A 45,914-nucleotide genomic window follows, 5' to 3' on the forward strand; every position below is an offset into this window, starting at 1 on the left:
TCTACACTTCCTTCACCTTTTATTCAGGGTCCCAGGGGGTTATCATAACCGACACCATCATGTTTTTCCTGTTTACCATCATAGCCTTCATTGCCGGCCCATACATCATGTCGTCGGTTGGCGGATGGGATCAAGCCATTACCCGGCTCGCGACCTTTGAGTTAAAACCGGATATTATCGCCTGGCACGGCATGACCGGCGCAAACGCCTTCTGGTCCACCAAGACCGCGGCCCTGGTCTGGGCGGTAGTGCTGGGGTTCGTCTGGTCGGCCGTGGTCGCGGTGAGCCCGTGGCAGGCGAGCCGGTACCTGATGGCGAAAAATGAACACGTGACCCTGCGGGCCGCCCTGATAGCACCGACCTGTGTTCTGCTGCTCTATGTTGTACTCCATTTTTCCGCCGCGGCCATCAACCTGATCAAGCCCGATATCGCTCCTTCCGAGAAAGCCTACATCTGGGCAGCGTTCAACGTACTGCCGACCTGGATGGGGGTCATCATGCTGGGCGGCATCATGGCGGCAGCCCTCTCTTCGTGTTCCACCTTCCTCTCCCTCGTCGGCTTTTCCGTGTCCCGGGACCTGATTCATGAGAGCGGAGACAGTGAGAAGGTGCTGCGGGTCAGCCGAATCACCATGGCTTTTGTCGGGTTGGCTACCCTGGGCATAACCTATTTCCAGCCGCCGGCGGTTATGTGGATCGGCTATTTTGCGGCAACCCTGTTCGCCGCGTCCTGGGGACCGGTAGCATTTGCCAGTGTCTGGTCCAAGCGAATTACCGCCACAGGGGCCCTGTGGGGCATAATAGGCGGCTTTATTGCCGTGGCACTCGGCGAAACGTTGAAGAAATATGGCGGCGTTGATTTCCCCGTCTATCTGCGTCCGCCAATCATCGGCGCGGGCTTCAGCGTTCTCTGTATCATAGTCGGATCAGCCCTTACCCAGGTGAGCGATGCCGAACGGCAGTTCCGGGAAAAGCTCCATATCCGGCCGGCAGGTGAGGGCAGCGCGGTTGAGGTCAGCCGTACCATGACCCTTGCCAAAACCATCGCGGGACTCGGCGTACTGACCATCATCGGAGTCTACTATCTCTACTCGGTGCCTTACAACGCCGCATTGCAATAAGCTGTTTCCCATGTTGTGGTCCCATGTTGCGCATGATCGCATCGAAATGATTTATACAGAGCGCAACCGGATCGGCGAACATTGAAAATTGCCCGGATTATCTGAAAACCGGGCAAAAGAGGTGTTGTTAAAACAGCCAATGTTCGCCGATCGATGACCACCTTGGTAAACAAAACATCCTCTGTGTCATTCTGCAGATTGAAGTTTAAGAAAAAAGTTTCAGAAATTTAAGACGGAGTCCAATACCCCCGGTGCGCCAGGGGGCAACCTGTAACCCATTAACCGATGGAGAATAATTTCATGAACAAAACCTCGTTTCGCCAAACTTCAATTGGTGCCGTAGCCGCTCTTGGCCTGCTCTGTCTTTCCTTGGGGCCCGTTTCTTCCCTGGCAGCCCAGACTGTCAAGGTAGGAAACATTATCCCGCTTTCCGGGCCTTCGGCCACCGTCGGGCAGCAGGGTAAAAACGCTCGGGAGATGGCGGTTGCCGAAATCAATGAAGCTGGCGGTATAAAGTCCCTTAACGGGGCGAAGCTGGAACTGATCTACGCCGATTCCGAATCCAAGCCGGAAAAAGGGGTGGCCGAGGCTGAACGTCTGATCAATACCGAGAAGGTGAACGTGCTTACCGGCTGCTGGAATTCATCCGTTACCTATCCGACAACTGCCGTCGCCGAGCGGTACGGTATCCCGTTTGTCGTTCCGGTATCGGTTGCCGACAAGATCACTGACCAGGGGTTTAAAAATGTGTTTCGTATCGCCGCCAAAGACTCTTGGTGGACCAGGGACCAGTTCACTTTTCTCAAAGATCTGCAGACCGAGTTCGGCTCCGAGATCAAAAAACTTGCCTTTGTCTACGAAAACGGCGACTGGGGACAGGGAATTGCCGGAAATTGGAAGAAACTGGCTGAAGAAGCCGGCTACGAGGTGGTTCTTGATGAGCCATATCCTTCCACCGCAACGGATCTGAGCCCGGTGGTCCAGAAAATCCGCCGGTCAAGGGCCGATGTCCTGATGATGGTCTCCAACGCCGCCGATGCAATTCTGCTGACCAACACCCTGGCCGAGTATAAGGTCAAGCTCAAGGCGATGATTTCCTCCGGCGGGGGACATGCCGATCCTTCCTTTATCGAGGCCACAGGCCGAAATGCGCAGTATCTGTTTGACATAGTCGAGTGGGAGACAGATGTCAACAGGGCCGGTGCCGCCGAGGCCAACGCAAAATACAAAAGCCTTTACGGAAGCAACCTTACCGGTGAAGCTGTGGATGCCTATCTGGCGATGTACATAATAAAAGACGCTCTCGAGCGTGCGGCCAGCCTCGATCCGGCGAAAATAAGAGAGGCACTCGCCCAAACGGACCTGGCCCAGGGGCCGGGTATGATCGTGGGATACGATAAGGTCATGTTCAACGATAAAGGACAAAACCAGTTCGCCTCGCTTGTTATGGTACAGGTAAACAAAACCGACAACGGTCTTGAGCGGATTACCGTGTGGCCCAAGAGTGCCCGTCGCTCCGGATACTCGCCGGTTTTTCCAAAGCCGTAAGCGGACGGGGAAGAATGATTGTTCCCCGGGGCGGGCACCGTTTTGGGGAACGTTTTTTAGCTTGAGCGGAGGTCGGAATGCTCTATTTCCTTGAAGATACAATAAACGGTATCCTGATGGGGTCGATATATGGCTTGACCGCACTGGGGTTGACCATAATTTTCGGGGTACTCAAAGTCATTAACTTCGCCCACGGTTCGCTGCTCATGGTGGGAATGTACCTTGCCTACTGGGCGGTGGCGCTGACCGGCGTTCATCCCTATCTGTCGCTGGTCGTCGTCATCCCGGTAATGTTTATTTTCGGCTATTATCTCCAGGATATTGTGATAAAACCGATTTTTAAAGCGGAAAGAAACGTTCGCGAACCGATTACGGTTATCATTGTAACCACCGGGGTCTGGTATATACTCGATAACCTGACTCTTCTGGTGTTCGGTCCCCAGTATCGGGTGATCAACGATAACCCCCTGCGGGGTAAAATGGTTGAAATCGGCGAGATGTTGATATCGGTTCCCAAGATCTGGGGGTGCGTAACCGCTGTTATAACCGCAGTCTTGATCTATTATTTTTTCCAGTACACCCGGCTGGGCCGGGCGATCAGGGCTACCAGCCTTGATCGCGACGCGGCAAGCCTTGCCGGAATCAACCAGTATAAAATTTATAATATCGCCTTTGGCATCGGCACCGCCGTGTCCGGGATCGCGGCGGTGACGCTGGTTCCTTTTTACAACACCTATCCCACGGTCGGTGTGCTGTTTGATATAAAAGGTTTCATTATCGTGGTTCTTGGCGGGCTTGGCAGTATCACAGGCGCGATACTCGGCGGCATGATCGTCGGAATAATCGAATCGGTAGGGCCGCAGTTCATGACGGCAACGTGGACGGAAGCTATCGTTTATGGCTTGTTTCTGCTTGTTCTATTCATAAAACCCTCTGGACTATTTGGAGTAAAATATGACTGGTAAAAAGAGCTCGGGGTTTTCTGTGGAAGGTGTCGATTATGAAAAGACAGGAGGTATCACCGGTCCCGAATCCGATAACAGCAAAGCCAATCGCAAAAAAATTGAAAAGCTGTTGCTTGCGGCGACGTTAGCGGCAACACTGGTTCTGCCGATTGTTGTGGTCAGCCCGACCTACCTGCACATCATCATCCTTATTCTTTTTTATGCATATCTCACCAGCTGCTGGAATATGGTCGGCGGGTTTGCCGGCGTCCTGCCCCTGGGACATTCGGTCTTTATCGGTTGCGGAGCCTATACCTCCACCATCCTGTCTTTGCAGTATGGGCTCAGCCCATGGCTGGGCATGATAATCGGTGGAATCCTCGCGACGTTCATAGGGGTGCTGATTGCGCTGCCGACGTTTAAGCTCAGGGGAGCCTATTTCGCTCTTGCCACCATCGCCTTTGCCGAAGGAATCCGGGTAATGATCGAAAACATCGACTATCTGGGGCCGTTCAACCTTAACGGACCTCGAGGGTTGCAGATTCCGCCACTCAACACGGGGTTTACCAGCTTCATGTTTGAGACCAAGGAGCCGTACTATTACATTATCCTGGTAATGCTCATTGCGATCCTGACGCTGACCTGGTTTATTTCCCGGTCAAAACTGGGATTTTACCTCAGCGCCGGAGGTGAGGAGCCCGAGGCGGCAATGGCGCTCGGCGTCAACGTTACGCGGGCGAAACTTACGGCGATGGCGATGAGTTCGTTTTTTACCGCCCTGGCGGGTACGTTTTATGCGCAGTTCTCCCTGTTTATCCACCCTAAGAGCATTATTTCCCTTGATCTCTCTTTTGAAATCGCATTCATAGCGCTTATCGGCGGACGGGGCTCCATTGCCGGGCCCGTTCTGGGAGCGCTGCTGTTAAGACCGGTGAGCGATTTTTCCCGGATATATTTCGGAGATGTTCTGCCGGGTCTGCATCTTGTTATTTTCGGTGGTGTGCTGATTCTGGTTATGATCTATCAGCCGAGGGGGATACAGGAGCCTCTTACCCGGGTCTACAAAAGAGTCGTGGATCGGTTGGCCGGCATATCGGTCGATGAACCTGGGAAAAAAGTCGGGAAGTCTAAGGAGGCGACGGCATGAAAATTCTTGAAGTTCGCGGATTAACGAAGCGTTTTGGTGGATTGATCGCAGTAAACAACCTTGATCTCGATCTTGGTGCGGGGGAAATCCTGGGGTTGATCGGCCCCAATGGCGCCGGCAAATCGACGGCTTTTAACTGTATCGCGGGGGTTCATCCGCCCACCTCGGGGACCATTACCTTCGACAACAAGGTGAGCAACACCAAGAAACCCTGGAACCTGTGCCGGGAAGGCCTTGCCAGAACCTTTCAGATCGTCAAGCCGTTTGCATCCCAGACCGTTCTCTACAACGTTATGGTCGGCGCTTTTATCAACACCGATCGCCGGGATGAGGCCGAAGAAAGGGCGCTAAAGGTGCTTTCGTCCCTGCGCTTTGATGATAAAAAGGATGTAAAGGCCGGAACCTTGACCATTGCCGACAGAAAAAGGCTTGAGATTGCAAGGGCGCTGGCCACAGAGCCCAAGTTGCTGCTGCTTGATGAAGTTATGGCCGGGCTCAGGCCCGGCGAGGTGGACGAGATGGTCGAGATCATAAAAAACCTCTCCAGGACCGGAGTCACTATCTTTGTGATCGAGCACATCATGAGAGCCATTATGGCACTGTCGGACAGGATCATCGTGATTCAGTTCGGCAAAAAGATAGCGGAAGGTACTCCTGAGGAGATTGCCTCAAACGAAAATGTAATCAAAGCGTACCTGGGGGAAGAATATGCCGCTGCTTGAGGTTGACAATATTGATCTTTTTTATGGCGATGTTCAGGTAGTCTTTGATCTTTGTCTCAACATCGAGGAAGGGGAGGTTGTCAGTATAATAGGAGGAAACGGTGCGGGAAAGTCGACCCTGTTGAAGGCCATTTCCGGGCTGCTGCAGCCAGCTTCCGGGACCATTGTTTTTGACGGGACTAAAATTCATGATCTGCCTCCCGAATCGATCGTGAATCATGGTATCATCCATGTCCCGGAGGGGCGGCGGCTGTTTTCGCTTATGAATATCAAGGATAATCTCATCGTCGGGGCATATAACCCCAGGGCCCGGAAAATTCAGGATGAAACCTTGAGGAACGTCTACTCCCTTCTGCCGAGGTTGGAGGAGCGGGAGGCACAGCTGGCCATGACCCTGTCCGGAGGGGAGCAGCAGATGGTCGCCATAGGAAGAGGTCTGATGGGTGTTCCGCGGATTCTCATGCTGGACGAGCCGTCTCTTGGTCTTGCCCCGGTCCTGATCAAGGATATCTTCAATACGGTAAGGCGGATCGCCGACCAGGGGACCACGGTGCTGATGGTGGAGCAGGATGTCAATCATTCACTTAATCTCAGCGACAGGGGATACGTCCTGGAACATGGCAGGATTGCCATGGAAGGTACGGCAAGAGAGCTGCTGGGGGATCCCCATATCAAGAACGCCTATCTCGGAATTTAGGGCGAATGGACAGCGGTTTTCGGCGAGGTAACACTAAGGCCGGGGTACAGGGAGCTGGAGCGCAGGTGAACCCCGATCCGTTATTAATGACATGCAGGGAGATCTCAGCCAGCAAGAATTACGTCTATTTTTTCGCCCAGTTCCCTGAACATGCCATAGTAAAAATGGTCGGCAGAGTCGATGATCTCAAACCGGGCTTCAGGATTCCAGAAATTGAGCGATTCGGCAACAAGGCCGGGAGGGGCGATTTCATCTTCTTCCCCTGTTATAACCAGTCGTAACAGGGGAAGATTCAGGTTCGGCTTAAACGGAATGAGGGCTACCGGCGGTGAAACGAAAGCCATGGCGGCTATTTCCCGGGGCAGCTCGTCGAGCCGGGAGAGCACCCAGGAGCCGAAAGAGTATCCGGCGAGGTGGATCGAGGTGTACCCCTGGCGGACAAGGAACTCTATCGCGGCCAGCACGTCCTGCTGTTCACCCGTTCCGTTGTCGTAGTGTCCCTCGCTGGCGCCGACTCCCCTGAAGTTGAATCTGAGCGTGGCGTACCCTCTGTTCTGGTAAACAGTGGCAATTGTCTCAACTACCGGATTGGTCATGTCACCGCCGTACAGGGGATGGGGGTGGGCTATTACCGCCCCTTGTGTCGATGCCCCTGTGCGGTAAAGGCCTTCCAGGATAAGCGAACCGGATCGGAAATAAAGTGTCGTGTCCATGTTTTTTTCTCAAGGTGTAAAAGAAGAAATGTTCAGACCGGGTAAGATTTGGCCAACCAACTGGGCAAAGAACTACCAGATTACCGAGTCGAGATCGAATTCCTGCTGCTCCATCAGATAGAGGCAGGCGTCGACACCCTCCTTGTGATATTTAATACCCCGGCCGGAACGGATTTCCGCAAGCGCGGCCGGCAACCCCAGAGCCGGTCGGTACGGCCGGTGCGAGGACATGGCTTCAACCACGTCGGCTATGGTGATGATCTTTGCTTCAATCATTATTTCCTGATCCTGCAGTCCCCTGGGGTAGCCGGAACCGTCAAGCAGTTCATGGTGCTGCAGCACGATTTCCGCAACCGGCCATGGAAAGTTGATATTCTTTAAAATTTCATAGCCGGACTCGGGGTGGGACTTGATAATGGAACGCTCCTCGCTGGTAAGGCCGGTCGGTTTTGCCAGATATTCCGAAGGGAGGGAGATCTTGCCTATATCGTGCAGCAGCGCCGCGAAATGCAGCCCCTCAAGCTGATTGTCCTTCATCCCCAGTTCCAGGGCGATGGCCAGCGCCAGCCGTTCCACCCGTACCTGGTGCCCGGCGGTATAGGGGTCTCGCTTTTCTGCAGTCATGGCCAGCGATTTAACCGTTTCTTCGAGGTTGTCGTGCAGCCTGGTATGGCTCCGTCGCAAGGCATCTTCCGCCTGTTTTCTCTCTGAGATATCCCTTGCCACGCCGCGATACCCAATGAGTTCGTGTCTGTCATTGAAAAACGGAACGCCGTTTTTCTCAATGACTATCGAGCGTCCGTCTTGGTGACGGCAGACGATCTCGATACCGGTAAACGGAGCACCTTTTTTCATGATCTCGCGGAGCCGTTTGCCGCCATGGTCGAGTTCCCCGGTCACCATATAGTCGAAAAAATCGGTACCGACCACCTCCTCAGGTTTTCTTCCGAGGAGCTCGACAGCTTTGGGGCTGGCATAGGTGTAGACCCCTTCGGGCGTCATCTCCCATATCCAGTCGCTGCTGTACTCGACCATCGAACGATACTGCTCCTCGCTGATGGCAAGAGCTTCAATAAGAGCAGTTCGTTCGTCGCGCAACTGTTTCCGCAACTGTTCGGAGATCATGGTCTGGCGGATGATGTACATTGCCGCGGCGATAACGAAGCCGAGGATGATAACGGAAATAATCGTGAGTTTATTGCGGATGACCGCGAGCTCCTCATGGACGTCATTTATGTAAATGCCGGAACCGATTATCCATCCCCACGGCTTAAACCCTTTCACATAGGAAATTTTCGGTACGATCCTGTCGGGATCGTCTTTCCATTGCCACATATAGTCGACATAGCCGCCACCGCTTGTTTCGATCAGTCGCACCATGGCCATAAAAAGTTTTTTCCCATGCGGATCTGTAAAGCTCGATATGTCTTTTCCGTTTAAGTCCTTACGATACGGATGCATGATCATTTTCGGCTGCATATCGTTGATCCAGAAATAATCCTTCCGCTCAGGTCCGTACCTGAGTTGTTCAATGTGTTCTATGGCCTCCTGCTGCGCCTGGGCCAGGCTCAGTTTTCCCTGAAGATGGAGGTCGTTGTGAGTTTTAAGAATAGACCAGGCGGTTTCCGTCAACTCCTTTATCATGAGTTTTTTGTAATCCATGAAACTCTTTTCAAGAGCAGGAAGGATAACAGCGAAAATGGCAGTTACAAAGAGCACCACGGTGATGATGGCCGGCAGGGCGATACGCAGAAACACCGGACTGAAGAATCGTTTCTGCTTGTCAGGTTCCATTTCCCCTCCGGCGATAAAAAAAGAATATCGGCTAAGTTCTGTTATTCCCTGTTGTTTCTACTTTATATATAGCAAAACCCCCGCAAAGATAAAAGAAATCTTCTGCCTGCGGATGGAGGGCGATCTGAAAAGAGATCAGGAGTGCTGGGCGAGGATGGTATCCATGAAAAGCTGGTAATGGTTAGGCAGGGTCCTCTTTGACGGGGTGACAATATAAAAGAATCTCTCCATCTCCAAACCTTCCACGTCGATCTGCTGCAGTTGCCCGCTTTTGAGTTCGTCGGTTATCGCCCGCTTTGAGATCACCGAAACACCGAGGTTGGCCTTTATCGCCTCCTTTACTGCGGCGCTGGAACCAAGGGTTGCACATATGTTGAGGTTGCCAAGGCCCAGCTGCTTTCTGGCCAGAAAGGATTCTATGCTTTTTCTCGTTCCCGAACCTTCTTCCCTGGTAATAAAGGGCAGGGTACAGAGTTCGTCCATGGATATTGTTGGTTGTACCCCGGCCTCCGCTGCGCCGGCCAGGACCAGCTGATCGTGGCCAAACCGGGTGAAGTTCACTTTCTTTTCGTTTGTTTTTGCCCCTACTACAGCGAGATATATGTCATTATTTGAAACTGCTTTAATGATTTGAGCAGAGTCGTTTATGCGTATTTCAAAAGAGATGGTGGAAAAATTCTGTTTGAATTTGGCTGCGATCCGCGGCAGGAGATAAGTGCCTGGGATGGTTGATGCTCCGATCACCAGTTTACCCGCCACCGACTTTTTCGAAGTGGAAATGTCTTCTTCCAGCTGCTGCAGGTCGTCTAGAATCTTTCTCGCCCTGGAGTAGAGAAGCTCCGCCTCGCCGGTGGGCAGGATGGTCCTGCCGAGGCGGTCAAAGAGCCTGCAGCTAAGATGCGTTTCGAGATTCTGGATATGCTCGCTCACCGTCGGCTGGCTGGTGTACAGTTTTTCAGCGGCCTTGGTGAAGCTGCGGTATTTATAGACGGCAACGAAGATCTTTAGGTGTCGAGTTTCGATGACAAAGCCTCCAGGAGTGTTATTGTCGCGTAATTATAACAAGATGGAACTATTTATCATGTAACGGGATATGTTGCAAGCAAGATGGTTGTTTTGACCCGGAAGAACCGCTATAACGCCTGGATGTGCGGGTCGGATGGGGACAACGGTCGGGGAGAAGTACATTTCTCCCCTGAATCCGCTCAGTTGGCAAGCAGAGGAGTTGAGAGATACCTCTCCCCTGAATCCGGCATGACTGCGACGATGGTCTTGCCCCTGTTCTCGGGCCGCTTGGCAAGTTCTATTGCCGCAAATGCGGCGGCTCCGCTTGATATGCCGCATAAAATGCCCTCTTTCAGTGCCACTTCCCGGGCCGTTTCAAAGGCTTCATCGTTGGTTACGGTAATAATCTCATCGATGATGGAGGTGTTGAGGACCTGGGGTACGAACCCGGCGCCGATACCTTGAATCTTGTGGGGCGCGGGACTTCCCCCCGAGAGAACGGGAGAATCTGCGGGTTCAACTGCGACGCTTTTCATGTGCGGCACTTTTTTCTTGAGAGCTTCAGATACGCCTGTGATGGTGCCGCCGGTTCCTACTCCGGCAACAAAAAAGTCAATGATACCGCCGGTGTCCCTCCACAGCTCCTCGGCTGTTGTGGTCCTGTGAATCGCCGGATTTGCGGGGTTGGTGAACTGGTTGGGCATATAACTGTTCGGGATCTCGTTGAGCAGCTGGTCGGCTTTGGCTATGGCGCCCTTCATTCCCTCTGCGGCCGGGGTAAGAATAAGTTCAGCACCCAGGTGGCTGAGCAGCTTTCGTCGCTCAATGGACATGGATTCAGGCATGGTAAGAATTAGTCGCAGCTTTTTATGGGCACAGACAAAGGCAAGACCTATGCCGGTGTTGCCGCTGGTCGGCTCTATGATGGTCGATTCGCCGTTAATCAGACCTTGCTGTTCGGCCGCTTCGATCATTGAGACCGCGATTCTGCATTTTACGCTACCCATTGGGTTTCTCGACTCCTGCTTGGCCAGAAGGGTTGCTCCGGTCTCGGCCGACAGGTTGACCATCTTTAAAAGAGGTGTATTGCCGATGGATTCAAGTATTGTGACGGACATGACAGCGCTCCTCCTGTGTTGGCTTTTATGAGTGTGAATAGATCAGTTCCGGGCGTTTGAGCAGCACTTTGGTTCCCTTGGCGACGCTTTCCGTCAGCCAGATATTACCGCCGATTACCGATCCTTCTCCAATTACGGTGTCACCACCCAGGATAGTGGTGTTGGCATAGATTATAACGTCATTTTCAATGGTCGGATGTCTTTTTTTGTTACGCATTGTGACCCCCGCGTCCCGGGGCAGCGATAGCGCCCCCAGGGTCACTCCCTGGTAGAGTCGGACCCTGTCGCCGATAATTGTGGTCTCGCCGATCACCACTCCGGTGCCGTGGTCGATGAAGAACTCTTCTCCGATGGTCGCCCCGGGGTGTATATCAATTCCCGTGAGGTTGTGGGCATATTCGGTCATGATGCGGGGGATTATGGGCGCGTCCAGGGCAAACAACTCGTGGGCGAGCCTGAAGATCATGGTCGCCTGCAGACCGGGATAGCAGAAGATAACCTCGTCCGGGCTTTCTGTTGCCGGGTCGCCGGCCAGGGCGGCCCTGATGTCTGTTGCCAGCAGCGCCGCAATCTTCGGCAGTGATTCAATGAATCTCAGGGCCAGGGCGTGGCTCCTGGCTTCACAGTTGGTGCAGGGGAGCTCGTGTCTCCTGCAGTCGTGGCGGATGGCCATGGTGATCTGCTCGGCCACCTTGTCGTACAGGTCGGTGGTCTGTTTGCCGATGTAGTATTCCAGGTTCGCCGCATGGAGCCTGGAGTTGGTGAAGTAGCCTGGGAACAGAATCCGCTTTGCCTGTTCGACGATGGCGATAATTTTCTCCTGCGACGGCATCGAGACGGGACTGATATGCTCGTAACACTTCTTGGTGGCCCAGGAGGATAACAGTTTTTTTACCACCGATGGCACCTGCGCATGGAGACTGGATTCGGTAATTTCAATATGATCGCACTGGGCTGCGATGTCATTCGGGTCTATTATGTGTTCGACGGGTTGCGACATGGCTGGTTCTCTTTGTTGTTGTTGATAACTACATACGGTTTTTTTCGATAATGTAAATGCCGTAGGTTGCGCGAAGATCCGGAAACAGTCCTATTACCTTTCCTTCCTCGTTTGAGCGGTTGGTGGCGATGGTAATTTCTTTTAGAATGTTGTATCCGACATCCCGGCTGAACTTTCTGAAATCCTTCAGGGTGATGACCCTGATGTTGGGGGTGTCGTACCATGAATAGGGCAGCTGGTCGTTTTTCGGCGCCATGCCCCTGGTCAGAAGCTGCAGCCTGATCGAGTAGTGGCTGAAGTTGGGGAAGCTCACTATGACTTTTCGACCGATCCGGGCCAGGGAGTAGAGCAGGCGGGCCGGTTCGAAAACCTGTTGCAGGGTCTGGCTGAGGATGACGTAATCGAAGCTGCAGTCCGGGTAGTCGTCAACCTCGTCATTGAGATCTCCCTGGAGGACGCTCAACCCCCTTGCGATACATCGGGCGGCCTTTTGCTTGTCCATCTCGATGCCCGTGCCCGCGATGTTCTTGTTTCTTGCCAGCCACTCAAGAAGGTCGCCGTTGCCGCACCCCAGGTCGAGCACCCGGCTGTTTTCCGGGATAATGGAGGCAATTATCCGTAAATCAAACCTCAGTCTTGTTGTTTCAGCCGACTCCATCGATAAATCCTTTCACCAGGGTAGTAAGTCTTTCATCAGGAATTAAAAAGGCATCATGGCCGCAGTCCGCCTCAATTTCGCAGAAGCTGACATCCTGTCCGGTACGCTTTAAGGCCTGGACCAGCTCCTTGGCCTGGTATGTCGGGTAGAGCCAGTCTGAACTATATGAAATTACAAGATACTTTACCTTTTGGAGGTCACCACCCTTGAGCGGTCCGCTGGCCGTTACCCGGTCAACCACATCGAAATAGTCTGCAGCCTTGGTGATGTAGAGCAGCGAATTGGCATCAAAACGGTCGACAAACTTTGATCCCTGGTATCGAAGATAGCTCTCGACCTGGAAGTCGCCGTCAAAAAAACCAAAGGAGAAAGCTTCCTTGTCCTGCAGTCTTCTGCCGAATTTTCTGCGCATAGCTTCGTCGGACAGGTAAGTGACGTGACCCACCATCCTGGCAACGGCGAGCCCCATCCTCGGAAAGTCGCCGCCGTAATAATCGCCGTTGTTCCACTTGGGATCGGCCATTATCGACTGCCTGGCTATTTCGTTGAAGGCGATGGCGAGAGCGGAGTGACGCATGGTGGTTGCAATGGGCACGGCGGACCTGATCATTTCAGGAAACCGCACGCACCATTCCAGCACTTGCATTCCCCCCACGGAACCGCCGACCACCGCCCTCAGTTCGGATATACCGAGATGATCGAGCAGGGCTTTCTGGGTAGTGACCATATCACCTATGGTCATCATCGGAAAATCAAGGCCATACGGCTTTTGCGTCTCGGGGTTTATCGATTTCGGACCGGTGGACCCCATACAGCTGCCAAGGATGTTGGGGCAGATGACGAAATATTTGTCGGTGTCGATACCTTTGCCCGGGCCGACCATGAAATCCCACCACCCCGGTTTGTCGCCTTCACGGTCGGTGGGGTAGTGGCCTGCGACATGGGAGTCCCCGGAAAAAGCGTGCGCTATCAGGATAACATTGTCCCTGTCGCGGTTGAGGGTGCCGAAGGTCTCGTAGGCAATGGTCACCGGCCCAAGTACGGCCCCGCTTTCAAGCTGCAGCCGATCCGGGGCGGCACCATAGGTGAAATACTGTTTTTCGACGATTGTGCCAGATTGTTTCATGATGGTAACCGGATCCCCGTTTTTTACGTATTTTCTGTCATTTTTCCACCAGCCGTTACGCCGCTTTATCCAGTGCCTGATCGATATCGGCAAGAATGTCGTCTATATGTTCGATACCAACGGAGAGTCTTATCAACCCTTCATCCAGATGGCATTCCGCCAGCTGTTCTGCCGAAAGCTGGGAATGGGTGGTCGATGCGGGGTGGATGGCCAGGGATTTGGCGTCTCCGACATTGGCGAGATGGGATATCAGCTGCAGGTTGTTGATGAATTTCTTACCAGCTTCCATGCCACCCCTGATGCAGAAACCGATCATTCCGCCGAAACCGTTTTTAAGATATCTTGCCGCAATGTCGTTTCCGGGCGAACCCTCAAGGCCGGGATAATTTACCCATTTAACTCCGGGATGACGACTCAGGTGATTGGCCACGTTCATACCGTTTTCACAGTGCCTCTCCATTCGCAGGCTGAGTGTCTCCATACCCTGCAGAAAGGTCCAGCAGTTATCCGGGCTTATCGATGCCCCCAGGTTTCTGAGAGGTACAAGCCTCATGCGGAGGGCAAAAGCGACCGGGGTGAGGTCGCCGAGATCGTGACCGTAACGCATTCCGTGGTAGGATGGGTCCGGTTCGTTGTAGAGCGTGAATTTCGGATCCTTCCAGTTGAAGTTTGCCCCGTCTATTACAATACCGCCGATTGCGGTGCCGTGGCCGCCGATCCATTTGGTCAGGGAGTGGATGACAATATTCGCCCCATGTTCCAGCGGTCGCAGAATGCTGGGCGGGGTAAAGGTCGAGTCGACGATCAAAGGCAGGTTGTATTCCCTGGCAACTGCCGAAAGCGCTGCAAGGTCGGTCATGTTGAGCGAGGGGTTGCCGAGGGTTTCACAGTAGATGGCCCGGGTTTTGGCCGAAATCGCTCTCCGGAAGTTGTCCGGGTCGGCGGGATCGACCAGCTTTACAGTTATTCCGAGCTGGGGCAGGATTGTGTCAAACTGCACATACGTGCCGCCGTAAAGATTGTTGGCAGCGACGATCTCGTCTCCCTGGGTGCAGATATTTATGATGGTATAAAATATTGCCGAAGTACCCGATGCCAGCGCCAGGGCGGCGGCGCCCCCTTCAAGATCGGCCATGCGATGCTCCAATACCGCCTGGGTGGGGTTGCCCAGCCTGGTGTAGATATTGCCGAGTTCTTTCAGGGCAAAAAGGTTGGCCGCATGCTCGGTGCTTTTGAACATGTAGGCGGCGGTGCGGTAGAGGGGAACTCCGCGCGATAGGGTGTCCTGGTCTATTGTCTGGCCGGCATGGAGAGCTCGCGTTTCAAATTTCATGGCTGATCTCTTTACTTTTCAATGTTAGTGTTGTTCTGCCTTGTGCTTGGCAAGATCCTCTTTTACCCTTTTGATAAACTGGCCCAGGGGTTCCCCGCTGCTGGTCTTGGCTTCCGGATCGATCTGCAGCAGTGATTCCCAGCTGCCAATTGCCCCTTCCGGGTCGTCCAGATCGTAAAACAGGACTATTCCTTTGTTAAATCGTGAAGGCATGTGTACGGGATCCATGGCGATTGCCTTATCGAAATATTCCACAGCCTTGGCCGGTTGATTCGTTCTGCGGTACATGACTCCGAGGTCGGTGAGGAGGTTGGCGTCTCCTTTGTGGAGTTCAAGTCCCGTGGTATAGGCTTTTATCGCTTTTTGCGGCTGGTCGGTGTCGAAGTAGAGATGACCGAGTCGTACCCAGGCCTGGTAGTCATCGGGGTTTGCGGTTACTTCCGCCTCCAGGTTGAGTATTGCCTGGTGGGCCTGGTCGTTCTGGGAATGCTCCTGTGGTGCCGGGGTGCTGGCGGGATCCGGGGAGGAGCTCCTGATAACAGTAAAGGCTACGCCCGCTAAAAAGCCGAATACAAAAATAATAAAATAGGTAACCAGATTGCCGGTTGGTCTTGCGGATACAGTTTTTTGATCAGCGGTTTTGCCACCGGTCTTGGAACTCTGTCTTTTTGTCATGAATTGTGTACAATGAAGTTTAAGTTTGTAAAATGACGGTTGCTTTTTCCAAGTTGCTCTGCAGGGTATCATATACCACGCAGTGGCATGTATCAACCTGAATCACAGTGTTGACAGAGAAATGGTGCCACAAATTGCAGGAAGGTTTGAAAAGAACCGCTGTAGCCAATTTCTGCAAGAGAATTATAATCATTTCCGTGGCTGATGAAATGTTATGATTCAAGACAAGAGGTAATTCCGTTCCGCCGGTTTGTCCAGTGGCTCGGGGTCGGGATGATTCAGTATCTGCGGAAATAACTGCGGATCGTTGTAGCATTACAAAATGGAACAGTTGGTTCAAGTAGCAGGGAGGAGGCGCTAATGGAAGTGCTGGAGAAGATTGAAAAAAGAAATAACAACGAGAGCGTTACCTGGCCGTCGGCACCGTATCCGTCAACTGCGGAGGCGATCAAGCTCAATATCATTCACCACCTGATGAGTTTCCAGGGCCGTGATCCGGAACGGTCCGGAGCCAGGGACGTGTACAAGGCTCTTGCCTACACCATACGTGATCTGATGGTGCAGAAATGGATATCGACCCAGAAGACCTTTTACGCGAAAAAGAAAAAAAGAGTGTATTACCTCTCCCTTGAGTTTCTCATCGGCAGATCTCTTGGCAACTCTATCACCAACCTCGGCATCACCCAGGACGTTAAACAGGCGGTGGAAGCACTCGGGTTTGACATTGACGAGGTTCGTGACCAGGAAGAGGATGCGGCCCTTGGCAACGGCGGGCTTGGCAGGCTCGCGGCTTGTTTTATGGATTCAATCGCAACTCTGAAGATCCCCGCATATGGCTACGGTATACGCTACGAGTATGGGCTTTTCTTTCAGCAGCTTGTGGATGGCTACCAGGTGGAGGGGCCGGACAACTGGCTGCAGAACGGTACTCCGTGGGAATTTGAACGCTCACTGCCCCTGTTCAAGATACAGTTTTTCGGCAACGTCACTTCCTATCAGGACGAAAACGGCAGATACCGCGCCAGATGGGTGAACACCAAGGACGTCATGGCCAAGGCGAGCGATATCATGATCCCCGGCTACAAGAACGACCATGTGATCAATATGCGGCTCTGGTCGGCGTTTTCCTCCCGGGAACTCGACCTCGGCGATTTCAGCCGCGGCGATTACATCGGCGCGGTCGAGTCCAAGGTCAGCTCTGAGACTATCTCGAAAGTGCTCTATCCCCCGGATCACAACTATGCCGGGCAGGAGCTCAGACTCAAGCAACAGTACTTCTTTGTCGCCGCCACCTTCCAGGACATCATGCGACGCTACAAGAAAAAGCACGTTACCTTCGACCAGTTCACCGACAGGGTGGCTGTCCAGCTCAACGATACCCATCCCTCTATCGCAATCCCTGAACTGATGCGGCTGCTTCTTGATATTGAAGGGCTCTCATGGGAACAGGCATGGAAGATAACGGTCAACACCTTTGGCTACACCAATCATACCCTGATGCCGGAGGCGCTGGAGCGGTGGCCGGTTGAGATGATGGGCAGGGTGTTGCCGAGACATCTGCAGATTATTTATGAGATCAACCAGCGGTTTCTCAACGAGGTCGCCGAGAGATATCCCGGCAACCAGCAGAAGTTACGTCAAATGTCGATCATCGAGGAAGGTCCGGTTAAAATGGTGCGCATGGCGCATCTGGCAATTATCGGCAGTCACAGTGTCAACGGGGTGGCAGAACTCCATTCCCAGCTGTTGAAAAACCGCATTTTCCCGGATTTTCACAATTTTTATCCTGGCAGGTTCAATTCGAAAACAAACGGCATCACCCCGAGGCGGTGGCTGCTCGATATCAATGAGTCGCTGGCAGGATTGATTTCCTCAAGGATAGGCGACCGGTGGGTAACCGATCTGGACCAGCTGCGCGGTCTCGAGAAGTTTCTTGACGATGAGGAGTTCTGCACCGGGTGGCGGGAAATAAAATACGCTAATAAAAAGCGGCTGGCCGGGTATATCAAGACAAAGTGCGGTGTTGTGGTCGATCCTTCGACCATGTTCGATATTCAGGTGAAACGGATTCATGAATACAAGCGTCAACTGCTCAACGCCCTGCATCTGATTAACCTTTACCAGAGAATCATCCGCGGGGAGGCGCAGGGACGCGCGCCGCGCACGGCGGTGTTTGCCGGCAAGGCGGCCCCGTCTTACTGGCGGGCAAAACTGATCATCAAGCTCATCACCTCCATCGGTGAGGTGGTGAATAACGACCCGCGGGTGAAAGATCGTCTGAAGGTTGTATTTCTCCCCAACTACAACGTCTCCCAGGCCGAGATAGTGATGCCTGCTGCAGATCTTTCCGAGCAGATCTCCACTGCGGGCACCGAGGCGTCCGGGACCGGCAACATGAAATTTGCCCTGAACGGTGCCCTGACCATAGGCACGCTGGACGGCGCCAATATCGAGATAAGAGAAGAGGTTGGCGAGGAAAATATCTTTATATTCGGGTTGTCCGCCGAAGAAGCGGAGTTTGAAAGGAAAAACTGCAGCCGTACTCCGCGCCAGGTGTGCCGCGAGAACGAATCGATAAACAACATTATGGCAGCCCTCAGGAGCGGCAGTTTTTCCGGTGGAAACACCGAACTGTTCAAGCCCCTTGTCGACAGCCTGATGGATGAGAACGATCCGTACCTGCTGCTGCTCGATCTCGAATCCTACATTGACTGCCAGAACAGGGTGAGCGATGCATTTCTGCAACCTGAAAAGTGGACCAGAAAAGCAATACTCAATGTCGCCCGGATGGGAAAGTTTTCAACCGACCGGACGATCAGGGAATACTCCGAGAAGATCTGGGGCATTCCCGTCGAGTAGTCGGGCTGGTTGCGGATGGTGGAACCGGCTTGACCGGAAGCGTAATATAGGGTAACTACTCGCAGCAGATTTGTTGGTGGTTATCCTGTTTATATCACGGATTGAAAGGACCTGCCGGTCAGAAACCATTTACCCGGGCGGAAAAATGCTGCAAAAGGCAACAAAAAAGGGATTACAGATTGTGTTATCTGTAATCCCTTTGAAATTGCTGGAGGCGGCGATCGGAGTCGAACCGATGAATAATGGTTTTGCAGACCACTGCCTTAGCCACTTGGCTACGCCGCCTCAACGTGAGAGGCCCTTTATACCATAGTAGAAAATTTTGACAAGGAAAATATTTAATGGAGAAAAATATTGATTCACTTGTTGGGGCCAACAAGGCCCGGCTCAGTGAACTTGAAAATCTTCTCGGTTATAGATTTACCGATCTCAGGTTGCTGCAGAAGGCACTGATTCACTCATCCTTTGCCTTCGAGCAGGCCCAGGGCGGCAACGATAATGAAAAGCTCGAGTTTTTGGGCGATGCGGTCCTGGACCTGGTGATCGGTCATCTGCTGTTTCATCGATATGATGAAATGCGCGAGGGTGAGCTGACCAAATTGCGGGCGTCGCTGGTAAACGAGCAGCACCTCGCCAAGATGGCCCGTGAAGTGAATCTTGGTAATTTCCTGGCGCTCGGCAAAGGGGAGGATGCTTCCCAGGGCAGGCAGAAGTCGTCGATACTCTCCTGCGCTTATGAAGCGGTGATCGGCGCCATCTTCGAAGACGGCGGTTACGATACGGTGGTCGAGATTGTCGAGAGATTTTTCATTCCTGCTCTCAAGGAAAAAAAAGAGGAACTCCTGCTGGCCGACTCCAAAAGCCGCCTCCAAGAGCTGCTTCAGGAAAAATACAACGAAGGTCCCAGTTATCAGGTAGACGGAGAAGAGGGACCGTCGCATAAAAAAATCTTCACCGTTTCGGTGACGTTTCAGGACAAGATCCTGGGCAGCGGCCGCGCCGGTTCCAAGAAAGAGGCGGAACAGCGGGCTGCAGCTGATGCGCTGAACAGGCTTCTGCCGTAGTCTTGCGTGGCTGAGATGCATTATATTATCCCTGTGTTCATCTCTCACTGCGGTTGTCCCCATGATTGTCTTTTCTGTAACCAGGAGAAAATTTCGGGAACTGCAAGGAGCGGGATTGAGCTTTGCCGGGTGAAGTCGGAGATCGCGGCCTGGCTTGCGCGGAAAAAAGACCGGCGCCGGGTACAGGTGGCTTTTTTCGGCGGATCGTTCACCTGTATGGATACCGGGTTGCAGCGTGCGCTTTTGGATGAGGTGCGTCCATTTATAGAGAGCGGGCTGGTGGATTCGATTCGGTGTTCCACAAGGCCCGACTGCGTCGATGCGTCGGGGGGCCGTATGCTCTGGGAGCATAAGGTGAGGACCGTGGAGTTGGGGGTGCAGTCTTTTGACGACCGGGTTCTGAGATTGTCACAAAGAGGACATGGCGCTCACCACAGCAGACAAAGCGTACGGCTGCTTAAGACCATGGGGTTTGAGGTTGGCGTCCAGCTTATGCCGGGATTGCCCGGAGACAGCTTGAAAACATTTATGGCTACGGTTAAAACGACTATCGGGCTGCAACCTGATTTTGTGCGCATCTATCCGACGGTGGTGGTCCGGGACTCCGGGCTCGAACAAAGTTATCGCCGGGGTGAATATTTGCCCCTGAGTCTGGAAAAAGCTGTTGCGATGACGGCGAGAAGTTACAAGATGTTTGATGGTGCCGGTATCAAGGTGATACGGATGGGCCTGCAGCCGTCACCCGGTCTAGAGCAAAGTGTCGTTGCCGGGCCCTATCATCCGGCTTTTGGCCAGCTGGTCAATTCAAGACTCTGGTTCAAGAGGCTCAGGAAGAGGCTGGTACAGCTCAACGATAAGGAAAAACTTGAAATACGTGTATCGCACCGGGATCTGTCGGCGGTGGTCGGCAATAACAGAAACAACATCAAACGGCTCGATTTACTCGGATATGCCGGGCGATACGATTTAGTAACTGATAAAGAGATGGTACGGGGTAGTGTAACTTATGTTGTCGGTAAATAATTTGGATATTCGCTTTGGTGAAAAGCACCTTTTTAAAAATGTTGCGGTTCAGGTCTACAACGGCAACCGCATCGGCCTTGTAGGAGTAAACGGTGCGGGAAAGTCGACCCTTCTTAAAATTATGGCCGGGGTCGAGCCCAGTGACGACGGAGTGATCAGCTGTGCAAAACATTTTTCCATCGGCTATCTGGCCCAGGAATCGACCGACCTGATCTCGGAGCGGACCCTCTACCAGGAGGCGGAGAGCGCATTTGGACCTCTGCTGGAGTTGCAGCGGGAGTCGGAAGAGCTTCAGGTTAAGATGAAGGATTATGATCCCGAATCTTCTGAATTCAAGGAGATTATCCATCGACACGGTGAGATCCTGCATTTGCTGGAAGGCAGTGATATTTACGCCATCGGCGGAAAAATTGAAAAAGTCCTGGTCGGATTGGGGTTTTCTCCCGAGCAGCTTAATCTTCCGGTATCGGCATTTTCCGGCGGCTGGCAGATGCGTCTTAAACTTGCCAAAATGCTACTGGAAAGTCCATCCCTGCTGCTTCTTGATGAGCCGACCAACCACCTCGACCTGGAATCACTCACCTGGGTGGAACAGTTCCTGAAAAATTACCATGGGGCAATGGTAATTATTTCCCACGACAGGACATTTCTCGATAAAACCACCGAGATAACCTGGGAACTCAGTTTCGGAAAGGTCGATATCTACAAGGGGAATTACAGCTATTACGTGAAAGAGCGCGCCGAACGAAGAGCGATAGAAAAAGGCGCCTACGACAATCAGCAGGCGAAGATCCGGCAGACCATGCGTTTTGTCGACAAGTTCAGGGCAAAGGCGACCAAGGCCAGGCAGGTGCAGAGCAGGGTCAAGCAGCTGGAAAAAATGGAATTGATCGAACTCACCGAAGAAGAACACCAGATCAAATTCTCCTTTCCCCCGGCACCTCCGTCAGGAAGAGACGTGCTGCAGGTGGAAGGTCTGTCCAAATCGTATGACGGGAAGAAAGTTTTTGACGGGGTGAAACTGCTGCTTAACCGTGGCGACAAGGTCGCTGTTGTCGGTGTCAACGGTGCCGGTAAGTCGACTTTTTTGAAAATCCTCGCCGATCAGCTCCCTTCCGACACAGGATCGGTGCGGCTTGGGGCCAACGTCAGGCTTTCCTACTTCGGCCAGCACCAGGCGCAGGAACTGTCGCCCCAGCTCACGGTGCTTGAGACTATGGCGCTATGCGGGGAAGAGATGACGGTGACCAGGACCAGGTCGCTGCTGGGGGCCTTTCTGTTTCGGGGGGAAGATGTCGACAAGAAGGTCAGTGTACTCTCCGGAGGGGAAAAGAGCAGGCTTGCCCTGGCCAAAATGATTGCCGCGCCGGCAAACTGCATGCTTCTTGACGAGCCGACCAACCATCTTGACATGAGCTCCCAGGAGGTGCTCCAGGAAGCGATGGCCCAATATGAAGGGACCATTGTCGTCGTTTCCCACAATCGCTATTTTGTCGACCGTTTCGTCAATAAGGTCCTCGAGGTGCGAAACGGTGGTATTGCGCTGTACGAAGGAAACGTTTCCGACTACCTGCGAAAGCAGGAACAGCTGCAGCTTAAACGTGAAGAGGGCGGCGAAAACGAGGAGAGCTCGAGGAAAAAAGAAAAGAGCGCCGGCGTGAACGATTCGATGAGCCGCAAGGAACAAAAGCGGCTGGAAGCTGTTAAGCGCCAGGAAAGATCGAAGAAAGCCGGCCCCTGGCTGAAAAAACTTGCCGAAGCCGAACAGCAGGTGGAATCCTTTGAAACACAGAAAGAGGAGCTGGAGCAACTGATGGCCGACCCGGGTCTTTACTCGGATGAGACGCGTTGGACCGAGGTTTCGAAAAAGTACGAAGATTGCAAGCGGCGGTTGGAGCGATGGTATAAAAACTGGGAAATAGCCCAGGAAAAAATCGATGCGATCGAAGAAGAACTCAACGGTGGTTGAGCGGGATCGCGCGGATAGCGGCAACAACCGGCACCGCGATAAGAGATGAATGCGAAATATCTGGAAATTTGTTGGTTAGGGCACTGTTTACAATAACGGTTTTTTCCGATACTATTCATCATACGTTTCCTCAGACTATTTCTCCAGCGGATTAAGGGGGGACCAATTGGGCGCTGTGCGTGTTTTACCAAGAGGTGCTGCTGAAGAAGTACTTTTCGTACGTTTATTAAAAGAACAAGGGAGAAGGTTATGCGAGCGGGTTTCTGGAAAAAATATGTACTGCTGGCGACTGTGGCGGGCTTTGTCATGGCTGGGTGTGGCAAGTCCCTTATCGGTAAGTCGGTTGACGCCTCTCTTCCCGCGTTTTGCCGGATAGATGGTTTTCCCGCACAATGCAATGAAATGAAAGGTTACGGTGAAATCACCCCTTCCGTGACAATCACCAAACTCGATGATAGGGGAAATTATCTTGTTGAAGGTTATTTTGACGCAAGCCACGGGGCAATTGGCATGTGGCGCAATATACGCAAAAGCAAAAGCCGGTTCAGGATGCTATTCGTATCCGGCGACGTTATCTCTGATTGTAAGAACATCTCGGTAAAATCAACAGATCCGGGCAACAAGATCAAATTTTCTTTCAAGTACCATACCGAGTGGCCTATCGATGCCGTGGCTTTTACATATAATGTGGTTGTCCAGGAGTAGCCGGTGGTACAGTGCGGTTATGGTGCTGTCCGCTTAGCCGGCCAGATGGCAGACAAAGAACCGCTGGTCTGGATATTTCACTCTCCTGACAAACCTCATGTCCTGGGTTCAGGACTGTCTGGTGTAATCGTGGGCGGCGCAGGGTGGCCGATTTTGTGGCTGGTTATGGCGGAGTAAACGCGGCGGTGCGGTGAAATGATGCATGAATTACGCCGGCTGCCCGGAAAACAGATATTGTGTAAGGGGAGGGGAATGAAAATAGTGGGTATCAGCGGCAGCCTGCGTGAGGGATCGTACAACAGGCTGCTGCTCAGGGCTGCTCAGGGGATGGTGGAAGAGGACGACTCACTGAAGATTTTCGATCTGCAGCAGGTGCCATTTTACAATGCCGACGCCGACACTGAGATCAAGCCGCAGCCGGTGCAGCTGCTGATAGATGCTGTCGCAGGCGCCGACGGGTTGCTGTTTGCCACTCCGGAGTATAATTATTCCATTCCCGGGGTGTTGAAAAATGCAATAGACTGGGCTTCGAGACCGGCCTATAAATCGGTACTGGCCAACAAGCCTACGGCTATTCTCAGTGCGTCGGTAAGTCCTGTCGGCGGGGCGCGGGCGCAGGTTCATCTGCGTGATATCTTCTCCGGTACCCTGACGCCTGTATATCCCGCACCTCACTATCTGCTGCCGTCAGCCCCCAAGGCTTTTGACGTCGACGGCCAACTGGTGGACAAAAATGTCAGGGATGGCCTGAAACGGTATCTGACAGGTTACCTGCAATGGGTTTCTGGCCTGCTTGAAAGTGACGGATAAAAGGTACGCTTTCTCCCGCACAGGCAGGTCGTGAGGGAACTCCTTTAACTTATGGAAGATGAAATGAGAAAAATTATTGCAGTGCTGATATGTCTGGTGATGGTCGCTCCCGCTTTTGCCAAAAACGACAAGGAGAAGAAGCACAAAAAGCTGCCTCCGGGATTGCACAAAAAGCTGGAAAGAACTTCCGAGCTGCCGCCGGGATGGCGCAAGAAAATAATGAAAGGAGAGATCCTGGACCATGACTTGTACGAAATCGGCAGGAACCATCCGGTTGATATCGGCGAATATTCCCTCAAGCCTGAAGTCGGCACCAGGGTGATGAGGATTGAGGACAGGATCTTTCGGATAAAAAACGATACCCGGGAAATACTCGAAGTTATCGGTATTAAAACAGATTTGTAATCACCAGCAGCAAGTTGCCGGCAAGAGGGGCTAAGAATGTCTGCTTGCTGATTTAACGGTTGCAGCGATTTCACCAACCTGATGCAAACTTTTCGAAGTCGTACCCCACATCATCCGGGCGATGGGCATCGGAGCCGAGGACGATTCTCAGCTTCAGGGTGGCTGCCATGTCGAGGATTTTGCCGGCTGGAAACTGCTCTCCCCTGATACGGAACCCTGAGGTGTTAATTTCAAGGGCCATGTCGTTGTCTTTGATAACAACCAGCAGTTTCTCAATCTGCCGGTAATGGGACTTTTGCAGCTGCAGTTCAGACAGATGGCGCAGGGGGCCGTCGAGGTGACAGAGAACTGTTCCCGGAAGAGAGGTTGCCGCTTCCAGGAGATGATCAAAATATCGGGTGAGAATTTTCGCCGGTCCTATTCTGCGCGCAAGCTCGATATCCTGATCCGATTTGGTGAAGAGGTTGAGATGATTTTTCATTTCCGGAAATTTCAGGAAATGGCAGGAGATTCCTACCTGGTCCCACTGTTCTTCATTCAGCCTGTTGCAAAGCTTTTCCCGATAGTCTGGGTTGTAGCCGCATTCAACTCCAAGCCCGATATCGATCCGGTTGCGGTAGAGTTCTTTTAGCCGTCTGCCTTCATCCAGGAAGTACCTGAAGTGATCTTTCTCGAGCCAGGTCCGTTTCTTCCATACTATACCCTCCTCCATATGCTCGAGGAAGGTCAGCGACTTTAGCTCTTTGGCAATCGCTGCCTGCACGTACTCCTCCATCTCCCCGATCCCGTGATTGCTGAGACTGGTGTGTACGTGGTTGTCGTGGTACAGCAGGGAGGAGGTATGCGATGAAGTTGCCACAGCCGGAGGAGGTACTGCAAAAAGACAGATTACGCGTTTCCTTTGGGAAAGAAGTGGAGCACTCCGTCAATATCGGAAGTGTCGCAGAAGTGTCCCTGGTCCAGTTCGAAATCGAGATACTCCTCTATGCCGTCGACTTTGACGGTGAGAGCAGGGCCATCGGGGAGGTGATAAATTACAGTGTCGACATCAGTGAGATCGACCGGTCGATAAAAAAGTTTCATGCTCAATAAATCCTGTATGCGCCAGAGGCGCAGTAATAAAAATAACAGCCAACAAAATGTGACATATACGATGAAATAAGAAAAACTGCAAGGAGTATCAACATTGCGGGGATATATTTATGACCCCGGGGATGGATGGGGAAAACAGAATTACGGTTCGATCAGAAGCTGCGATAAATCTGCGGAATTGAGTTTACTTAGTATGAGCAGGTGGTATTATGTACTGTTTGTGGAATGACGAAACACTGCTCCCCAGGGAGTTTATATAAATTTTAGACAGTCAGGTGATGTGTATGAACAAAGAAAACAGCAACATCAAGGAGAAGACTCTTTTTGGGATGGATAAGAATCCGTCATCGATCGAGCCGAAAAAACTTACTCTGGACAGCCGTATCAAGTTCAGGTGCCATCCGGGCGTGAAGTGTTTTACTGCATGCTGCGGCGGCATAAAAATTATTCTCACGCCCTATGATATCCTGCAGTTGACCAGAAGACTGGGAATGCCAGCCCATGAATTTCTGCATCAATACACAACACCGGTTTACCTGGAAAAAACCGATATGCCCGGGGTTGCGATCAAGCTTCGTGAAGAAGATAATAAGTGTCCGTTTGTCACCCCCGAAGGATGTACCGTATACAGCGATCGGCCTACCGCATGCAGATACTACCCGGTGGGGATGGCCGATTTCCATGAAGGGGGAAGCCGGGACGCCAGCGGCAAAGAGAATACTCCCGAGGAGGAGAAGTTCTTTTTCCTGGTAAAAGAGGACCACTGCAAGGGGTTTGAGGAAGACAAGGAGTGGACCGTCAGGGAATGGCGCGCCGATCAGGGAGTGGACGTGCGCGATGAGATGAACAAGGAGTGGTTGCGGCTGGTGATGAGGCGAAAATCCTTTGGCCACCAGGCGACCCTGTCGGAACAGGCCAAACGGATGTTTTTTATGGCGTCCACCGATTTGAACACTTTCAGGCGTTTCATTTTTGAGAGTTCGTTCCTTGAGACCTATGAAATAGAAGAGGAAGTTCTTGAAAAAATCAAGGAAGACGATGTCGAGCTTATGCTCTTTTCCTTCAAGTATCTTGCCGCCACCCTGTTCGGTGCTCAGTTTTTGAAGATCAGGGATGATAAGATAAAGGAAAAGACGGCGCAGATGAAGAAACGGCAGGATGAAAATGTGCTGCGTTCGGTTAAGGAGTACGAAGAGCTGAAAACTTCCATGGAAAAGGCAAAAACCAAGAGCGACGCCGAATAATCGAGCTTTTACCCAAAAGCTAACACAAAGGGGTCGAGCTGATCTTTCAGCTCGACCCCTTTGCTGTTTGATGTCAAGTGGTTCGGCTGGCGAACCACTTGGATTCGGCAGTTACCAGCCGACTCAGCCTTCTTTGACCTCGGGCTCCAGCGCAGCTGCAAGGCTGTTGAGGAATTTCCATCCTTTCAGCACGTCTTTTTGCGACTCAGCGATCAGTGCGTCAGCTTTGTCGGGGTTCACCCGCTTCAAGGTACGATAGCGGTTTTCACCAAGAGCATACTCTTCAAAGCTGATTGAAGGTTCCTTGCTGTCCACGGAAAGCGGATTTTTACCTTCGGTTTCCAGCTGTGGATTGAAGCGATAGAGCGGCCAGTGGCCGCAGGCAACCGCTTTCTTCTGCTGCTCAAGACCAAGCGCCATGTTGATGCCGTGGTTGATGCAGTGGGCGTAAGCGATAATCAGGGACGGTCCGTCATACGCTTCCGCTTCGGCGATTGCCTTGATGGCGTGGGCCGGATTTGCTCCGAGGCTGATCTGGGCCACGTAGACGTTGCCGTAGGTGGCGAAAATCATCCCCATATTTTTCTTCGGCATTTTTTTACCGCTGGCGGCAAATTGTGCCGTTGCCCCGCGGGGGGTCGACTTTGACATCTGGCCGCCGGTGTTGGAATAGACTTCCGTATCAAGAACCAGGAGGTTGATGTTTTCACCCGAGGCGAGAACATGGTCAACGCCGCCGTAGCCGATGTCGTAGGCCCAGCCGTCACCACCGAAAGCCCACACCGATTTCTTCACAAGGTGATCGGAGATATGCAGCAGTCTCCGGGCGATATCGACGTTGCTCTTGCCCAGGGTATCCTTGAGCTCGGCGACCCGGCCGCGCTGGGTCTCTATGTCGGTTTGGGTGGACTGATCGGCTTCAAGCAGTGCCGCGCAAAATTCCTGGCTGACGACACCACCGTCGGCACATTTTTTCAGCAGCTCGCATGCCTGCTGGTTGAGCTTGTTCGCCGTGGTGCGCATACCGGCGCTGAATTCGGCACAGTCTTCAAACAGTGAATTGGCCCAGGTAGGTCCTCTGCCGTCCTCCCTTGAACAGTAAGGGGTGGTCGGCAGGTTGCCGCCGTAGATTGATGAACACCCTGTGGCGTTGCCTATATACATCCTGTCGCCGAACATCTGCGAGACAAGCTTTATATACGGGGTCTCTCCGCAGCCGGCACAAGCTCCGGAGAACTCGAAAAGCGGACGCATGAGCTGGCTTCCCTTGATGGTGGCCAGGCTTATGTCGGCCGGGTTGATCTCCGGCAGATTCAGGAAGTAGTCGGTATTGGCCGCCTGTACAGTCTTGACCTCTTCGTTGTTGGAAACCATCTCCAGGGCTTTGGTCTTGGCCGGGCAAACGCTGACACAAAGCGTACAGCCGCAGCAGTCCTGGGTGAAAACCTGCAGTGCGAATTGCTGTCCCTTAAATGCCTTGCCGACGGCATCCTTGGACACAAATGTTTCCGGAGCGTTATTGGTTTCTGGAACGATCTTGATCCGGCAGGCTGCGTGCGGACATACCAGTGCACACTGTCCGCACTGGATGCAGTTGTCAGGGATCCATTGAGGTACGGCAACGGCAATGTTCCTCTTTTCGTACTGGGTGGTGCCGGTCGGCCAGGTTCCGTCAGCAGGAATCTGGGAGGTTTTCAGCTTGTGACCTTTCCCTTCGATTATTTTTGCCGTAACCTCTTTGACGAATTTCGGTGCATGATCGGGAACCACCGGCGGCATTTCGCCACCGTTCACAGCGTCGCCGACAGGTACCTCGACGATGTTCTTGATCGCGCCGTCAACGGCGTCGTAATTCATCTGAACGACCTTGTCACCTTTTTTGCCGTAGGTCTTCTTGATGGCGTCCTTGATCGCCTTGATCGCCTCCTCCTGGGTGAGGATGCCGGAGATCATGAAGAAGGCGGTCTGCATTATCATGTTGATACGGGCGCCGAGACCAAGGGCAAGGCCCAGGGAGACCGCATCGATAATGTAGAACTTGGTTTTTTTGGAGATCAGGTCCTGCTGTACCTTCCTGGGCAGGTGCCCCCATACCGTGTCTTTGTCAAACGCGGTCGTGAGCAGGAAGGTTCCACCGTCTTCGAGGTTGCAGAGCATGTCTACCTGGTTGAGAAAGGTGAAATTGTGGCAGGCAATAAAGTTCGCCTTATTGATCAAATATGGCGCTACCACCGGATTCTTGCCGAAACGGAGGTGGCTGGTGGTGATCGAACCGGATTTTTTCGAGTCGTATACGAAATAGCCCTGGGCCGAGTTGTCTGTTTCGGTGCCGATGATTTTGATGGTGTTCTTGTTGGCGCCGACGGTTCCGTCAGAACCCAGGCCGTAGAACATCGCACGGTAAACATCGTCGCCTTCGATGTTGAAGCTCTCGTCGTAATCGAGGCTGGTCTTGGTCACGTCGTCATATGGTCCGACGCAGAATTTCTGTTTCGGAGCCATGACTTTCATGTTGTCGAAAACTGCCTTGACCATTGCCGGGGTGAACTCGGCGGACCCCAGGCCATAGCGGCCGGAGAGGATTATCGGCGGGTAGACGGAGCTGTTTGCTTCGACGGCTTCACCGACTGCAGCCCGGACATCGAGATAAAGCGGATCGCCGGGAGCGCCCGGTTCTTTGGTCCGGTCGAGCACGGTGATTTTTTCAACCGTCTGCGGCAGGGCATTGACCATCGCCTTGCAATCGAAAGGACGGTAGAGGCGAACTATGACCATGCCCACTTTTTCTCCCTTGGCCACAAGGTAGTCGATGGTGGCGGCGGCGGTCTCGCAACCTGACGCCATCATTACGATGACGTGTTCGGCGTCGGGAGCACCATAGTAGTCGAAGAGATTGTATTGACGGCCGCTGATTGCAGCGAACTTGTTCATGGTCTCCTGAACGATAGCCGGAACCGCCTCATAATATTTGTTTACTGTTTCACGTCCGGTGAAGTATACATCGGGGTTCTGGGCTGTGCCGCGAATGGTCGGATGATCCGGGGAGAGCGCTCTCTTGCGGTGGTCAAAGATGAGATCCTCGTCGATCATCTCTCGCATCTGATCGTAGCTCACCTCTTCTATCTTCTGGATTTCGTGCGAAGTCCTGAATCCGTCGTAGAAGTGGATAAAGGGGATGCGGGAGGCGAGGGTGGCCTGAAATGAGATGAGCGCCATATCCATGGCTTCCTGCACATTTTGTGAGCAGAGCATCGCCCACCCTGTTTGTCGCGCCGCATAGATGTCGCTGTGGTCGCCGAAGATGGAAAGACCTTGACAGGCAATCGCCCTGGCGGTTACGTGAAATACCGTTGGGGTCAGTTCTCCGGCGATTTTGTACATATTGGGGATCATCAGCAAAAGACCCTGCGAGGCGGTAAAAGTGGTGCAGAGCGCACCGGAGGTTAGCGATCCGTGAATGGAACCGGCCACACCTGCTTCAGACTGCATCTGATTCACTGTGGGAACGGTGCCCCAGATATTTTCCTGGAGTGTTGCAGACTTCGTATCTGCTTCAGCGGCCAGTGGAGTAGATGGGGTGATGGGGTAAAGAGTGATAACCTCACTCGTGGCATAAGCGACATGGGTACACGCCTGGTTGCCGTCAATTGTTACCATCTTTCGCGACATGATTTGTTCTCCTTTGTTTTACTATTAAGTTGTTTCTACAACGTAGCGAAAACAGAAAAATAGTATTAAATGTCATGGGGAATCGGTCTGTGGTGCTAAAAATGCGTGGTGATATTAGTCTAATACTTACCGAATTACAACATGTACGGATGAAATTCGGCAGACTGTAAGTCAACAGACCACTATAGGATATTTGGTCGTGACCTGCAACAAATCTAAAACGTTGATTGGTTCTATAAACAAAAACAATAAGCAGCTGGGTAAATGCCCCGCGCCAGGGTATGTTTTGCCCTGAGTTATAAAAATTTTTTCAAACGGTAAAAGGATAGTTTCATGTTGGGTATTGACGACAATGAGCTGGATTGTCTGCTGCACTTTTTACGTCATGAAGATGAGTGTGTTTTCCTCGATACGTCGCGGCCGGATGAAGAAAATTGTATGTCATATTTATTTGTTGATCCAATAGACAGATTTGTCTGCAGGGCAGGGGATAACCTCGAAGGGTATCTTCAGAAGCTGCAGTCCGCTCTGGGGCAGGGGTATCACCTGGCCGGGTGGATCGGCTATGAATTCGGCGCCCTGCTCGAAGGAGGGATTACCAAAAATATTGAACAGTTTTTGGCGACAGAGATGGTGCTGGCCGATCTCGGGGTTTTTTTAAAACCATATACATTTAACCATCATACGGGACAGAATAACTATCCGAAACGAGGACAGAGGCCGGAAGGTTGCCAGAAGGACTGTCACAAGGTGTCAAGCCTCAGGCCGAATATGGAAAAGAAAGAGTTTGTCGCGGCCCTTGGCACCATCCGGGATTACATTGAGGCGGGCGATACCTACCAGGTCAATTACACCATGAAACTGCTGTTCGATTTTGACGGGTCGCCGGAACAGTTTTACGCCTTTCTCAGGAAGAACCAGTCGGTGGGGTATGGCGCCTTTATCAAAAGCCGCGGGGAGCAGATTCTCTCTTTTTCCCCGGAACTCTTTTTTAAAAAACAGGGACCCGAAATTACGGTCAGGCCGATGAAGGGTACGGTCGCCAAGGGGAGGTTTAAAAAAGAGGAGGAAGCCAACAGTCATTTTCTGCAAAACGATATCAAGAACAGGAGCGAGAATGTCATGATTGTCGACCTGTTGCGAAACGATCTTGCAAGACTTGTTCACGGGCACGGCAAAAGCAGGGTTTTTGTCCAGTCTCTGTTTGATGTGGAAGCCTACGAGTCGTTGCTGCAGATGACGTCCACAGTGAAGGCGACCATCGCTGAGACTGCCATGCGTTCATTGCCGCTCACACAACTGTTTCGTGCCCTGTTCCCGTGCGGGTCGATTACCGGCGCGCCGAAGATTCGCACCATGCAGATAATTGACGAGCTGGAAAAAGACCGGCGAGGCGTTTATACCGGGGCAATTGGTTATTTCAGTCCCGACGGGTCGGCTGCTTTTAACGTTCCCATCAGAACAATTCGCTTGTCGGGCGGCCGCGGGGAAATGGGTATCGGCGCCGGGATAACCCATGACAGCGTCGCCGAACAAGAGTGGGATGAGTCGCTTCTGAAAGGGCGTTTTCTGACCCACTGCAAACCGCAGTTCCAGCTTTTTGAGACGATCCTGCACACTCCCGGTCAAGGGTATTATCTTCTTGATGAACATCTGTTTCGGCTCAAAGAAGCGGCCTCTTTTTTCAACTTCTCCTTTGATTCTGCCCTGGCTCTGGCAACACTGGCTGATAAGGGGGCAGACTTTACCAGCCCGATGAGGGTCAGGCTCGAGCTGTACAAGGACGGCAGGGTGAAATGTGTCGCCGCACCCTGCGACCTGCCGCAGATCCTTGAACTGGAGGAGTTTCCCGCCGGCAGCGTTGCCGATCTTCCCGAGGTCGCTGTCTCAGACCATATCGTCGATTGCGGCAATCAGTGGCTGTTTTACAAGACCACAAGGCGGTCTCTCTATAACGACCAATATCGGAAAGCGTGTGAACGGGGGCTGTTTGACTACATATTCTTCAACAGCCATAACGAGTTGACCGAGGGGTGTATTACCAATGTGATCATATACCACAACGGCAGATACAAGACCCCGCCGGTCGAATGCGGTCTCCTGGCAGGGGTTATGCGCGGCAAGCTGTTGGCCGGCAGCAAGGTCCCTGTCATTGAACAAAAAATAACGCCGGAAATGCTCAGAAACGCTGAAGCAGTCTATGTCTGCAATTCGGTTCGCGGGGTCGTTCGCGTCAGGCTAAGAGGATAGATAGCAGCCGGGGCGGACGGCCAAGCAGGGCGGCTGGCCGTAATGTCTGCCTTACTTCGGCTCGGTCCTATGATTAGTGTACCATCGACTCGTCCTGGTCGGGGGTTATCTGCACCGGGGGGACGATAAGGTTGTGCTGTCTGCCCAGTTCCCTGACCACGGTCATGAAGGTGGATGGCAGGGGAATCTCCCTGTCTTCCAGGAGATAACCGTAATTTTTTGCCCGGACCAGTGTGTCGGTACTGTCTCCGCCCTCCTGGTCGTCGCACAGGGTCTGGATTCTGAGTGCGTCGGTGATATGCCTGCACAGAAATTCGTGATCGTCTTTCAGCCCGAGCAGTTGCTGTTCTATCTCACCCCGATGTTCTTTTCTGAACAGGGCAAACCGGGGGTCCGGGTTCCGGGTGCCGAATATCTCGTTGGTGATTGCGCCGGCGAGCATCGGAGTTTCCTGTTGGTCGCCCCCGCAGTTTTTCTTCAGCAGCGACTCTCTTATCTGTTTGAATACAATCATCTGGACGAGTCCGACGCCTTCGCGTAAAGAGAGAATGAGCTGCGAGTCTTTTTTCTTTTTTTCTTCGGTCATTTGATTTTTTTCCAATCAGCGGCAGTTTTGCCTGTCAAAGCACGAACTTTACGGCGTCAGCACTTTTTAGCTGTTTATAAATGCCGAGACGAACCTGTTCATCAGGGACAGTCAGTTCGGCGTTGAGGCTGTGGTATTTTCCCTTGGAACTTGAATGGGAATGGGTGATGGTCACGTCATGGGGAGCACATGCCCGCACGATCTCTTCCTTGAGCAGGCTGCAGTCTTCGCCGATAACCTTGTAAACCCATACGCATGGATAATTAATTTCCGGTTTTTCCTTGTCGGAGAAAATTCCTTTTTTTTCTAAAATCATGCCTGACGATATTTATCTGTTGGTTGAGCGGTTTGACCGACCCGAATATTTCGTGCACAACCGGATTGAACCCAGCAAAACATGATCATGAACAGTGAGCGGGCAAGATCTGTTGAGCACGGTTGGTAGTTTGTGAAATATTCGGGCCGGGTTATATTTTTTCCTGGTGGTGAAGTAATAATGAGTCCTGCTCCAAGAGTCAAGAGGAAGGATTTTCCTGAATATTCGGTGAAAGCCCGGGAGAAGGAGGAGTTTTCTCGCAACAATCCGATAACTTTTGTATATATTGGTGGTTGGATGGTGCAAGCAGATAGGGCAAAGAGAATAGCGCGTTGTTCCAGGAGAAAAAATGGGGTCGATACCCCGCTATATACAAAGAGAGATTGCATTGGAATCCGATCGCCTTGATTTTACCGAATACAGCCTGGCTGAGTGTGAGGCTGAAAGAAAAGCCCTGGCCGAAGGAATTCCTGCCATTATCATACGATTTGATACAGCGTTGCGAGCCCGGTGGGTGAACAGCTGGACCGGCAGGAAATATCCCCGGGCTCTTGGACAAAGCTGCAGCGAAATTTTTTGTCAAAAGTCGGAGGAGTGCGGTAACTGCGCCGTTCGCCGATGTTTGCAGTCGGGTGTTGTTGAATCGACCACCAGAATGGTGGAGAACAGGGCGAAAAAACAGCGGGTCGTTTATGATCTCGTCGCCTCCCCTGTGACAGCAGAAAACCAGCGGATAACCGGCGTCATCGTCATGGCTTACGATATGACGGAAAAACACGAGCTGCAGCAGCGGTTGAGACATGCACAGAAAATAGAGGCCATTGGCGCCATTGCCGGAGGGGTCGCGCATGATTTCAACAACGTGTTGACACCTATCATGGGATACTCTGAAATAATTCGCTTAAGACTTAAACAGAGCAACTATGAAGATGAGTCGATCCTCGACTATATCGACGAGATATTGAAGGCAGCCGGGCGGGCGAAATATCTTGCTGAACAGATCCTCGGTTTTGCAAGGGGAACGGAGAAGGCGGCGGTGGTCCAGTATCTGCATCCGATTGTCAAGGAAGTGGTGAAGCTGATGCGGGTAACGTTGCCCGGGACAACCGTTATCCGGCAGGAGATTTTCGAGGACTGCGGCAGGGTTGCCGTCGATCCTGTCCAGATGTACCAGGTATTGATGAATCTTTGTGTCAACGGCTCCCGGTCGATCGGTGACGGTCATGGGGAACTGCTGATTCGTCTTGCCCCGACGCAGTATAAGAAAGATGGCAGAAAATGGATTGAATTGAGCGTCTGGGACAACGGTCTAGGCGGCAGGAAAATGGTGCTGGCAAAAGATGGGGACTGCAGCCTGTCGTCTGATGACTATGATGCCGGTTCGGAAATGCGACTGTCGGTGGTAAAAGACATAATCGATTCGATGGGAGGAGAAACCGAGATTCACGATGAACTCGGCAAAGGCACGGTGTTCAGTATATACCTCCCGGTCCAGGATGAAAAAGGTTCCATTGAAGACAACCTGGCACTCAAAGAGCTTAAGGGAGGTTCCGGAACGATCCTGCTGGTGGACGACGAACCGCAGGTGGTCAAGGTGACAGGTGAAATTCTCAGGGGGCTCGGCTACAGCGTCGTCGGCAGGACGTCGGCTCCGGCGGCACTGGAACTGTTTGAGGCTACACCCGAGATATATGATCTGGTGATGACCGATCTGGTGATGCCGGGGTTGACCGGTATCGAGCTCAGTACGCAACTCAGGCGGATCAGGGATGATGTGAACATCATCCTGTTAACCGGTTATTCGGATAAGGTGAACAGGGATGAGGCTCTTGAGGCCGGGATCGACGAGTTTTGTACCAAGCCGATTTCAATGCGGGAGCTTTCGTCGGTGGTTGCCCGTTTCCTGGCGGGTGATACCGTAACCCGGAAATAGTCCCTGCGCGCGCATTGTCATCAATATGCGCGCAGGCAGGGTGGATACCTGGAGCGTGTTACCCGGCGGATTGAAGCCCTCTGCCGTTTATCAGGCTGATCTGGTCGTTGAGGGTCCACAGGTCGTAAATATAGCCCAGTCCAACAAGGCCGCCGGTGAACAGATAGAGTATACCGCTCACCCATTTCCCCATATACATCCTGTGAATGCCAAGCAGTCCGAGAAATGTCAGCAGGACCCAGGCGAGGTTGAAATCGATCTCTCCCTCGTGGTAGCGGATATCCGCGTCTCTGTTCATTGCCGGGATCAGGAAGAGGTCCACTATCCAGCCGATCAAAAACAGCCCCAGGGTAAAAAAATAGACGGTACCGGATATCTGCTTTCCATAGTAGAACCTATGCGCTCCGAGAAAACCGAAGATCCAGAGTGCGTATCCGATAAAGATGGTGTGGGTGGTGGTGCTGTTATTGGCTGACATGGGGTGCCTCCAGTATTTTTTTAACTTTTTGAACATTGGCCCAGGCGGCATTTACAATTTTTTCATCCAGCTTCCCCCGGTCAATGTCTTGCATAATATGATTTTGCACCTTGGGCAGAATATCTTTGTCATGGCTGAGGTTGTTGCCGATGATAATCATGTCGATTCCCGCCTTGAGGCAGAGGCAGCAGGCCTCTTCAAGTCCGTATCTGTCGGTAATGGCCTTCATCTGCATATCGTCAGAGACGATAAGACCGGAAAAATTCAGCTGCCGCCTGAGCAGTCCGGTCACGGTCCTGTATGACAGGGTCGCCGGATACAGGGGGTCGATGGCGGCGTTGTACAGGTGACCGATCATCACGGCTTCGATTTCGCCTTCATCTATAAGCGTTTGATAGGGTTGAAGCTCCTGTTTCTGCCAGGTTGTCGAGATATCGACGAAGCCCAGGTGGGAGTCCGCAACCGAGCTGCCATGTCCTGGAAAATGTTTGATGCACGAGCATATGTCCAGGCGGCGATGTTCCTTGATCCAGGCCCGGCTGTGGCTGATGACCCGGTCGGCATCCCTGGAAAAACTTCTTTTGTATCGTCCTATTACCGGGTTTTCCGGGTTGACGTTGAGGTCCACCACCGGGGCGAGGTTGAAGTTTATCCCGGCTTCTTTAAGCAGCCGTGCCGTGATACGTGCGTTATTGGCGGTGGTATCGACTTCTGGTGTGCTCCCCATGGTTGCAGCCGATGTGGTCTGCACAAACCCCAGCTCGGGCCGAAAGCGGCCGACTCTGCCCCCCTCCTGGTCAACCGCTATGATCAGCGGTGCCGGGGAATTGGCGCGAAGCGCTGCCGTCAGCTGTTTTATCTGGGTTGGTCCCGTAATGTTGTTGTACTTGCTTCGACTGGCAAGGTGACGGTCGAAAAGAATAACACCTCCGAGAAAATCTTCCCGGAGGTTACGGACAATCGGGTGGTCGCCGGATAGCGTCTCCCCCTGAAATCCTAAAATAAACAGCTGGCCGATCCGCTCTTTCAGGGGGGGCAGGTTAACCATGCAGACTCAATATTGGCAAGATGGGTGGTCTCAGATTTTTTCCAGCTCTATTTTCAGGGGAATGACATGGAGGCTTCTGGTTTTCTGTTCCGTATATCCCAGTGACCAGCCTTTGCAGGAATACGCTTCCCCTAATAGCGCACCGATATTTTGTACAATGCCTTCAATGTTGATAATAGGGTGCCGTGAAAAAACCTGCGGAAGTCCCTGGGTCAAATTGCAGGCAAGACAGCAGTTGGGTCTTTCATGGAGAATCAGTTCCATGGTAAGTTGATTGCCGTTGCTGCCCCGGTAGCCGAGTTCGATATCGTAAGATCCTTCATCTGCATCTCCAAATAATGCATCAAAAAAAGCGTTGGTTCTTTCCGGCGGAAAAAGTTCCGCAAGTTTTGCCTTGTTGAAGATTGTCGAAAAAGTATCAGTAGTATTCATAACGCCCTGTCCAGATATAGAAGAAATAAGGGCTGTTTATCACGAGCCCGCTACGAACATTTGTTGTCGGCTAATATAACAAGGGGGGCAATTTTGTCAACCAACGTTGCGAGCGGAAAAACCCTGTGTTAAAGTAGCGCCCATGAATGGAGATCCTTTTTCTGCTGTAGCAGATAAACATAGTGAATTCGTAGATTTGCAAGGTTTGAACAAGCCGCAGTATGAGGCGGTGACGACCACGGAGGGACCAGTGCTGGTGATCGCCGGCGCGGGCAGCGGCAAAACCCGCACCCTGGTGTACCGTGTGGCCCACCTTGTCGACAAGGGGGTAGCGCCTGAATCGATCCTGTTGTTGACGTTTACCCGGAAGGCGAGTCAGGAGATGTTGTGGAGGGCCGGCAGACTTCTCAATGAGACCTGCAGCAGGGTGGTCGGCGGCACGTTCCACGGCATCGCCAACCTGCTGCTGCGGCGCTACGGCTCCCACCTCGGGTTTGACTCGTCCTTTTCCATAATCGATAGGGCTGATGCGGAGGGGATTGTCAACTTATTGAAATCGTCGCTTGGGCTTGGGAAAAAAGAGAAGAGGTTTCCCTCCAAGAGAGTGGTTGTCAATATGATAAGCGGGGCCGTCAACAAGTCGATGAATCTTGAAACTCTGGTGCAGGAGCAGTACGGACACCTGCTCGATCATCTTGAAGATATTGAAAAGCTGCGCCGGCACTATCATGACTTCAAGCTTGACCACGGACTGATGGATTACGACGACCTGCTGGTGAATCTGCGGCGGCTGCTGGAAGAGTCGCCGGAGGTGCAACAGACGATTGCGGGCAGATTTTCGTATATAATGGTCGATGAGTATCAGGACACCAACCTGATCCAGGCAGATATCGTCAGGCTGGCGGCCAATGAGAGCAAAAACGTCATGGTGGTGGGCGACGACTCCCAGTCGATCTATTCGTTCAGGGGAGCCGATTTCTACAATATCATGCGATTCCCGAAAGACTTCGGCGACACCAGAGTCATCAAGCTGGAAGAGAACTACCGGTCGACCCAGCCGATCCTGTCCCTGACCAATAATATTATAGAAAACGCCGCTGAAAAATATACCAAGACCCTTTTTACCTCAATAGAAGGGGATTGGCTGCCGAAGCTGTTTGGCGGCCGGGATGAGCTGGAGGAGGCCTCCTTTATTGTCCAAACCATAAAAAAACTCATACAGCAGGGAGTGGAACCAGCAAATATCGCAGTGTTGTTTCGCTCCAGCTTTCATTCCTACAAGCTTGAAATCGAGTTGACCGCAGACCGCATCGAGTATGAAAAAAGAGGGGGACTGAAACTGACCGAGTCCGCTCACATGAAGGATATGATCGCTTTTTTCCGAGTGCTCACAAATCCTCAGGACACGTTGTCGTGGAACAGAATTCTCTTGCAACTTGAAAAAGTAGGACCGGCGACGGCGCAGAAGATATCGAACACCATCGCGGGGGCAGATGATGTGCTCTACACGCTGCAGAACTATCGGGCGAAAACTACCTGGAAAGAAGCTTTTGACAGGCTGGTGCTGCTGTATGAAAAACTCCTTGGTGCAGAACAGAAACCAGGAATGCTTTTCGAGATAGCGCTCCACTACTATCAGCCCATTTTCGAGCGGTTGTACAGCGATGATTACCCGAAAAGACAAAAAGATCTCGATCAGCTCAAAGGCATTATGGAGGGCTACGAGGAGCTGCAGAGTTTTATTGACGATACCGCCCTTGATCCCCCCGAGCAGGTTAATGCGGAAGAAAGCTGCATGGACCGGCTTGTTCTTTCCACCATACACTCAGCCAAGGGGCTTGAGTTTGACGCGGTTTTCGTCATGGGGCTGGCCGACGGCCGTTTCCCCCACGCATCGGCTTCGTATGGGGAGCAGTGGGAGGAGGAAAGAAGGCTGCTCTATGTTGCGGCAACCAGGGCCAGAAAATATCTGTATCTGACATATCCTAGACAGCTTATGACTCCGGACCGGCAGTTCCGGCGTACCGGAATGTCACCTTTTCTCAGTGAAATGAGCGGTGGATTGTTTGAGCGGATAAACGGCACCGGCGCCGGGGGCTATGGACAACGTGAGCAAATTTCCCTGGAAGAAGCTTTGCCGGTACGGAAAAAGAAAACAAAAAAACTGCAGATGGAGGATTTTTCTGTCGGATGCAAGGTTCGACATCCGTTTTTTGGAACAGGTACGGTGAAAAAAACTTCCAAAGGGCGATCGCTTGATATTTATTTTGACAGGCACGGCCTGAAGACCCTGCACCTTGATTATGCAAAACTGACAATTTTATAGTGTGATTCCCTGCAACTTTTAACCTGGACCGAGATCCAGAGATAATTTCCCCGATAACCATGACATATAATGAAGTGTTAACGCATCTCAACGCGTTGCAGATGCACAAAATCAAGCTTGGTCTTGGTGCCATGCAGTCGTTTCTGGCCAAAGTCGGCCGGCCCGAAACCCGGATAAAGACTGTTCACCTCGCCGGCACTAACGGCAAGGGATCGGTGTGCGCGGCTCTTGCAGAGATTCTGACCCGAAGCGGCTATCGGGTCGGTGTCTACACCTCTCCTCACCTCTCCAGTGTCCGGGAAAGGTTTCGTATAGGCTCCCGCTATATCAGCGAGGAAGAGTTTGGCGGGCTGGGAACAAAAATCTGCGAGGTCCTGGGAGACGAGCAGATAACCTATTTTGAATTTACCACCGCGCTTGGTTTTCTCTGGTTTGCCGAGTCCGATGTCGACCTGGTGCTGCTTGAGACGGGGATGGGGGGGAGGCTTGACGCAACAAATGTTGTCACTCCGCTTGTTTCGGTAATTACCAGTATAAGTATGGACCATGAGGCGTATCTCGGTAATAGTCTGGAAGAGATAGCCGGAGAGAAGGCGGGCATAATAAAACCTGGAGTTCCGGTGGTCTCTTCAGCAACAGACAGCAGGGCGGTGTCGGTTATAAAGACCGTCTGCGGCGAAAAAAATGCCCCCCTGTACATGCTGAAAGAAGATTTCGACTACAGCTGCAACGAAGACGGGAGCTGGTGCTGGAGCGGCAGGGAGCGCTTGGGCTCAATCAGGCTGGACCATCTCCGGTCCGGCAGTCCCAGCCTGGTGCAGCAGGAAAACGAATCGGTAGCGCTTGTGGTTTTGGCGCTGCTTGAACAGCACGGGTTCTCATCTTCACAGGGCGACATTTACAGCGGCATCCGCGAGATGAGGTGGCCCGGAAGAATGGAATATTTCAGCCTGCCTTCCCCTTTTGGTCCGGAGGGAGAACAGCTGCAGGAGGGGGCTGCAGAGCTGCACTATCTTCTCGACGGGGCTCATAATCCCGCCGGAGTCGACAATCTGTCCGACACTCTGAAAAAGGCCTTTGGCGGCAGAGGGCTGATCGGTATCTGGGGGGCGATGTTTGACAAGGATCTGAACGCCACCTTGAAGTCTATCGCGCCTCTGTTCGATACTCTTGTCATAACCAGGCCGGAAGGCGAGCGATCCGCTTCGCCGGAACAGATATACGGGTTGCTGACTCCGGAGCAGCAACAAAAGGCCGAGTGCGTTGCCGATGTGGCAGAGGCGCTGCAAACGGCGCAAAAAAAGGCCGGAGAAAAAGATCTTATCGTTGTCGGTGGTTCCCTTTACCTTATCGGGGCGGTTCGCCGTCTGTTGCGCGGAGAGCTTGCCTGATGGCACACGATTTTCTCGATTTTGATGCTCCTGACGAGACGGAAATCAGACGGGAGAAAGAAAAGGCGAAAGCGCTGAGAAAAACGCGGTGGTGGCAACAGAAAACCGGTCCGGGGATTTGTTATTATTGCAGGAAAAAAGTGCTGTACCGCCAGATTACCATGGACCATCTTGTTCCTCTTGCACGGGGCGGGCGTTCCACCAAGGACAACCTTGTCCCGTGCTGCAAGACCTGCAATAATTTAAAAAAATCGATGATGCCGCTTGAATGGGAAGAATATATGGAAAAGATGAAAAAATAGCGGCATATCTGTGGGGTAAGGGCGTGTGGTTCACCAGGGCTGCCAGGGTACAGTCGGTTTTGGGTTCGCGCTTTGCTGCCAAGTCACGACCAGCTGCCTGCAACTCAGGAAAAAAGTCATGCCAACAGTTCTTACCCGACTATCCATGTGGTGAATCCCTTGGTTTTTCGGGCAAGAGTGTTTGATATCGAACCAAAGAGAAATTCCTCGTTCTTGCTGATACCCCGTTTCCCGACCACCAGGGTGTTGCACTGATGCTTGTCCATGGCATTTAAAATCGCCTGGCTGATGGTTAAGCCGTCCGCCAGCTGGACACTGGTGGTTATCGCCTCCTCGCTTATCCCTAGTTTCGTCAGGTTCGATATCGCCAGCCTGAGGGCTGTTCCTGCCTGGTCCACCATTATCTCCCTGTAGGCATCGAGAGTGCCGCCTTTGGTGTAATAGTCGGGCGGGGGGTCAGGATAAACGTACAGCAGATGTATCGATACTGTATTTGACGCTGACGCTACCTGACCGACATATCGGATGGCGCGTAATGCGTCGTCCGAGTCGTTAACAGCTACAAGTATCTTATGCCAATCGTGCATTGAGGGTACCTCCTGCCTTCATTGTCTCATTTACAATGGTTTTATCCCATAAAACAAATCGGTTACGGCAATAAGGACTCGATATGTCGCGTTCCTCCGGGAACCTGCTCCAGCCTTTATGAGAAGCTTTGGTACAGCTTATCGCTCCATCGGCCACGCCTCCATTAATTTGAGGATAGAGGTCATCATCTGGTGTCTTGGCACCTCTAGTCCGAATTTTTCGGCATAGTTGGCTATGGCACCGCTCTGGGCCTCGATTTCTGTCGGCCGGCCGTTGAGAATATCCTGGAGCATTGACGAGAGATTGTTGGCGCTTTCCTGCACTACTTCCACAAATAGTTCGTAGAGATCGTCAACGATGGGTTCCACTCCTCGTGCCTTGGCTACCATCTCCCCCTCGGCAAGCAATAACTTGACCAGACGTATCGATTCTTCATGCTGCAAAAGCTGGCCGTTTGGTACCTTGAAGACTGACGTTAAAGTGTTGAGCGTTGCGTAGGTGATGACTTTCGCCCACAGTCTGCCGATAATTTTGTGCGACCATTTGGTCGGGATATCGCTGTCGTTGAAAATCTGGCAGATATTTTTCAGCCGGGGGGTGACATCCCCTGTAAGCTCACCAACTTCACCCAGTTCGCCGATAAAGGTAAGGCCACGCCGTCCCCTGCGGACACGTGAGTTGCCCAGTGCCGTGCCGGACATGAACGTGAGTCCTGCGATTATCGCTTTAACCGGAAACATCTCCCGCAAAATGGCCTGATTGCCAAGACCGGTCTGCATGAACACGATGGGGCTGTTTTCCGTCACCAGGTGGGCAACGGATTCGGCGGCGGCTCTGGTGGCAAAAGACTTCACGGTGAGGAGCACCAGGTCGCATTTTTTTATTGTGGCGGCATCGGCAAGAGCTGTGACGGGTACGCTCTCGATGGATTCAAGAGAATCCGACTTGTTGGCCATCACCCCTATCCCGTTGCGCTGCATCTCATCCACCACTGCCGGATTTTTGTCTATCACGGTGACATCGTTTTTACCTTTGACCAACGATGCTCCGAACAGTCTTCCGATTGCGCCGCCGCCGACGATTACTATTTTCATCATGTCCCCCTTGTACCTCTGTTATCTTGTTGACACTTAAAAGTCTTGCAGCCGACCCGGAATGGTCGATTTCAGTTTGAAATAATCTCAATATGCAGCTTGTTTATGGTTTTCTCCTGTTATTATAGCACGCCTCCAACACTGTCTCCAGGCTGCTTAGATTGCATGACCTGCCGTAGCACATGGAATTGTTACCAGATCATATCCATTACCCTGCAAAGATCGTCGTAAAATTCCTTTACCTCATCATACATTACCGTGGTCCCCATGGAAAAATGCAGAAGAAGTTCATTGAGGGGATCCGGTATGTAGGGATATATTTTTTTTAGGTTGAAAATCCTGTCCTGGGAGAGAAGGGCCATATCCTGGGGCTCAAGACTATTGAAAACCTTCTCGCCGAATTGGGGGTTTTGCAGGATAGATTTGGTACGAAAAGTATCCTGGCCCACAAGAAATAAAAGTACGCTGCCAAGTCCCAAAAGGTCGAGCGCAAAAGGCCTTTCCGGCAGGTAGAAATCATAATCGAAATCAATCCACACAAAATGCTGCTTCTTCCGGTCGACAAAAATATGATCACGCCTGATGTCTCCATGCTTGAGCCCGTTCTGGTGTAAATGTATTATTGCGTCGATACTGAGGAGATACCTCTGGAGAACATTGTAAAGATGATTTTCAAGGTAATCCCGGTGATCTTCGCCTAACTTATAGATGTATTTGTCGAGTCTTGTCCCGTTGACGATATCTAAAATGCGTACAAGATTGTCCGCTTCATCAAGGGTAGCGTATCCCTGCATGAATGCATCGTTTCCGCGGGTAAGTTCGATAACCTGCGCTTCCTTTTCCGGATTGCGGTAACACGTAATCTCTATCGGCCCGAGCCTTATCTTGTACGTTTCGTGAAAAACGAGTTTGACAATCTGACGCTGTCCGCTTTCCAGGTCAAGCACCTTGGGAACCCACTGCTTCGGCTGTTCGTCTATGCCGAAACGTCCCTCCTTTGTGTGTCCGACGACCAGAAAATATCGGTTGTCCACATGTATCACATCACCGTAATCAATATTGCCGAAATCGCTGGTGTCGCTGAAAAGTTTAGGCTGATGCCGCAAAGAGCGTAATGCCGGATGCTGCTTCATCCGCGGCAGGATATGTTCGGGAAAGGCGCTCCAGTTTACCATAATCTTTACTTGATCATCTTCCTGGGATAATCTTACCGAATTCTGCGCTGTTGCTGCAGAAAACAGCTCTCGGGGCCATGGTTTGGAAAGGTGACACTGATAATCAAAAACGAATAGCCCGGAATAACAGTGATGGTTTTAGCAAACGACTCAGTCGTGTGACAATTGCCGTCGATTTTCACTGGTTACTAAACGATATCACTTTAATAGCATAGATTTCAAGGCAGGCGGTCACGCAGTAGCATCATCTCTGTATTCCATGATCGGCAACGAAACAGCCAGGGTGATACATTTTCCCTTTCCTAGAGGTTTAGCCATAAAATTTTTGCAGATAAAGAAAAAGCGGCGTGGCCGTAGACAGCAAGGTGCAAATGGCTTGCAACGTGATTTCTGTAAATACCCAGGTGACCTGTAAAAGGTGAGTCGTTTGATTTTTGTACCGAACCATGCTTGAACATGGTGTTGTACTCCCCAGTTAAGCTTGAAGCACAACGAAAAGCTCGCGAGAAACCCTGACTGAAAGTTGACGCGTTTTTGAGGCAGATAAAAACAGGGGGCGCAAAATACTATTAAAACCTTGCATTGGTAAGGGATTGATGTATATTGCATTGCTCTGAACACATCGTTATCAATATGGGCGGGTAGCTCAGCTGGATAGAGTGTCGGCCTCCGAAGCCGAAGGTCATGGGTTCGAATCCCATCTCGCCCACCAGTGATATCAGGCACTTGACGCAATAGTTGTTAAGTGCCTTTTTTGTTCCCCACATTCTTTGTGACTGCCCCCAGCTCCATCTGTTGCTTTTCCCTCTCAAGCGCTCTTATCTGGGCTCTGATACTTTGAGATGGGCCGAAGCTGTAGCCGGAATAAAGGGTAAATCGCCAAACTGCCGGAACGCAAATTCGCTTGGTTTTATACAAGTACTTAGAGAGCTTTCACCGTAAGGATCATGCTTCCTACTTGGAAGGAAAATTTACACGGTGAATTTTGCGTTGACCTGCCCGAGCAGAACTTCTGCGCGCCTTTATCGTTACTGCGGACGACCACAGTAACCGCATTACAAGAATCCAGAATGCGTACGCCACGCATAACACACCAAGAACTGAGATAAATAAATTCTTGGACAGGTACAAAAGGCTTGCTCCTGCAAATCCTATGAGGAGGGGCTTGAGGCGATACAATGAATCAGGTAACCAAAATTTCATAACCTTACTCCCTATTTGGTTTTTTAGGGCAACGTTCGGGTTTGATTACATTATCTTGTAACCAATGCGTATTCCACTGATCCCGGCCGGTGATTCCAGACGATCCCGGCCACTCATTCCACGTGATTCCGGCCACCCATTCCAGATGATCGCGGCCGGGTAGTCGGAGCGAAGCGACGCTGTTATTTGTCCATTACCTCGTTGGTTGCATTGACGTCAAGTTTGCTTTCATTTTTCTCATGGATTCTCCTTTGAGTTTTACTCTGTGTGCACAGTGCACCAGCCTGTCCAGGATGGCGTCTGCAAGGGTCGGATCGCCGATCTGTTCGTGCCAGAGGTCAACAGGTAGCT

Annotated in this window: 40 protein-coding genes and 2 tRNA genes; 21 read left to right on the forward strand and 21 right to left on the reverse strand. The window is 52.1% G+C overall.

Going from position 1 to position 45,914, the window contains the following annotated elements; all coding sequences use genetic code 11:
* The 6 genes from BLQ17_RS18045 to BLQ17_RS18070 form a co-directional block, all read left to right on the forward strand.
* Positions 1 to 1,121: sodium:solute symporter family protein (locus tag BLQ17_RS18045; RefSeq protein WP_092225413.1), on the forward strand; the 1,121-nt coding region annotated here is incomplete at its 5' end.
* Positions 1,122 to 1,421: 300 nt separating this feature from the next.
* Positions 1,422 to 2,669, forward strand: coding sequence for an ABC transporter substrate-binding protein (locus BLQ17_RS18050; protein WP_092225415.1), 1,248 nt, complete (start codon positions 1,422 to 1,424; stop codon positions 2,667 to 2,669).
* Positions 2,670 to 2,746: 77 nt separating this feature from the next.
* A complete protein-coding gene (locus tag BLQ17_RS18055) occupies positions 2,747 to 3,634 on the forward strand; it encodes a branched-chain amino acid ABC transporter permease (protein ID WP_092225417.1) in 888 nt (295 codons plus the stop codon).
* Entirely contained in the window at positions 3,624 to 4,760 is a 1,137-nt protein-coding gene (locus BLQ17_RS18060; protein WP_092225419.1) for a branched-chain amino acid ABC transporter permease, read from the forward strand. The genes BLQ17_RS18055 and BLQ17_RS18060 overlap by 11 nt, the downstream gene beginning before the upstream one ends.
* Positions 4,757 to 5,482, forward strand: coding sequence for an ABC transporter ATP-binding protein (locus BLQ17_RS18065; RefSeq protein WP_092225421.1), 726 nt, complete (start codon positions 4,757 to 4,759; stop codon positions 5,480 to 5,482). Before BLQ17_RS18060 ends, BLQ17_RS18065 begins: the two co-directional genes overlap by 4 nt.
* Positions 5,469 to 6,179 carry an ABC transporter ATP-binding protein gene (locus BLQ17_RS18070; RefSeq protein WP_092225423.1) on the forward strand — a complete coding sequence of 237 codons (711 nt, stop codon included), beginning with the start codon at positions 5,469 to 5,471 and terminating at the stop codon, positions 6,177 to 6,179. Before BLQ17_RS18065 ends, BLQ17_RS18070 begins: the two co-directional genes overlap by 14 nt.
* Before the next feature lie 104 nt (positions 6,180 to 6,283).
* Here the strand turns inward: BLQ17_RS18070 and BLQ17_RS18075 are convergent, their stop codons facing one another.
* From BLQ17_RS18075 to BLQ17_RS18115, 9 genes are all read right to left on the reverse strand, one after another.
* Positions 6,284 to 6,892: an alpha/beta hydrolase gene (locus BLQ17_RS18075; protein WP_092225425.1), complete on the reverse strand. Its 609-nt coding sequence runs from the start codon at positions 6,890 to 6,892 to the stop codon at positions 6,284 to 6,286.
* Between the two features lie 72 nt (positions 6,893 to 6,964).
* The gene (locus BLQ17_RS18080) at positions 6,965 to 8,686 is read right to left on the reverse strand and encodes a cache domain-containing protein (RefSeq protein WP_092225427.1); all 1,722 of its coding nucleotides are present in this window, start codon (positions 8,684 to 8,686) and stop codon (positions 6,965 to 6,967) included.
* Positions 8,687 to 8,821: 135 nt separating this feature from the next.
* Positions 8,822 to 9,709: a selenium metabolism-associated LysR family transcriptional regulator gene (locus tag BLQ17_RS18085; protein ID WP_281180561.1), complete on the reverse strand. Its 888-nt coding sequence runs from the start codon at positions 9,707 to 9,709 to the stop codon at positions 8,822 to 8,824.
* A gap of 182 nt (positions 9,710 to 9,891) precedes the next feature.
* Entirely contained in the window at positions 9,892 to 10,809 is a 918-nt protein-coding gene (gene cysK / locus BLQ17_RS18090) for a cysteine synthase A (RefSeq protein ID WP_092225431.1), read from the reverse strand.
* A 25-nt stretch (positions 10,810 to 10,834) separates the two neighbouring features.
* Positions 10,835 to 11,809 (reverse strand): serine O-acetyltransferase, encoded by a 975-nt coding sequence (locus BLQ17_RS18095; protein ID WP_143005542.1) that lies wholly within the window; start codon positions 11,807 to 11,809, stop codon positions 10,835 to 10,837.
* A gap of 28 nt (positions 11,810 to 11,837) precedes the next feature.
* Positions 11,838 to 12,467 carry a methionine biosynthesis protein MetW gene (gene metW / locus BLQ17_RS18100; protein ID WP_176761304.1) on the reverse strand — a complete coding sequence of 210 codons (630 nt, stop codon included), beginning with the start codon at positions 12,465 to 12,467 and terminating at the stop codon, positions 11,838 to 11,840.
* Positions 12,454 to 13,593: a homoserine O-acetyltransferase MetX gene (gene metX, locus BLQ17_RS18105; RefSeq protein ID WP_092225487.1), complete on the reverse strand. Its 1,140-nt coding sequence runs from the start codon at positions 13,591 to 13,593 to the stop codon at positions 12,454 to 12,456. The genes metW and metX overlap by 14 nt, the downstream gene beginning before the upstream one ends.
* 55 nt (positions 13,594 to 13,648) lie before the next feature.
* The gene (locus BLQ17_RS18110) at positions 13,649 to 14,926 is read right to left on the reverse strand and encodes an O-acetylhomoserine aminocarboxypropyltransferase/cysteine synthase family protein (RefSeq protein WP_092225433.1); all 1,278 of its coding nucleotides are present in this window, start codon (positions 14,924 to 14,926) and stop codon (positions 13,649 to 13,651) included.
* Between the two features lie 24 nt (positions 14,927 to 14,950).
* Positions 14,951 to 15,601 (reverse strand): tetratricopeptide repeat protein, encoded by a 651-nt coding sequence (locus BLQ17_RS18115; protein WP_176761305.1) that lies wholly within the window; start codon positions 15,599 to 15,601, stop codon positions 14,951 to 14,953.
* A 360-nt stretch (positions 15,602 to 15,961) separates the two neighbouring features.
* Here BLQ17_RS18115 and BLQ17_RS18120 point away from each other — a divergent pair, with 360 nt between their 5' ends.
* Positions 15,962 to 18,460 carry a glycogen/starch/alpha-glucan phosphorylase gene (locus BLQ17_RS18120; protein ID WP_092225437.1) on the forward strand — a complete coding sequence of 833 codons (2,499 nt, stop codon included), beginning with the start codon at positions 15,962 to 15,964 and terminating at the stop codon, positions 18,458 to 18,460.
* A gap of 209 nt (positions 18,461 to 18,669) precedes the next feature.
* On the opposite strand, the gene BLQ17_RS18125 is transcribed toward BLQ17_RS18120, so the two are convergent.
* Positions 18,670 to 18,745 (reverse strand) — tRNA-Cys (locus BLQ17_RS18125).
* 56 nt (positions 18,746 to 18,801) lie between these two features.
* Here BLQ17_RS18125 and rnc point away from each other — a divergent pair.
* From rnc to BLQ17_RS18155, 6 genes are all read left to right on the forward strand, one after another.
* Positions 18,802 to 19,524: a ribonuclease III gene (rnc, locus tag BLQ17_RS18130; RefSeq protein ID WP_092225439.1), complete on the forward strand. Its 723-nt coding sequence runs from the start codon at positions 18,802 to 18,804 to the stop codon at positions 19,522 to 19,524.
* A gap of 15 nt (positions 19,525 to 19,539) precedes the next feature.
* Positions 19,540 to 20,547, forward strand: a complete 1,008-nt coding sequence (locus tag BLQ17_RS18135) for an elongator complex protein 3 (protein ID WP_143005543.1) — start codon at positions 19,540 to 19,542, stop codon at positions 20,545 to 20,547.
* A 1-nt stretch (position 20,548) separates the two neighbouring features.
* On the forward strand, positions 20,549 to 22,516 hold the full coding sequence (gene abc-f / locus BLQ17_RS18140) for a ribosomal protection-like ABC-F family protein (RefSeq protein WP_342674193.1): 1,968 nt from the start codon (positions 20,549 to 20,551) through the stop codon (positions 22,514 to 22,516).
* Between the two features lie 249 nt (positions 22,517 to 22,765).
* Entirely contained in the window at positions 22,766 to 23,221 is a 456-nt protein-coding gene (locus tag BLQ17_RS18145; protein ID WP_092225444.1) for a hypothetical protein, read from the forward strand.
* A gap of 195 nt (positions 23,222 to 23,416) precedes the next feature.
* Positions 23,417 to 24,031: an NADPH-dependent FMN reductase gene (locus BLQ17_RS18150; RefSeq protein WP_218121838.1), complete on the forward strand. Its 615-nt coding sequence runs from the start codon at positions 23,417 to 23,419 to the stop codon at positions 24,029 to 24,031.
* A 63-nt stretch (positions 24,032 to 24,094) separates the two neighbouring features.
* A complete protein-coding gene (locus BLQ17_RS18155) occupies positions 24,095 to 24,436 on the forward strand; it encodes a hypothetical protein (RefSeq protein WP_092225449.1) in 342 nt (113 codons plus the stop codon).
* Positions 24,437 to 24,506: 70 nt separating this feature from the next.
* Here BLQ17_RS18155 and BLQ17_RS18160 read toward each other — a convergent pair whose 3' ends face one another.
* Positions 24,507 to 25,295: a histidinol-phosphatase gene (locus tag BLQ17_RS18160; RefSeq protein WP_245695231.1), complete on the reverse strand. Its 789-nt coding sequence runs from the start codon at positions 25,293 to 25,295 to the stop codon at positions 24,507 to 24,509.
* On the opposite strand from BLQ17_RS18160, the gene BLQ17_RS22705 reads away from it, so the two are divergent.
* Both BLQ17_RS22705 and BLQ17_RS18170 read left to right on the forward strand, forming a co-directional pair.
* The gene (locus BLQ17_RS22705) at positions 25,283 to 25,528 is read left to right on the forward strand and encodes a hypothetical protein (RefSeq protein ID WP_176761306.1); all 246 of its coding nucleotides are present in this window, start codon (positions 25,283 to 25,285) and stop codon (positions 25,526 to 25,528) included. The two genes, BLQ17_RS18160 and BLQ17_RS22705, sit on opposite strands and share 13 nt — an antisense overlap.
* A gap of 284 nt (positions 25,529 to 25,812) precedes the next feature.
* Positions 25,813 to 26,772 (forward strand): YkgJ family cysteine cluster protein, encoded by a 960-nt coding sequence (locus tag BLQ17_RS18170; protein ID WP_092225453.1) that lies wholly within the window; start codon positions 25,813 to 25,815, stop codon positions 26,770 to 26,772.
* Between the two features lie 123 nt (positions 26,773 to 26,895).
* Here BLQ17_RS18170 and nifJ read toward each other — a convergent pair whose 3' ends face one another.
* Complete coding sequence (gene nifJ, locus BLQ17_RS18175; protein WP_092225455.1) at positions 26,896 to 30,441, reverse strand: pyruvate:ferredoxin (flavodoxin) oxidoreductase; 3,546 nt, start codon at positions 30,439 to 30,441, stop codon at positions 26,896 to 26,898.
* 333 nt (positions 30,442 to 30,774) lie between these two features.
* On the opposite strand from nifJ, the gene BLQ17_RS18180 reads away from it, so the two are divergent.
* Positions 30,775 to 32,691, forward strand: a complete 1,917-nt coding sequence (locus tag BLQ17_RS18180; protein WP_092225457.1) for a chorismate-binding protein — start codon at positions 30,775 to 30,777, stop codon at positions 32,689 to 32,691.
* 73 nt (positions 32,692 to 32,764) lie between these two features.
* Here BLQ17_RS18180 and BLQ17_RS18185 read toward each other — a convergent pair whose 3' ends face one another.
* Positions 32,765 to 33,277: a hypothetical protein gene (locus BLQ17_RS18185; protein ID WP_092225459.1), complete on the reverse strand. Its 513-nt coding sequence runs from the start codon at positions 33,275 to 33,277 to the stop codon at positions 32,765 to 32,767.
* Between the two features lie 34 nt (positions 33,278 to 33,311).
* Complete coding sequence (locus BLQ17_RS18190) at positions 33,312 to 33,593, reverse strand: HP0495 family protein (protein ID WP_092225461.1); 282 nt, start codon at positions 33,591 to 33,593, stop codon at positions 33,312 to 33,314.
* A gap of 349 nt (positions 33,594 to 33,942) precedes the next feature.
* On the opposite strand from BLQ17_RS18190, the gene BLQ17_RS18195 reads away from it, so the two are divergent.
* Positions 33,943 to 35,526 (forward strand): hybrid sensor histidine kinase/response regulator, encoded by a 1,584-nt coding sequence (locus tag BLQ17_RS18195; RefSeq protein WP_092225463.1) that lies wholly within the window; start codon positions 33,943 to 33,945, stop codon positions 35,524 to 35,526.
* A 58-nt stretch (positions 35,527 to 35,584) separates the two neighbouring features.
* Here BLQ17_RS18195 and BLQ17_RS18200 read toward each other — a convergent pair whose 3' ends face one another.
* From BLQ17_RS18200 to BLQ17_RS18210, 3 genes are read right to left on the reverse strand one after another with little or no spacing between them, the layout of a single operon-like run.
* Entirely contained in the window at positions 35,585 to 36,004 is a 420-nt protein-coding gene (locus tag BLQ17_RS18200; RefSeq protein WP_092225465.1) for an NINE protein, read from the reverse strand.
* Positions 35,991 to 37,052 carry a glycoside hydrolase family 3 protein gene (locus BLQ17_RS18205; protein ID WP_092225467.1) on the reverse strand — a complete coding sequence of 354 codons (1,062 nt, stop codon included), beginning with the start codon at positions 37,050 to 37,052 and terminating at the stop codon, positions 35,991 to 35,993. Before BLQ17_RS18205 ends, BLQ17_RS18200 begins: the two co-directional genes overlap by 14 nt.
* A 30-nt stretch (positions 37,053 to 37,082) precedes the next feature.
* On the reverse strand, positions 37,083 to 37,484 hold the full coding sequence (locus BLQ17_RS18210; RefSeq protein WP_092225469.1) for a pancreas/duodenum homeobox protein 1: 402 nt from the start codon (positions 37,482 to 37,484) through the stop codon (positions 37,083 to 37,085).
* 142 nt (positions 37,485 to 37,626) lie between these two features.
* Between BLQ17_RS18210 and BLQ17_RS18215 the strand changes: the two genes are divergently transcribed.
* Genes BLQ17_RS18215 through BLQ17_RS18225 form a run of 3 tightly spaced genes read left to right on the forward strand, consistent with a single transcriptional unit; the run spans position 37,627 to position 41,503 of the window.
* The gene (locus tag BLQ17_RS18215; RefSeq protein WP_092225471.1) at positions 37,627 to 39,810 is read left to right on the forward strand and encodes an ATP-dependent helicase; all 2,184 of its coding nucleotides are present in this window, start codon (positions 37,627 to 37,629) and stop codon (positions 39,808 to 39,810) included.
* Positions 39,811 to 39,869: 59 nt separating this feature from the next.
* On the forward strand, positions 39,870 to 41,201 hold the full coding sequence (locus BLQ17_RS18220) for a bifunctional folylpolyglutamate synthase/dihydrofolate synthase (protein WP_092225473.1): 1,332 nt from the start codon (positions 39,870 to 39,872) through the stop codon (positions 41,199 to 41,201).
* Positions 41,201 to 41,503 carry an HNH endonuclease gene (locus tag BLQ17_RS18225; protein ID WP_092225475.1) on the forward strand — a complete coding sequence of 101 codons (303 nt, stop codon included), beginning with the start codon at positions 41,201 to 41,203 and terminating at the stop codon, positions 41,501 to 41,503. The genes BLQ17_RS18220 and BLQ17_RS18225 overlap by 1 nt, the downstream gene beginning before the upstream one ends.
* A 131-nt stretch (positions 41,504 to 41,634) precedes the next feature.
* Here the strand turns inward: BLQ17_RS18225 and BLQ17_RS18230 are convergent, their stop codons facing one another.
* The 3 genes from BLQ17_RS18230 to BLQ17_RS18240 all read right to left on the reverse strand — a co-directional run bounded on the left by BLQ17_RS18230 (position 41,635) and on the right by BLQ17_RS18240 (position 44,360).
* A complete protein-coding gene (locus BLQ17_RS18230) occupies positions 41,635 to 42,090 on the reverse strand; it encodes a universal stress protein (RefSeq protein ID WP_092225477.1) in 456 nt (151 codons plus the stop codon).
* A gap of 138 nt (positions 42,091 to 42,228) precedes the next feature.
* Positions 42,229 to 43,188: a ketopantoate reductase family protein gene (locus BLQ17_RS18235; RefSeq protein ID WP_092225479.1), complete on the reverse strand. Its 960-nt coding sequence runs from the start codon at positions 43,186 to 43,188 to the stop codon at positions 42,229 to 42,231.
* Between the two features lie 188 nt (positions 43,189 to 43,376).
* Positions 43,377 to 44,360 carry a protein kinase family protein gene (locus tag BLQ17_RS18240; RefSeq protein ID WP_092225481.1) on the reverse strand — a complete coding sequence of 328 codons (984 nt, stop codon included), beginning with the start codon at positions 44,358 to 44,360 and terminating at the stop codon, positions 43,377 to 43,379.
* A 635-nt stretch (positions 44,361 to 44,995) separates the two neighbouring features.
* On the opposite strand from BLQ17_RS18240, the gene BLQ17_RS18245 reads away from it, so the two are divergent.
* A tRNA-Arg gene (locus tag BLQ17_RS18245) sits at positions 44,996 to 45,072 on the forward strand.
* Between the two features lie 684 nt (positions 45,073 to 45,756).
* On the opposite strand, the gene BLQ17_RS18250 is transcribed toward BLQ17_RS18245, so the two are convergent.
* Positions 45,757 to 45,914: ATP-binding protein (locus BLQ17_RS18250; RefSeq protein ID WP_176761307.1), on the reverse strand; the 158-nt coding region annotated here is incomplete at its 5' end.

Source organism: Desulforhopalus singaporensis (assembly GCF_900104445.1).
GTDB classification, from domain to species: Bacteria; Desulfobacterota; Desulfobulbia; order Desulfobulbales; family Desulfocapsaceae; genus Desulforhopalus_A; species Desulforhopalus_A singaporensis.

Bases quoted from the DNA above. Each gene is read 5' to 3' on its own strand.
- BLQ17_RS18050 (WP_092225415.1), top strand. From the start codon at position 1,422: ATGAACAAAACCTCGTTTCGCCAAACTTCAATTGGTGCCGTAGCCGCT.
- BLQ17_RS18055 (WP_092225417.1), top strand. From the start codon at position 2,747: ATGCTCTATTTCCTTGAAGATACAATAAACGGTATCCTGATGGGGTCG.
- BLQ17_RS18060 (WP_092225419.1), top strand. From the start codon at position 3,624: ATGACTGGTAAAAAGAGCTCGGGGTTTTCTGTGGAAGGTGTCGATTAT.
- BLQ17_RS18065 (WP_092225421.1), top strand. From the start codon at position 4,757: ATGAAAATTCTTGAAGTTCGCGGATTAACGAAGCGTTTTGGTGGATTG.
- BLQ17_RS18070 (WP_092225423.1), top strand. From the start codon at position 5,469: ATGCCGCTGCTTGAGGTTGACAATATTGATCTTTTTTATGGCGATGTT.
- BLQ17_RS18075 (WP_092225425.1), bottom strand. From the start codon at position 6,892: ATGGACACGACACTTTATTTCCGATCCGGTTCGCTTATCCTGGAAGGC.
- BLQ17_RS18080 (WP_092225427.1), bottom strand. From the start codon at position 8,686: ATGGAACCTGACAAGCAGAAACGATTCTTCAGTCCGGTGTTTCTGCGT.
- cysK (WP_092225431.1), bottom strand. From the start codon at position 10,809: ATGTCCGTCACAATACTTGAATCCATCGGCAATACACCTCTTTTAAAG.
- BLQ17_RS18095 (WP_143005542.1), bottom strand. From the start codon at position 11,809: ATGTCGCAACCCGTCGAACACATAATAGACCCGAATGACATCGCAGCC.
- metW (WP_176761304.1), bottom strand. From the start codon at position 12,467: ATGGAGTCGGCTGAAACAACAAGACTGAGGTTTGATTTACGGATAATT.
- metX (WP_092225487.1), bottom strand. From the start codon at position 13,593: ATGAAACAATCTGGCACAATCGTCGAAAAACAGTATTTCACCTATGGT.
- BLQ17_RS18110 (WP_092225433.1), bottom strand. From the start codon at position 14,926: ATGAAATTTGAAACGCGAGCTCTCCATGCCGGCCAGACAATAGACCAG.
- BLQ17_RS18115 (WP_176761305.1), bottom strand. From the start codon at position 15,601: ATGACAAAAAGACAGAGTTCCAAGACCGGTGGCAAAACCGCTGATCAA.
- BLQ17_RS18120 (WP_092225437.1), top strand. From the start codon at position 15,962: ATGGAAGTGCTGGAGAAGATTGAAAAAAGAAATAACAACGAGAGCGTT.
- rnc (WP_092225439.1), top strand. From the start codon at position 18,802: ATGGAGAAAAATATTGATTCACTTGTTGGGGCCAACAAGGCCCGGCTC.
- BLQ17_RS18135 (WP_143005543.1), top strand. From the start codon at position 19,540: ATGCATTATATTATCCCTGTGTTCATCTCTCACTGCGGTTGTCCCCAT.
- BLQ17_RS18145 (WP_092225444.1), top strand. From the start codon at position 22,766: ATGCGAGCGGGTTTCTGGAAAAAATATGTACTGCTGGCGACTGTGGCG.
- BLQ17_RS18150 (WP_218121838.1), top strand. From the start codon at position 23,417: ATGATGCATGAATTACGCCGGCTGCCCGGAAAACAGATATTGTGTAAG.
- BLQ17_RS18155 (WP_092225449.1), top strand. From the start codon at position 24,095: ATGAGAAAAATTATTGCAGTGCTGATATGTCTGGTGATGGTCGCTCCC.
- BLQ17_RS22705 (WP_176761306.1), top strand. From the start codon at position 25,283: ATGAAGTTGCCACAGCCGGAGGAGGTACTGCAAAAAGACAGATTACGC.
- BLQ17_RS18170 (WP_092225453.1), top strand. From the start codon at position 25,813: ATGAACAAAGAAAACAGCAACATCAAGGAGAAGACTCTTTTTGGGATG.
- nifJ (WP_092225455.1), bottom strand. From the start codon at position 30,441: ATGTCGCGAAAGATGGTAACAATTGACGGCAACCAGGCGTGTACCCAT.
- BLQ17_RS18180 (WP_092225457.1), top strand. From the start codon at position 30,775: ATGTTGGGTATTGACGACAATGAGCTGGATTGTCTGCTGCACTTTTTA.
- BLQ17_RS18185 (WP_092225459.1), bottom strand. From the start codon at position 33,277: ATGACCGAAGAAAAAAAGAAAAAAGACTCGCAGCTCATTCTCTCTTTA.
- BLQ17_RS18190 (WP_092225461.1), bottom strand. From the start codon at position 33,593: ATGATTTTAGAAAAAAAAGGAATTTTCTCCGACAAGGAAAAACCGGAA.
- BLQ17_RS18195 (WP_092225463.1), top strand. From the start codon at position 33,943: ATGGGGTCGATACCCCGCTATATACAAAGAGAGATTGCATTGGAATCC.
- BLQ17_RS18200 (WP_092225465.1), bottom strand. From the start codon at position 36,004: ATGTCAGCCAATAACAGCACCACCACCCACACCATCTTTATCGGATAC.
- BLQ17_RS18205 (WP_092225467.1), bottom strand. From the start codon at position 37,052: ATGGTTAACCTGCCCCCCCTGAAAGAGCGGATCGGCCAGCTGTTTATT.
- BLQ17_RS18210 (WP_092225469.1), bottom strand. From the start codon at position 37,484: ATGAATACTACTGATACTTTTTCGACAATCTTCAACAAGGCAAAACTT.
- BLQ17_RS18215 (WP_092225471.1), top strand. From the start codon at position 37,627: ATGAATGGAGATCCTTTTTCTGCTGTAGCAGATAAACATAGTGAATTC.
- BLQ17_RS18220 (WP_092225473.1), top strand. From the start codon at position 39,870: ATGACATATAATGAAGTGTTAACGCATCTCAACGCGTTGCAGATGCAC.
- BLQ17_RS18225 (WP_092225475.1), top strand. From the start codon at position 41,201: ATGGCACACGATTTTCTCGATTTTGATGCTCCTGACGAGACGGAAATC.
- BLQ17_RS18230 (WP_092225477.1), bottom strand. From the start codon at position 42,090: ATGCACGATTGGCATAAGATACTTGTAGCTGTTAACGACTCGGACGAC.
- BLQ17_RS18235 (WP_092225479.1), bottom strand. From the start codon at position 43,188: ATGATGAAAATAGTAATCGTCGGCGGCGGCGCAATCGGAAGACTGTTC.
- BLQ17_RS18240 (WP_092225481.1), bottom strand. From the start codon at position 44,360: ATGGTAAACTGGAGCGCCTTTCCCGAACATATCCTGCCGCGGATGAAG.